This is a genomic window from Chryseobacterium elymi, from assembly GCF_003385495.1.
Classification (GTDB): Bacteria; Bacteroidota; Bacteroidia; order Flavobacteriales; family Weeksellaceae; genus Chryseobacterium; species Chryseobacterium elymi.
Genome location: NZ_QNUH01000002.1, coordinates 1 through 57671, shown reverse-complemented (window position 1 = coordinate 57671; position 57671 = coordinate 1). Strand labels below are relative to the sequence as shown.

The window sequence follows — 57671 nt, the reverse complement described above, 5'->3', positions numbered from 1 at the left end:
TGTGAGATTCCGTAGCTCAGTAAGTAAGACGTTAAGGTGATCTGGATATCCTTTTCAGATACCTGCATTTCCTTTGCCATCGATGGGAATGAGGGTAGATAAATATCAGTGACAAACCCTGAAAGCGGTATCGACACAAAAGCCATAATCGTTATTAATCTGATTCTTTTCTCAGACGCTTCTTTCAACAACATATTCATTCGTTATTTTACTAAGCAAAAATAAGCAGGGAATACAGAAGTTCAATTTTAAAAGACAAAGTAAAAATTATAAAAATCAAAGATTTAAAATGTGCTTTTAAATTTTAAAGGTGAAACTTCAGCATGTTTTTTAAAGAAATTATTGAAATGGGAAGGCTGGTCGAATCCCAGGGTATATCCTATTTCAGCAATATTCCAGTTGGTATATTTCAACAGGTTTTTGGATTCCTCAAATACCCTTTCTTTAATAATTTGAGTCGTGGTAAGCTGAGTGACAGATTTTACCGATGAATTCAAATGATTCACATGTACATTAAGCTGATCTGCAAAGTCAGAAGCAGTTTTCAGTGCCAGCGGGTATGCCGGAGAATCCAGTGGGAATTGCTTGTTAAGCAACTCATCAAATAAGCGGTATAAACGGATATTAGCCGGCAGTTCACTGGGATTGATGTCATCTACGCGGTTCTCCAAAGCAAGGTGCATGACAGAAGCGAGATGGCTTTTGATACTGCTGCACCGGAATGGGTAGGCCGAATGATTCAGTTTATACATCTGCTCAAAATAAAGAGTAGCCAGCTGGGTCTGTTCATCCGTTAAAAAAACAATAGGTTTGCTCCATTCTTTAAACAGTGAGGTCTTCTTAAACAGGTTGAGTTCAGTATTTCCACTAAAAAATTCCTGATTGAACAGACAGAAGTAGCCTTCCTGAAGATCACCATCACATTCCCATGAATACGGAATATTAGGTGAAGGAAAGAAAAGGGCAGGTTGGTCAATATAAAGTTTATGCGATCCGTACTGAAAGGTGCCTTTTCCCAGGATAAAACTTATCTTATAATAATCACGGCGGTTGTACGGGCTTTTAAAACTGCAGTATCTCCGCATGGAAACATTGAAATGCGACTTGCCTGTTTCAAAATCATCAGAATCAAACATTTTTACCTGGTTGTTCCGGATGCGTCTGTAATAATCTTCAATAGTTTCCAGCTGATCACTCATAATGTAGAAATTATAAAAATCAAAGATATGAAAATCAATTAATTTAATATTATTTTAAACAGGTTATGATCAGGTAAGATTTGTCTTTTTAAATGGCATAGGTCCAGGGAATTAGTTGATATCCAGTTTTAATAGATGCGACGGAAGTTGGAAAGGTCCGGCTGTAGCATCAGCAACAATGGTAAAACCTGATTCTTTTAGAAACTCTAAAAGCGGGTCATGAGCCATCATATTGAGCCAGATCATATCTGTGAAACTGGCTGCAGACCTGCATTTCTTCCAAAGAGATTGTCTGGTTTCCGGAGAATCAAATTCCGAAAGGATTACAAAGCAGATTTCTGTAGCTTTTTTCCCTTCAGGCAATTCAGGATGGCCGGAACCGCTTTTCAGAATACTGTAGCCAGCAGGCTGATCATCTGCATACATGATAATAAGCTGGTTGGAAAGGTCATTCAGGTCATTGATCATTTTTCTGGGATCAATATCGTTTGCAATATATTTTTTGATGTCTTCCTCAGCAACCAGTCCTTTGTGTAGAGCATAAACTGAAGAATCGATAATGGTTATAAGATCAGAAATTCCCTCCTCTGAACCCACTGTAAATTTTGAAATTATATTCATAGATCTTTTTTATTCAAAATTAGAATATTATTGGATTCGAAAGGGACACAGTTTTCATTAATTTAATCGGTACAGTGATTTATTTTTTATGAATTTGTGCGGTACACTTTGATAAAATGGTAATATGATCCTATAAATATGAAATTTTTACATCGGTTATTGAAGAGCAGATCAGAAATAGGATTTTGCTGAAAGGAGAACGCCCGCCTTCCATACGGGAGATCAAAAGCAGATACCAGCTGAGTACAAGCTCTGTTCAAAGTGGTTTTGAATATCTGATGATGAAAGGACTGATAGAAAGCAGCCCCCGTTCAGAATATTTTGTAGCCTCAGTTGAAGAAGACCATACTTCACAGGTCAGAGCAGATCTGATTCCTGTTGTGAGAGATCCTTGATTCACCAAAAATGTGATGCTGACCTCAGCCAGAAACAAACCTTCAGAATCCAGTTCTTTCCATATGGCAGCGCCTGGAGATCTTCTGATTCCGCAAAAACTCATCCTCAGAACGATACAGGAAGTCATCCGCGAAAAAAGAGCTTCATTATTACGTTATTATCCTTCAAATAGGTTGTATGAATTAAGAAAACAGATTTCCTTCAGATGGCAGGTCACGGATGTGTATTTAATCCTGATGAACTTATATTACAGACGGAGCATTGCAGGCATTGACCACTGCTTAAAGTGCAGTAACCGATCCCGGAGATATCGTAGCTGTCGAAAGTCCGTGTGTGTTTTCGGTTTTGGAGGCTGTAGCGAATCTGGGATTAAAAATAATAGAGATTCCTGTGCATTACGAAAATGGTTTTGATACAGAATATTTCAGAAAAGTCTGCACTTCGAATGATATAAAAGCCGTGGTGTTAACACCCAGTTTTCACAACCCGAAAGGTATTGTGATGGCTGATAATGCTAAAAAAGAACTCTTGGCCATCGCATCTATGCATCAGGTTCCAATTATTGAAAAATGATATTTACGGTGATCTTTATTTTGGAGATAAAAAGCCTCGTTGTATTAAAAGTTTTGACGATTCAGGATTGGTGATGACGTATTCTTCATTTTCAAAAACGTTGGCACCGGGCATTCGTTTGGGCTGGCTGCATACCGGATGTTTCTATGCCCGGTCGGAAAAGTCCCGGTTTATCCCGGGAAGATCAGTTGCTCCTATTTATCAGGAATTCATTACGGTAATAGAAGTCTGTCGTTTCCGATGATTTAAAAAAAGCAGGATTTTCTGAATGTAATCCACCTGGATTTTTAAACCATTCTGCTCAAGGTTTTCATCATAATACACTTTATAGCTGATCTTATTCTGTGAAAAGATGTACAACGGAATGAAAAGAAAGATAAAAAGTAGGAATCTGGTCATATTTCGGGATGATTAAAAGGGGGTCTAAAAAATAGAACAATCCAAATATGTTATTTCTTACATCAATTGCCATTTTTTGAAACTGGAAAAAGATCTATCAATTTCATTTCCGGAAAAATTTTTGAAATTGATCCCGGTAAAACCTGATGTTAATTAAATATTTTTTAATTTCGCAGCATTCAAGTTCAATCAGCAAATCTATCCATTGAGAGTCACAAGGCATTTTAAAAACTTTCTGACGGCAATTTTCATTGCTGTGTATGCCTTTGCTGTTTCTCCGGCGGAATATCTCCACCATCATTTTCTTCACAGTCAGAATGCAGGAAATACTTTTCAGCAGCCCAAAGGAGAGCATGTAAAGATTTTCAAAAAGGCCTTTTCATCATGCGATACAAAGTGTCCCATCTGCCACCATAAATTGTTGGGTGAAGGTGGAATCGGAAAGATTTACACCGCTGTTTTTGCTGTATCAAAAATCACGGGAAAGATTTTCTCTTCTCCCGAATTTCTATTTTCTTATACTCTTTTTTCCCTTTCGGACAGAGGCCCGCCGGCTGTATTATAATTTTTAAATATCCAAGTCTGCCTTTGCGGGCTTAACTTCTTTTAATTATTTAATTACATAATACATTTTCATGTCAATATTACAAGCCATTGAGCTTAGTAAGCAGTACAACCATGTTGCTGCTCTAAGCGGACTCAATATATCCGTACAAAAAGGAGAAATTTTCTGTCTGCTCGGACAAAACGGAGCGGGCAAAACCACAACGATAAATATATTCTTAGGTTTCTTAAAAGCAAGCTCCGGTAAGGCCCTCGTCAAAGGTGTTCCGGTGGAAATCAATGGGGAAACCACCAAAAAATATATAGCTTATATCCCGGAAGTGGTGCAGCTGTATCCTCATCTTACAGGGATCGAAAACTTAGATTTCTTCAGTCAGATGGCAGGTTTCAGATATTCCAAAGAAGAACTGGGAATGTTGCTGGAAAACACAAGCCTTCAGAAAGAGGCTCATCACAAAAAACTGGCTGCCTATTCCAAAGGGATGCGTCAGAAAGTGGCTATTGCCATTGCTGTTGCAAAAAGTGCAGACCTCATCTTAATGGACGAACCTACTTCAGGACTTGATCCGAAAGCCACCGCAGAATTCACCAGAATATGTAAAGAACTTGCCGCCAAAGGGAAAACCATTATGATGGCAACCCATGATATTTTCAATGCAGTGAATGTGGGAACGCGGATTGGCATCATGAAAGAAGGAAGATTGGTTCATACCCTTGATGCTAAATCTGTTACTGCTGCTGAACTGCAGAAAATTTACTTAGAAACTATTTAAGAACCGGATAATGAGATATTTATATATCGCAGTAGCACTGGCCGCAGCCAGTGTGAAAATCTGTGCGCAGGAGACATTGTCCGGGGAAGTCATCGGCGAAAATCATCACAGGCTTAAAGATGCCCGAATCATTATTAAAAATAACGAAAACAGATATGAGACAACATCCTCTGACGGGAATTTCAGCATTCCGGATATCAGGAGAGGAAAATATGAAATCAGTATCAATGCTGAATCTTACGATACGTATATCGAACAGATTGAAGCGGACAGTACATTTTTAAACAAAAAGCTGATCATTCGCCTGTACAAAGTTGGAGTTATTCAGGAAGTGGAGATTTTAGGCAGGGCCTCAAAAAAATACCAGAGTGATTATTCTTTCTCGGCCACTAAAATTGGAGTTCAGAACAAAGATATTCCTTTTTCAATCTCTACGGTGAGCAAGGAACTTATCAGCGACCGGCAGGCTTTTCAGCTGGGTGATGCGGTAAAAATGGCCAGCAGCGTAACTCCTGTGAGTTACTACAACCAGTTCAGCATCCGGGGAATTGCACAGAATGAAGAAGGAACGATCATCAACGGAATGCGGACCCGGCAGTATTATTTTATGCAGCCTATTACCACCAACCTTGAAAAGATAGAAGTTATAAAAGGTCCGGCCAGTGCTGTTCTTTCCAGTGTGGATCCGGGAGGAAGCATCGTTTTGGTGACTAAAAAGCCATTGAAAACACCAAGCCGGGAAGTTACAATGAGTGTAGGAAGCTTTAGTACTATAAGAAGCTCACTGGATTTTACAGGACCATTGAACAAGGAAAAAACGCTTCTGTACAGGTTTAATGCAGGGTATGCGCAAGCACAGAGTTTCAGGGATATCCAGTCCCAGAAGAGTGTTTTGGTATCTCCTTCAATTTCTTATATCCCTAACGACAGAACCGCGATCAACGTAGAAATGATTTACAGTGATCTGAACGGGAAGATAGACAGAGGACAGCCTATTTTCGGAGCGGTAGACGGGATGACAGATCTGCGGAGCACTCCGATAAGCTTTAATCTTGGAGCTATTAATGATTATTTTAAATCAAAGGAGCTGATCATTATGTCCAATTTTACGCACCGGATTACCGATAAGATCAGCATTAATGCATCATACATGAAGCAGACCTGGAAGGAAGATCTTCAGGAACACAGAACTACGAATGCTTTTGCTGTAGATGCAAATAACAAGCCTGTTCCAACGTTGGCCGGAATGCAGATGGTTCAGAGAAACCAGTTCTGGAATACAGACAATCTCAATGCTTATCTGGTGTTTAATCTTAAAACAGGACCGATTGAACACAAAATTCTGACAGGTTACGATTTTATCAGCACTCATAAGTACAAAGGCGGAGCACAGAATACAGCAAGAGGATATCTTCTTACCAACGGGAAAACAGCCGCTTCCTATAATCCCCAGAATGCAGAGAACTATCAGATGGTGACTATCGATGGGATTACAATGCCTAAACCCAACGTGGAACACTTTAATTTGGCAAATTCAGGTTACAGTATAAAAAATCCGCATGAATATGTATTTTCAAAGGTTGCACTGCCACCGGCCCTGATAAGGTCTAATGGAATCTACATTCAGGATCAGATGAAATGGGACCGTTTTAATTTATTCCTAAGCCTTAGGCAGGAATGGTTTCAGGATGTTACCCACTATAAAGAGAATAATGAAATCATCGTTAAAGACAGCAAACTGATCCCCAGGATAGGTCTTACCTACAATCTCAATGAACGTATCAACATTTATGCTTCCTATATCGAAGGATTTCAGCCGCAATCCAATACAGCGTCACTGGCTCCGGTGGCTATTCCTCAAGGCCGGGCTTTTGACCCTTTGCGGAGCCAATCCAAAGAGGTTGGGATGAAAGCCGACTTTTTTAATAAAAAAATCCATATTGATGTTGCCGTTTATGAGATTCGCCAGAGGAACATCCTTTTGAATGCTAATGATCCTGCAGAACCGGATCGTCTGATAACCAGAGGACAGGAACGCAGCCGGGGTTTTGAGATGGACATTATCGGAAACATATCGCGGGTATGGCAGGTGTTTGCCTCTTACGGATATAATGATGCAAGAATTATTGACGATATCAATCCTGCGCTGATAGGCGCCAGAAAACAGAACACTCCGTTTCACAGTGCCAATATCTGGCAGAAATACAGCTTTGAAGAGACCTCTTTTCTGAAGGATATTGCCATAGGACTAGGTGTTCAGTATAGCGGTAATAAAGTTCCCATGTATAACCGCTCTTTCCTAGTCCCGGAATACACAGTCTTTGATGCAGCTGTTTACTACACCCCGAAGCAGGGACCTGTGAGGATTTCGCTCAATGTCAATAACCTTTTTAATACGACTTACTGGCTGGGCGCGCAGAATTATCTCCGTCTGTTTCCTGGAGCTCCAAGAAGTGCAGTGCTTATGGCAGTTTATAAATTTTAAATCTTAAGAATATGAGAATACATATTATCCGTCTGATTTCAATACAGTTTTGGAAACAGTCATTACAAAATAAGGCCGTCATTTTTCTTCTGATGATTCTGAGTCTCCTGTTTGTATTTGCTGCCTATACAGGCTGGCAGGACTATAAAACACAGGAAGATACCAGGGTAAAACATCAGGTGGATGTACGAAAGCAATGGGAGGGAAAGCCGGATAAACATCCCCACCGAATGGCTCATTACGGTTACCTGATCTTCAGGGCAAGATATCCTTTAAGCTTTTTCGATTATGGCTTGGAACGGTATATGGGAAATTCAGTATTTCTGGAAGCTCATAAGCAGAATACCGTTAATTTCTCAGAGGCCGGTTTTTCATCAGGAATGTTGAGGTTCGGAGAGGTAAGTACGGCAATGATTCTGCAGACCCTGATTCCATTATTTATATTTTTCCTGGGATTCAGCTGTATTTCGGCTGAAAGGGAAAATAATACCTTGAAAGTACTGATCAGCCAGGGCGTACGATGGAAAGAGTTGCTTGCCGGGAAAATACTGGGACTGCTTTGCCTGGTGGGATTGGTTTTTGTTCCGGTGATGATCCTGTTGGTGGTCATGTGGTTTTCTCTGACAGATTTTAAAAGCACAGTTGATGAATTTCTTCGCCTATTCTGGATTGGCGGAGCCTATCTGATCTACTTTTTCATTGTTTGCAGCGTTTGTGTAATGGTATCTGCAGTAAGCAAAACTTCAAGATCTTCTTTAGTCAAACTGATAGGTTTGTGGCTGCTGTTTATCGTGATTATTCCCAGAACAGCACAGGCTTTCGGAGCGTATCTGCATCCGGCGCCATCAAAAATAGATTTTGACACCAACGTTGAAAATGAACTGGTAAAAACCGGAGACAGCCACAATCCGAATGACATCTATTACCAACGAATAAAAGATTCTCTTCTGCATGCTTATCAGGTGAAAACCGTGGAAGAACTGCCTTTTAATTACAGCGGCTATATCATGGCGGAAGGAGAAAAAATCAGCTCCGGAATTTACAACAGACATTGGCAAAAACAGCTTGATATTTATGAAGAACAGAACAGCATTAACCGTTCACTGGCCTTTGTGAATCCTTTCCAGGCGGTTAAAGATCTGTCGGCAGCACTTACCGGTTCAGATTTTAATTCCTACATCAATTATCAGGAACAGGTTGAAGGATACAGATACCAGCTGGCACAGCTAATGAACAAACTGCAGATGGAAAACATCAGCAACAAAAAGCAACAGGGTAATGATAAACCTTATACCATCAGCAGTGATCACTGGAAAGAACTCCCTGATTTTCAATACCGGTTTATTGATCAGACAACACTGTTTCAGAATGAGATGGTTTCTGTGATTTCCCTTCTGGTGTGGGCATTGGGCCTTCTTTTCGTCCTTCATTTTATGTCTAAAACAATAAAAATAAATTAATCATGTATCTTTTATTATTTAAGAACTTCATCCGTTCCCGTTCTGCCTATCTGGGAATGCTGTTCCTGCTGTTATCAGGTCTGGTCAGTATTTTTGTGGGAAGGCAGTTTATAGAGAAACAGAAAGCCAATATTGAGCATACGGCTGTATACCAGAAAGAACATATTGAAAGGTATACAGGCTATATAGAAAAGGATCTCGGACTTTTATTATATTACCTGAAATTTGGATTGGTTAATAAAACAGACAACCTGAATGCGCTTTCAATAGGGCAGCGGGATGTAAATCCTTCTATACAGATTTTAACGATCAGAAATCTGGAAGGACAGAAGCACGATACGGATCTTCAGAATCCTGTAAGTCTGCTTCTGGGCAGTCTGGATCTGGGCTTTGTGATTATTTTCCTCTTCCCGTTGGTGATTATTTCTTACTGTTATAATCTTTTGTCCGAAGAAAAAGAGGAAAGTACATGGATTCTGCTTTCCGTACAGTCCCAAACACCTTTCAGAATTCTGTTTAAAAAATTTATGGTCCGTTTTGCGCTTATTACCGGAATTTTACTGTTGCTGATTATTCTGACAGTTCCCATTCTGAACTTAAGGATTAATGGGGCACTGGCAGGTTTTGTTCTGGTATCAGTCTTTTATATTATCGTTTGGTTTGCTTTAAGTTTCTGGGTAGTTTCCTGGAATAAGAGTTCCCGAGCAGGTGCTGCCGGGCTTTTGTGTTTCTGGATTGTGCTTACAGTTATTTTTCCCGCCGTGCTCAATACTTTTATTCTAAGTAAATATCCTTTACCGGAAGCATTGGATACTGCAATTGAGCAAAGAGAGGCCTATCATGAAAAATGGGACACCGACCAGAAGCCGACTTTAGACAAATTTTACAAACATTATCCGCAGTTTAGATCGTACGGATATCCAAAAGAAAGCTTCAGCTGGCTTTGGTATTATGCGATGCAGCAGATGGGAGATGATGAGTCTAAAAACCAATCTGATCAATTGAAAGCAAAGCTTTGGAAAAGAGAAGAAATGAGCCGTACCCTTTCTTATTTTGTTCCTGGACTTCATGTACAGTTTCAGTTGAGTGATCTTACAGGATCTGGATTAGCCGATCAGTTAAGGTTTACACAGGCTGCAGAGCGTTTTCATGAAGGCAAAAGGCTTTTGTTTTATCCTAAAATCTTTGCGAACGAGCCGACGGGGAGTATCTACTGGCAGCAATTTCAACTGGAATATTACAGCGAACGGAGCAAAATTAACTGGTTGGTTATGCTGGGGCCATTATTGCTGTTTAGTCTCCTGTTTTTTTATCTGGGAACTGTCAATTTTAAGAAGCAAACGGTTTTGTAAGGTATCTGTTGAAACAAAGATAGAATCTTGAAGAAGAATAAATGGATGGACGAAAGTAAAATATAATAACCTAATAATCCTTTTACAGGATCAATAAGGCTAATAAAAGCACTGAATTTTTATTATAACCATAAAAAATGACAGCCGTGTGAAAGAAAAGAAGAAAAAAATAGCATTTTGACTCAAATTTTTTTAGTCGTAGTTAGGCTGGAATTACCATAAAACCTATATTTGCACCCTAAATTTTAAAAATAATGAAAGAACTAATTGAAAAAATCAGCGCTGAATTCGAAGCGTTTGCAACTGAGGCTAACCAACAAGCAGAAAAAGGAAACAAAGCTGCAGGTACAAGAGCTCGTAAATCAGCTTTAGAACTTAGCAAACTGTTCAAAGAATTCAGAAAAGTTTCTGTAGAAGAAGCTAAAAAATAATTCGTTCCCAAGCCGGCTCACTGAGCCGGTTTTTTTATGCCATGATTGTACTGGTCAACGGTCTGATTCTGACCAAAATTCCCAGACTGACATATTTGTAAAATAGCCCTTTTATTTCTGCATTTTCTTCTTTATTCACGCAAATTCTGTTATCTTTAAGCATTCAATATATGTTATGAAGATAAATAATTTTTTTGCTCTGTCTGCGCTTATGCTGGCCGCCCAGTTCTCATGGGCTCAGGTGAAGGTAGGTCCTAAAGAAAAACTTGATCCTATTGTGAAAAGCTTTGTAGATGAAATCAATAACAATTCCCAGCTGGAAAATATGGCCTATGAGCTTCTGGATGGTATCGGACCACGACTTGTAGGAACTCCTGAAATGTTGGCTGCCAATGAATGGTCTGCAGCTAAACTCCGTTCCTGGGGAATAGAATCAAGTTTGCAGCAGTTTGGCACATGGAAAGGGTGGCAGCGTGGAATTACCCATGTAGACATGGTGTACCCCCGTGTGAAATCATTGGCTGCAACACAGCTTGCGTGGAGCCCGGCAACGAAAAAAGCAGTAGAAGCTGAGGCTGTAGTGCTTCCAAAAGTTTCTTCCAAAGCGGAATTTGATGCATGGCTTCCTTCCGCAAAAGGGAAAATAGTGCTTATGGCCCAATACCAGAAAATCGGACGTTCAGATGAGCAGATCAAAGAATTTGCTACACCGGAACTGTATGAAAAACTGAAGGCAGAAAAAGAACAGGCCGGAAAAGACTTCCGTGATTATGTAAAAAACATTGGCTATGACAATAATACGCTTCCGGAAGCTTTGGAAAAAGCAGGAGCAGCAGGAATTGCTATTTCCAATTGGACAGGTATCATGGGAGCGAACAGGATTTTCGGAGCGAAGACTTCAAAGATTCCAATGATCGACATTGATTTGGAAGATTACGGGATGCTTTACAGAATGGCAGAAAAGGGTGCGAAACCTAAAATCAGGGTAGAAGCGCAGTCCAAAATCCTTCCTGATGCGAAAAACCTTAATACGATCGGTATTATAAAAGGAAAAGAAAAGCCTGAGGAGTATGTGATTCTTTCTGCCCACCTTGATTCCTGGGATGGTGCTCAGGGAGCAACAGACAACGGAACAGGTACGCTTACCATGCTTGAGGCCATGAGAATACTGAAAAAATATTACCCGAACAATAAAAGAACTATCGTTATTGGACTTTGGGGAAGTGAAGAGCAGGGATTGAATGGTTCCAGAGGCTTCGTAGCAGATAACCCACAGATTATAAAGGGGACACAGGCAGTATTCAATCAGGATAACGGAACGGGACGTGTAATCAATATCAGTGGGCAGGGATTCGTGGATTCTTACAGCTATATCGGGAAATGGCTGAATGGAGTTCCTAAAACCGTGAGAGATCACATTAAAACAGATTTCCCGGGAATGCCCGGCGGTGGCGGTTCTGATCATGCGTCATTCGTAGCGGCCGGAGTTCCAGGATTTTCTTTAAGCTCATTGAACTGGGGATATTTCGGATATACATGGCACACAACGAAAGATACGTATGACAAGATCGTTTTTGATGAGGTGAAAAACAATGTGGTTTTAACGGCTGCACTGGCTTATATGGCATCAGAAGACCCTGAATTTACCAGCAGAGAAAGGAGAGTGATGCCTAAGGATGATAAAGGGGAAACGGTAAAATGGCCGGAAGCTAAGGAACCGAGAAGAGATTCTAAGGAATATAAATAGACGTTTTGGAGAACCAAGAGCCAAGAACCAAGATTTCAGACATCAGATTGGAGATTTTGAGACTAAAGTGAATGGTGAATTTTGCTTCGCAAGTGAATGGTAAATTCTAAAAACCAAGATGCGAGATATGAGATTTTATTAACCGGGTTTTAAATTTCCTGGAAATATTAAAAGGCTGTACAGATTATTGTACAGCCTTTATTTTTGCGGATAGAGAAGGTTCCTTATTTCTTGGATTTTACTTTTCTTAATGATATAAGTTTTGCAGATCTTATTGTTCAGGTTCATGCTGAAATGCATCTCAGTATGTTCCTTTTCCCACGTATGATTGGCTAGCGGGATATAATCTGAAAAGATGGGCCAGAAATTTGCGAGACACAAAAAGTTTCTTTTTAAAGATAATAACAGCCCGGGATAGTTTCCAAAATCATCAATTACTTTTATTTTAAATACAGCTTTTCCTAAAGACGTTCCCAAGTACCATTCGCATAAAGTCCCAGAAATAATGACACACGGAATGGAATACAAAAAACTAATGAAACCTATTTTTTCAAATACAAAAAAGAAAATAAGGAAGAAGGGCAGCATATCGATAAGTTTAGCGAGAAGTCTTTCTGTTTCGTTGCCTTTATAAGTTGCATCGTAGGGAAAATCATATTCAAAAGAATTATAAATTCTGTACCCAAATTCATCGAACTCGTGGGTGGGTCTTCGGATGATTCTTCTTTCCTTAAGTTCGGATATTTTCATTGGTTTTTTTACAGTTCTGATTTTTTTTCTGCTCATTCAAACATAACAATAATAGTTTAATAAAACACGTCAACTTCTGTCGTATCGCGCGCCTACATTTGCATTAGTAAAATTAAAGAAGAAATATTTTACCAATTAATTTAAACCAAAAAACAAAATTTTATGATTTACGCAAATGCTTTTTTTACATCGGGTAATAGTTATCCTAACGAAGACCTTGTGCAGTTGGTAGATAATTACACGCACGAGGCTGTTGTTTACAAAAAAATTGGGACTGCCGTTGAGGATGGCGTCATCTACCGAAAAAAAGACAATGATTTTTATGAAAGACAATGGTCCGGATATGTCAACGTATTATGGTGGAATATCAGGGAAGCCGGAATCCTGGCACCAACAGTTACAGAGCGTATCAACAAAGCTTTGGCTCTGGGATATAATACATTCTTTGATGAAATGTCCATTGAAATTAAAGGAACGCTTTACCTTCAAGACAACCAGAAAATCCTTTCAAATAAGTGTACGATAAAACAGACCGAAGTCAAAGCAGAAATTTTTAACTGTGAGCAAAAGGAAAATATTTCCATTACAGGATTTATGTTAAAAGGAGAAGGTGTTGATTATGTTGTTAATGCCAGTTCCCGAAATGTAGGAATTCTTTGCACCCAAGCAAAAAATCTTATGATCGAGAAGAACATATTTGAAAACTTTACCTATTCTGCGGTATCAGGACTGAATGGTGTAGAGTATTTAACCTTTAGATTCAATAAAGTCAAGAATTTATTTACCAAAACATGGGCAGAAGAAATTACCGGTGGTAGAAAGGACAATATGGGGATTGTAGTAGGAGGAAAAAATATCACAATTTTTAAAAATTACTTTGAAAATTCATCACAAGGTATCTATATTGTCGAAAATTCTAATTTCGTCAGTATTTCAGATAATGACGTAGAAAATACAATCCTGGAGCATGGAATGTACCTTGATTCCGGTATTTCCAATCTTACGGTGATAGGAAACAGAGTGAGAAATACCATGAAAGTAGGGATTAAGCTTCAAAACTCGGATAATGCAGGTTATATCAGTAATAATATAGTGATCTCCAATAATATTGTTGAAAATACAAGTGTAGGCGGAGATGGTATTTTAATCAATAATACAACGCCTGGTGCTCCCCAACTTTATGCAAAAAATGTGGTAATCTCAGGAAATGTGGTGAGAAATGCGGGCCAGCATGGCATCAATGTCAGATTTGTTGACTTGGGTGTAGTTTCCAATAACGTGATCAATGGTATTAGCTATGCAGGAATTTATATTTCTGACACCAAAGGGGTGGAAATCTGTAATAATAATATCAAGACAACCCAGGAAAGTGGAATTATGATTGAAGGAAAGAATTATTTATTATCTGCCAACTTTAACACCATTGAAAATCCCGGAATGAAAAATTCAGGTTTGGAAGATCTCTTAACGGGAATTACCATACGCGGCACAAGAAATAAAGAAATCTCTGTAAGAAATAACAAGATGATAGGCAGCGGTGATGCTATGAAATATGGTATTTTTGTAGAGTTTATAGAAGATCCGGTAGTACAACAGACTTTTCAGGATACTTATGAAATTGTAGGGAACACAGTATTGAATGCTGTTACTCCATATAGATTTTTAAATACTGCTGTAGCTTTACGGCTTTTGAATAACAATTACAAAAATTTATTAACGGCTCCTGTACAGGAATCGTAAAAGAGAATATTAAAGCTTATCTTAAATAATAGAAACCTGATAAGGCTGTCTCAATGGACAGCCTTATTTATGCGATAAAGTGCGATGTGATTTTTAAAATTTAATGCAAAATTCCAAATCTGAAAACTTAGAAACAGAAGGTTTATAATCGTCTGTACTCAACTTTCCAAAGCCATATTCACAAAAAATAAAAGGCAGGCCATTGGTTTTTGCAGAATCATAATCGGTTTGCGTATCACCAATATAAACTGAATTTTCACTACTTAAATGACTCCTTTCTAAAATCAAACGGATATTCTCAGATTTAGGTTTTTTAGTCCGGCCGTAACATTCAATATCTGTAAATAAGTCGTTGAACTGGTAATAGTCTAAAAAAGCTTCAATATATCCGTCCTGGCAGTTGCTGACTATGAAAAGCTGATGATTTACCGCCAGATGGTGCAGGGTTTCTGCAACTCCGTCATACAAAATACCACCATGAAGGCGCAGAACTTTACTTTCCTGCTGTACAACCTCAGAAAGTACTTCCTTAATTTTCTGATCAGAAATTCCCGGAATGATATCTTTTAAAATGTCATCTGCCAGTAAACCCAGGTATTGGTTCATATCTTCAGGTTTCATTTCTTTTTTTATCAGCTCATGTCTCATCAGGACCTCATTCCATACTTTGATGATAGTGGCTCTGGGATCCCAAAGTGTTCCATCCAGATCGAAAATTAAATTCTTATAGCTCAATTGTATTGTTGTTTTTATTAATGTTGGTATTTTAACGGTCTTTTAAATGCATTATAAAATCATGCTCAGCTGCACTCTTTTTCTGGCTTCATCCACTTCTGTCACTCTTACACGTACATGCTGATGAAGTTTTACCACTTCATTTACATCAGAAACAAATCCGTCCTTCAGCTGGGAGATATGGACAAGGCCGCTTTCCTTGATCCCCATGTCTACAAAACAGCCGAAAGCCGTAATATTATTGACGATTCCGGGAAGAATCATTCCGGGTTTTAAATCTCTGATGCTTTTTACATTAGGATCAAATTCAAATACCTTAGCTGCTTTTCTAGGGTCTAATCCCGGTTTTTCGAGCTCTTTTAAAATATCCTTGATCCCTAAAATTCCTATTTCTTCTGTAACATAATTTTCCGGCTTTACCAAAGCTGTTTTCTCTTTGCTGGCAATCAGCTCGTTGGTTTTTATACCCAGGTCTTTGGCCATTTTTTCTACAATTCCGTAAGCTTCCGGATGCACGGCAGAATTGTCGAGTGGATTTTTCGCATTGGCAATTCTTACAAAAGCTGCAGCCTGCTGATAGGCTTTTTCTCCAAGCCTCGGAACTTTTTTAAGCTGTTTCCTGTCTTCAAAAGCACCATTCTCCGTTCGGTAATTAACAATGTTCTCCGCCATTTTCTCCCCGATCCCCGAAACATAGCTCAACAATGATTTGCTTGCTGTATTCAGATTGATTCCTACAGAATTTACACACTTCATAACTGTAGAATCAAGTTCGTTTTTCAATTGAGTTTGGTCTACATCATGCTGGTATTGCCCAACACCGATGGATTTTGCATCAATTTTAACCAGTTCTGCCAACGGATCAGCCAGTCTTCTCCCGATAGAAACCGCCCCACGCACCGTCACATCATAAGATGGAAACTCGTCTCGCGCAATTTTACTTGCAGAATATACCGATGCTCCTGCCTCCGAAACCACAAAAACCTGTAGTGGTTTATCAAATGCAATTTTCTTAATGAAAAACTCAGTTTCACGGCTTGCTGTTCCGTTTCCGATGGAAATCGCTTCAATATTGTAGGCATTCACCATAGAACGGATCTTTTTCATGGCCATTCCGCTTTCATTCTGTGGGGCGTGAGGGTAGAGGGTTTCATTATGGAGAAGATCACCTTTTTCATCAATGCAGACCACTTTACAGCCGCTTTTGTACCCCGGATCAATGGCTAAAATTCTTTTTTCGCCTAAAGGTGGCGCGAGAAGAAGCTGGCTCAGGTTTTCGGAAAATATTTCAATCGCTTTTTTGTCTGCCTTTTCTTTAGCCTCCTGCAAAGCTTCGTTAGAAATGGCAGACTCTAAAAGTCTTTTATAGCTGTCTTTAATGGCCAGGGCAATCTGATCCGAACTTTCATTATTGGATTTGATGATGGCTTTTTCGATAAAATCAATGGCCTCTTCTTTATCAATGCCTGTATTAAGTTTTACAAAACCTTCAGATTCAGCTCTGAGCATTGCCAATAGCCTGTGAGAAGGAGTCCTGTTCAGATTTTCTTCCCATTCAAAATACTGCGAAAATTTTTGAGCGTCTTCATCATCTTTTTTGACCTTGACCACTTTAGAAGTGATCACGGCCTTACGCTGGAACAGGCGGCGAAGGTTTTTACGGACGTACATGTTTTCATTAATCCATTCCGCCATGATATCTCTTGCACCCTGAAGTGCTTCTTCCTCAGATGAAACTTCATTGTTCAGGTATTGGGAAGCCAAAAACTGCAGATCATTGCTTTTCTGGCTCATAATGATCCTGGCTAAAGGTTCCAGTCCTTTTTCTTTGGCGGTATCCGCTTTCGTTTTTCTGCGTTTTTTGAAGGGCAGGTATAAATCTTCCAATTCCAGAATGTCGAAGCTTTCCTCAATTCTCTGTTTCAATTCGGATGTCAGCGCATTCTGTTCTTCAATTGATTTTAAAATGCTGTCTTTTCGCTTTATGATTTCTTCAAACTGTTTACTGATTTTAGAAATCTGTTCGATCTGAACTTCATCAAGGTTCCCGGTTTTGTCCTTTCTGTAACGGGAAATAAACGGAATCGTACAGTCTTCTGCTAATAACTGAAGGGTATTGTTGATGCTCTTTTCGGGTATATTGAGCTGTTGCTGTATAAAGGTTACGGTTGTCATTATTTTGTTTTCGGAAGGCTAAAATACTGCTTTAGAATGAAAAAAAGGCGAGTTGCCCCGCCTTGAATGTTTTCACAACGGAATAATCCTTATTGTGAATTGCTTTTCAAAATTATTAAGACAAATATAATAAAATAGATTGTAATGAAAAGTATGGAAAACCGTAATTAGCATTATTTATTTCTTCTTACATTTATGAAATTCTAATAACTGATACACATGACTAAGAGAATTTTGGGACTGGATCTTGGCGTTTCATCTATTGGTTGGGCCATTGTGGATGAAGATGTAAAAAATCCGGAAAATAATAAAATAATTAAGTTGGGAGTCCGTGTTAATCCTTTAACAGTGGATGAACAGACTAATTTTGAAAAAGGAAAACCTATTACGACTAATGCCGGGAGAACTTTAGCCAGAAGCGCAAGAAGAAATCTGCAGCGTTTTAAGTTGAGGAGAGAAAACTTATTAGATATACTCATCAAAAATAAGATTCTGAGTGAAGATGATATTTTAGCAGAGAATGGAAAAAATTCGACGTTTCAAACTCATGCATTGAGAGCTAAAGCAGCAAAGGAAAGAGTAGAACTGTATGAATTGGCGAGGGTCCTATTTCTGATTAATAAAAAAAGAGGGTATAAAAGCAGCCGGAAAGTTCAGAATGATGATGAAGGTATGGCTATTGACGGAATGGAGATTGCAAAAAAACTGTATGAAGAAGGTCTTACCCCAGGAGAATACGCTTATCAACTTCTTAAAAATGGAAAGAAAAAGATCCCGGATTTTTACAGGTCTGATCTTCAAAATGAATTTGATAGGGTCTGGAAATTTCAGAAACAGTTTTATCCTGAAGTTTTAACAGATGATTTAAAAAAAGAATTAGAAGGAAAGGGACAACGGGCTACTATTGCTGTCTTTCTGAACCGCCACAAAATCTATACTGCCGACAATAAAGGAACAAGAGAAGAAAAAAAACTCATGGCTTATGAATGGAGAAACAATGCGGTAGGTAAGCAGTTAGAAATTAAAGAAGTGGCGTATGTCATTACGGAAATCAATCATAATCTGAATAATTCCAGTGGGTACCTGGGCGCAATTAGTGACCGAAGCAAAGAACTGTATTTTAATCAGCAGACAATAGGAGAATATTTATATAATCAACTTTGCACCAATTCGCATACAAGGTTGAAAAATCAAGTGTTTTACAGACAGGATTATTTGGATGAATTCGAAAGAATATGGGAGACACAGAAAAACTTCCATCCTGTTTTAAGTGCAAGACTAAAAGATGATATCCTTGATGTTGTTATTTTTTATCAGAGAAAATTAAAATCACAAAAAGGATTAATCAGTTTCTGCGAATTCGAAAGTCGTGAGATTGAAATTAAGGATAACGGAAAAGTAAAGAGAAAAAAGGTTGGGTTAAAAGTTGCTCCCAAATCTTCACCCCTATTTCAGGAATTTAAGATCTGGCAGGTACTCAACAATATTGAAATTAAAAATGATGAAGGACGAAGACCACTTGATTGGGAAGAAAAAGAATTGCTCTTTGATGAGCTGAATATCAAAGGTAATCTTGGTTCTCAAAAAATTTTGGAGCTTATCGGGTTTAAAGCAAAAGATGTCAAGATCAATTTTAAATCGATTGAAGGGAATAGAACGAACGAAAAATTTTATGATGCTTATCTGAAAATTTTGGAGCTCGAAGGATATTCTATTTTCGAATTGTTGAAGATAAAAGAAGATAAAGAGGAAGTCAAGTTATCTGATCTGAAAGTTCCGGCTTCTGAAATAAGAGAAATGGTTAGATCTGTTTTTGAAGTTAATTATATAGATGTTTCGATCTTGGATTTTGATGCAGAAGTTTCTAATCCGGAATTTGAAAAACAGCCTTTCTATCAGCTCTGGCATTTACTGTATTCTTATGAAGCTGATGATTCAGCATCTGGAAATGAGAAACTTTATGAACTGTTGAATAAAAAATTTGGCTTCAAACGAGAACATGCTAAAATTTTATCGTCAATTACTTTTCCTCAGGAATATGGAAGCCTGAGTAGTAAGGCTATGAGAAAAATTTATCCTTACAATAAAGAAAATAAATACAGCTATGCTTGCAGTCTTGCAGGATATAATCATTCTAAGGATTCTTTAACTGCGGATGAGCTTGAAAAAAGAGTTTTAAAGGATACATTGGAAATTCTTCCAAAAAATTCTCTTAGAAATCCTGTAGTAGAGAAAATACTTAATCAGATGATCAACGTTGTCAATGCCGTGATTGCTGAATATGGAAAGCCTGATGAAGTTAGAATAGAGCTGGCAAGAGAATTAAAAAAGAATGCAGAAGAAAGAGCTGAAATGAATAAAAGCATCAATGATGCCACACTTCTTCATCAAAAATATGCTGAAATCTTAAAAAAAGAATTTAACGTTACCAGTCCATCGCGAAATGATATTATCAGGTACAAACTTTATCTTGAGCTTTCGAACAATGGATTTAAAGATCTATATACCAATACCAAAATTGAAAAAGAAAATTTATTTACAAACAAATATGATATAGACCATATTATTCCCCAATCAAGATTTTTTGATGATAGTTTTTCCAATAAAGTGCTTGTTCCAAGACAGGCCAATTTAGAGAAAGCAAACCTCACAGCGTATGACTTTATTTCCGGTAAAGGAAAAGATAGGGAGGAACATTTTCTTAATATGATTAAGGAATTATTTAATAATAAAGATATTTCCAAAGCTAAGTATGAAAAGCTACAGAAAAAAGGGGCAGAAATCGGAGAAGGGTTTATAGAAAGAGATTTACGCGATACCCAATATATAGCTAAAAAAGCAAGAGAAATTCTCTTTGGAATTACCAATTCTGTGGTTTCTACTTCAGGAAATATTACCGACAAACTTCGTGAAGACTGGAATCTTATAAATACGATGAAAGAACTTAATCTCGAAAAATTCAGAAAGCTAGGATTAACGGAGATGGTCATCAACTCGAAAGGTGAAGAAAAAGAGGTCATTAAGGACTGGACAAAACGAAATGATCATCGTCATCATGCAATGGATGCATTAACTGTTGCCTTTACCACTCGTAATCATATTCAGTACCTGAATTATCTAAACGCCAGAAAAGATGAAAAGCATAAAGAGCATCATCATATCTATGCCATCGAAAATCTTATTACAGAAATAGTTGAAAAGAAGAATGGTTCTCAATCAAGAAAATTTAAATCTCCAATTGCTGGTTTTCGTAAAGAAGCCAAAAAACATCTTGAAGAAGTACTGATTTCACATAAAGCCAAAAATAAAGTAGTCACCTCTAATGTTAATAAAATTAAGAAAAAAGGAGGAATAATAAAAAAGACAGAACTTACACCGAGAGGGCAGCTTCATAAGGAAACTATTTATGGAACGGCTAAGATTTTACAGACGAAAGAGGAAAAAGTATCAGCTAAATTTGATTATAAAACCATTCTGAAAGTACAAAATAAGGAGTATAGGAATGCACTTTTGCAAAGACTTGAAAAGAATGACAATGATCCTAAAAAAGCATTTGCAGGGAAAAATGGGATACTTAAAAATCCTGTTTATATAAGTGATGACAAAAAGGGGACCGTACCTGAACAAGTGATTCTTGCATGGTATGATACTGTGTATACCATCAGAAAATCTGTTAATCCTGAAAATTTTAAAGACTATAAGAATTTAGAAAAAATTATAGACCAGGGTACTAGAGAACTTTTGAAAAAGAGGCTGGATGAATTTAATGGAAATGCAAAAGAAGCCTTTTCCAATTTAGATAAAAATCCAATCTGGTTCAATCAGGAAAAGGGAATTTCAATTAAAACAGTGAGCATTACAGGTGTTAGTAATGCAGAGTCTTTACATTTTAAAAAAGATCATTTTGGAAATGAAATACTGGATGACAATGGAAATAGGATTTCTGTGGATTTTGTAAGTACAGGGAATAATCATCATTTAGCTGTTTATCTTGATGCAGAAGAAAACCTCGATGATAGGATGGTATCATTTTATGAAGCTGTCGAAAGGGTCAATCAAAATCAACCTGTGATAGATAAAAATTATAATAATGAGAAAGGATATAGTTTGTTATTTACATTAAAGCAGAATGAAATGTTTCTTTTTCCAAATAAAGATTTTGTTCCAAATGAAATAGATCTGTTTGACGAGAAAAATGCAGCGGTCATTTCTAAAAATTTGTTCAGAGTTCAGAAAATTTCAAAAGTTAGTTACGGAAACTCTTTTATTAGAGATTTTGTATTTAGACATCATTTGGAAACGACTGTTGAAGAAAGAAAAGAATTACGAAATATTACTTATGTACAATTGAAAAGTCTTGAAGGTTTAAGGAATATAGTAAAAGTAAGATTGAATCACCTTGGGAAAATTGTTCAGGTTGGAGAATATTGAAAAGTGAAAAAATGATAACCCGTTCCATTTATATGGGCAATCCACCTGCCTAATCAGTAATCCATGAAAAAATATGTTTATGAAATGTAAAAACGAAAACAAAAAAAGTTTAGGAAATATTATAGAAATCGGAGAATACTAAGAACTAAAATTATGTCCAAAGCCGCCCTTAAAAAAGAACTTTCTAGCCTTACCAAAGAGCAATTGGTAGAGCAGATTCTTGATTTGTATGATAATAACAAAGCTGTAAAAGAGTTTTATACTTTTTACTTGAATCCCAAAAACGAAAAAGAATTAGTAGATAAATATAAAAAACTGATCCGAAAAGAATTTAACGTAGAAAATCCGATGCGAAGTACAGAAAAGTTTTCGGTTGCAAAACGTGCTATCACTGATTTTAAAAACTTGCAACCCTCACCAGAATCTTTGGCAGATGTGATGCTCTACTTACCTGAAAGTGCCTGTGAACTTACCGCGTTATATGGAGATTATTCCGAACAATTTTACAATTCGTCTTATAACAACTATAAATCGGCGCTCGAATTTTTAAAGAAACACCATTTACTAAAGCAATTTCAAAATAGAGCCATGCAATGTGTTGAATGGGCTTCTTCTTGTGGTTATGGTTTTGCAGATGATATTGCGGATATTTATTATCAGTATTACGAAGAATAAATTTATAGAAAAACTAAAGCTATGATTACCCGCTCCATCTACATCGGCAATCCCGCTTATCTCAAGCTCAAAGACGAACAAATGTATATTATGGAACCTTCTTCCAACGAGATGAAAGGCAAAGTTCCAGTGGAGGATTTAGGCTTGCTGATGTTGGATCATTTTCAAATTACTATTTCCCATCAGCTGATTCAAAGAATGATGGGAAATAATGTGGTCGTGGTAAGCTGTGATGCCCATCATCTTCCTCATGGTATTATGTTGCCGCTGTATGGACATACAGAACATTCAGATCGCATAAAAGATCAGCTTGATGCCAGTGAACCACTTAAAAAGCAGCTATGGAAGCAAACGGTAGAATGTAAAATAGAAAATCAGAAAGAGGTTCTTTTAAAATTAGGTAATTATTATGAGCCTATGCTTGAATATCAGCGAAATGTAAAAAGTGGAGATATTACGAATATGGAAGGAATTGCGGCACAACATTACTGGAAATATCTCATTAGCCTGGATTTTTTAAGACAACGTTTTGGAGATTCTCCTAACCAGTTTTTTAATTTTGGATATGCAGTTTTAAGAAGTATAGTTGCCAGAGCATTGGTGGAAACGGGATTGCTGCCCGTGTTGGGGATTTTTCATAAAAATAAATATAACCCATATTGTCTTGCAGATGATATAATGGAGCCATATCGCCCATTTGTAGATTTCCTCGTGATGCAATGGCTTATACAAAATCCGGATTCCGAGGATCTCACAAAAGAGTTTAAAGCTCACCTATTGAAAATTGCAACAGTGGATGTCTTGATTGATGATAAGAAGAGACCATTATTGGTGGCAGTGAAAACGACTGCTTCCTCGCTTTATAAATGTTATACGGGAGAAAAACGTCTGATTTCTTATCCTGAATTCTTATGAATGCCGAAAGGTTTAATGCATACCGGATTATGTGGGTGTTAGTACTGTATGATTTACCAACCGAAACCAAAGCGAATATGCGTGATGCTAATTTGTTTAGAAAACGGTTGCTGGATGACGGATTTACGTTGTTTCAGTTTTCGATGTATGTAAGACATTGTCCAAGTCGGGAAAATGCCAAAGTCCATATCAAAAGAGTTAAAAATATGTTGCCTAAAGCAGGTAAGGTAGCCATCATGTCTATTACAGATAAGCAATTTGGAGATATTGAGATTTTCTTTGCCAGGAATAGAGAAGAACCTCCGCCGACCTTCCAACAACTCGAATTATTCTAGTTTTTTAAATCCTAAATAATAATAAAATCCATTGATAATCAATGGATTAAATTTTGAAGCTGTGACTAATCACGAAGATAATAATTTTTGAAAGCAATTCACAACCGTGACGGGAAAAGCTTCGAAAGTTAATAAGCTGTGACTAATCACGAAGATAATAATTTTTGAAAGCAATTCACAACACATAATCAATTCAGAAAGCTTACTAAGAAGCTGTGACTAATCACGAAGATAATAATTTTTGAAAGCAATTCACAACCCCAATACACAATAAAATGTAGTGAGGAATGCTGTGACTAATCACGAAGATAATAATTTTTGAAAGCAATTCACAACCCTAACAAGATTATAATCATCCATAAGATCGCTGTGACTAATCACGAAGATAATAATTTTTGAAAGCAATTCACAACGGCTTTGGTATCTGCTCAGAACAGAGAGAGGCTGTGACTAATCACGAAGATAATAATTTTTGAAAGCAATTCACAACTCCGTCCCACCATTTGAATGGTACTATCTCGCTGTGACTAATCACGAAGATAATAATTTTTGAAAGCAATTCACAACGAGATTGGAATAGTTATGCGATTGCTGGATGCTGTGACTAATCACGAAGATAATAATTTTTGAAAGCAATTCACAACCTGGAATGGCATTTCAACGTCTTCAACCTTGCTGTGACTAATCACGAAGATAATAATTTTTGAAAGCAATTCACAACTGACAACAAATAACGAACTATGGAGTATTGGCTGTGACTAATCACGAAGATAATAATTTTTGAAAGCAATTCACAACATACTATGGAAAGTCAATCATCATGGATATGCTGTGACTAATCACGAAGATAATAATTTTTGAAAGCAATTCACAACGCCAAGGTATCTGTTGCTGTCCAATTGGCTGCTGTGACTAATCACGAAGATAATAATTTTTGAAAGCAATTCACAACTACTAAAGACTTATTAGCTGCATAACTCTTGCTGTGACTAATCACGAAGATAATAATTTTTGAAAGCAATTCACAACTAAAGATCCAGGAGATTACGATGGAACACCGCTGTGACTAATCACGAAGATAATAATTTTTGAAAGCAATTCACAACAGTGCATTAGGCTTTGACCAGTCCACAGCTGCTGTGACTAATCACGAAGATAATAATTTTTGAAAGCAATTCACAACTACAATGACAATGGAAGCTTTTTGTAAGGTGCTGTGACTAATCACGAAGATAATAATTTTTGAAAGCAATTCACAACGGAACTGCTGTTTTCGCCAACTGTTCAGCAGCTGTGACTAATCACGAAGATAATAATTTTTGAAAGCAATTCACAACGTAGTAATTTGATTTACGCGAAGCACTTTGGCTGTGACTAATCACGAAGATAATAATTTTTGAAAGCAATTCACAACCGAAATCATTAACCCGGCAGCGCCAAAAATGCTGTGACTAATCACGAAGATAATAATTTTTGAAAGCAATTCACAACGGGTCTATTGAGGTTTTAGATTACGTTCCTGCTGTGACTAATCACGAAGATAATAATTTTTGAAAGCAATTCACAACTTTGAGTCTACAATTAAGAATCTGAGACAGGCTGTGACTAATCACGAAGATAATAATTTTTGAAAGCAATTCACAACGGAAAAAGCAATGATCCTGCACGGATCCAAGCTGTGACTAATCACGAAGATAATAATTTTTGAAAGCAATTCACAACTATGGAGTTAAGCGGCTTCAACGTGGTGGCGCTGTGACTAATCACGAAGATAATAATTTTTGAAAGCAATTCACAACTACAGGACACTATTACCAAATTTCTAAACAGCTGTGACTAATCACGAAGATAATAATTTTTGAAAGCAATTCACAACACGGTTATTATTTCCCCATCATTAATTTTAGCTGTGACTAATCACGAAGATAATAATTTTTGAAAGCAATTCACAACGCATCTACGAAGTCTAAAAACAGATCCAGTGCTGTGACTAATCACGAAGATAATAATTTTTGAAAGCAATTCACAACGCTGGCTTCCATATTGGCAAATATACATAAGCTGTGACTAATCACGAAGATAATAATTTTTGAAAGCAATTCACAACATGTTGCATTTCTGATATTAAATCAGCTATGCTGTGACTAATCACGAAGATAATAATTTTTGAAAGCAATTCACAACCGGAGGAGTATAAGGTTTATTTATATTCTGGCTGTGACTAATCACGAAGATAATAATTTTTGAAAGCAATTCACAACGATTGTATGTCCTGTATTGATGGGTTCCCGGCTGTGACTAATCACGAAGATAATAATTTTTGAAAGCAATTCACAACATCAAATACTAAAGGCTTAACAGGTACATGGCTGTGACTAATCACGAAGATAATAATTTTTGAAAGCAATTCACAACAGATTTGAAGAATGTAAATTCTGTGGCAAGGCTGTGACTAATCACGAAGATAATAATTTTTGAAAGCAATTCACAACTTCATGGACAGACTTAAAGCTGATAAAAGCGCTGTGACTAATCACGAAGATAATAATTTTTGAAAGCAATTCACAACATCACGGTTGTTTATCTTTGCGAAAGAATGGCTGTGACTAATCACGAAGATAATAATTTTTGAAAGCAATTCACAACACCAAGACAGTAAAGAAATCCCCTTCTGGAGCTGTGACTAATCACGAAGATAATAATTTTTGAAAGCAATTCACAACTCCCAGTTATCACCCATTACCTGGAATTTCGCTGTGACTAATCACGAAGATAATAATTTTTGAAAGCAATTCACAACTATGCCTACAATGCTCCCAGATGAATTAGCGCTGTGATTAATCACGAAGATAATAATTTTAGACTGACAAAGTAGGCAATTTTACTGTGGAGGGAAATATTTTGGATATCCTTTTTCAACTGTTTCATTTTTACAATAGCCAATAAAAAAGAAATTTTTATTTTCTTGATGTATGTTAAGATGATAATTGATATGGTTTTTCTATTTTTGGAACTTGAAATTAAGATTTTAATTAAATTTTTTTAATACAAATAAACAATATGAAAAAACTTAGTGTAATTGCATTGGTAGGAATAGGATTACTTGCAGCATCATGTACGAAAGAAAAGTCAGCAGATATTGCAACAGAGCAGACAGTGGCAGAAAGTAAAGGAGAAGTGTTAGCAGTTGATGTTGCTACTTCTGTAGTAAACTGGAAAGCTTTCCACAAAGGAGGTATGGCTCCTCGTTGGGGAACACTTAGTGTAAAATCAGGAGATTTAAGCGTTGAAGAAGGTCAGCTTACTGCTGGAAACTTTGTAATCGATATGAATTCTATTAAAGTAGATCCGGCTTCAGTAACAGAAAAAGATAAAAAACCAGCAGATCTTGAAGCTCACTTAAAAAATCCTGATTTCTTTGATACAGCAAAGAACCCAACTTCAGATTTTAAAATTACAAGCGTGGCAGATCTTAAAGAAGCACCTGCAGATGCAGTAGCCGGAGCAAACAAAACAGTAAGCGGAAACCTTACGTTATCAGGAAAAACAATGAACGTAACTTTCCCTGCTAAAGTAGATGTTACCGAAGGTTCAGCTTCTGTTCAGGCTAAATTTACAGTAAACAGAGCAGATTGGGGAATCAAATTCGGTACTTCAGAAGCAGATCCGGCAGAATGGATGATCAGCAAAGACATCGAAATTGCTGTTGATGTAAAAGCTAAAAAATAATTTGTTGATACAAATACTTAGGCTGCTTTCTTAGGAAGGCAGCTTTTTTTGTTGCGAGCGATGCACTCGAAGCCATTGCTCAATTCACTACTTTTGCACTATGATTATGATATACATTCTGCTGATAATAAATTTTATTACTTTCATTATTTTTAGCTGGGACAAAAGACTTTCAATTAAACATAGAAGGAGAATTCCTGAGACTACACTTTTAGGAGCAGCTTTTATAGGAGGAACTATAGGAGGAATTTTAGGTATGTTTATTTTCAGGCATAAAGTTTCAAAAAAATCATTTTTGCTGAAATTTGGCGCAATAATTTTAATTCAGATCTTATGTATTTATTTTTCAGAAAAATATTGGTAAGGTCAATCATTAAAACCCAATGGTAGATTCTTAATCTTCAATTTAAATATATTTATAAAATATTCAATTTTAAAGCTTTAACGGGGCAGAGCAGTGAACATGCTCATTATGAATTTGTTAATTAATCTATATTCTTGCTCATTATTCATTAAAAAACACTATTTTTGCACCCGTAAAAATCATTCATGCAAAACATTAGAAATATTGCGATTATCGCACACGTTGACCACGGGAAGACGACTTTGGTTGACAAGATTATTCATGCTACAAACATTTTCAGAGAAAATCAGGAAAGTGGAGAATTAATAATGGATAACAATGACCTTGAAAGAGAAAGAGGTATTACGATCTTATCCAAAAATATTTCTGTTACCTATAAAGACACTAAAATTAATGTAATTGATACACCTGGTCACGCCGATTTCGGTGGTGAGGTAGAAAGAGTTTTAAAAATGGCAGACGGGGTAATCCTATTGGTTGATGCCTTTGAAGGACCGATGCCTCAGACGAGATTTGTACTTCAAAAAGCATTGGAATTAGGACTTAGACCTTTAGTGGTTATCAATAAAGTAGATAAGCCAAACTGTCGTCCTGAAGAAGTTCATGACCAGGTATTTGACTTATTCTTCAATCTTGAGGCTACTGAAGAGCAATTGGATTTCCCAACGTTCTACGGTTCTTCCAAGCAAGGTTGGTTCAACACTTCATTGGAGCAGACTGAAGATATTCTTCCATTATTGGATGGTATCCTGCAATATGTTCCTGAACCTAAAGTAGAAGAAGGAACGTTGCAGATGCAGATCGTTTCTCTTGACTTTTCTTCTTTCTTAGGAAGAATCGCAATTGGAAAAGTGATCAGAGGAGAGATCAAAGAATCTCAGTGGATCGGACTTGCTCAGGCAGACGGTAAAGTTCTGAAAGGAAAAGTAAAAGAACTATACGTTTTTGAAGGTTTAGGAAAGAAAAAAGTCTCAGAAGTAAAAGCAGGAGATATCTGTGCTGTTGTAGGTTTTGATGCTTTCCAGATCGGTGATTCATTCGTAGATCTTGAAAATCCGGAACCATTGCCAAGAACAGCCATTGATGAGCCTACATTGAACATGACGTTCTCTATCAACAACTCACCTTTCTTCGGTAAAGACGGTAAATATGTAACTTCTAACCACCTGAAAGAAAGATTAACAAAAGAATTAGAGAAAAACTTAGCATTAAGAGTTCAGCAGACTGATGATGCCAATACATTCCTTGTTTTCGGTAGAGGTATTCTTCACTTGTCAGTTTTAATTGAAACCATGAGAAGAGAAGGTTACGAAATGACAATTGGCCAGCCACAGGTTATCCTTAGAGAAATCGATGGAGAAAAATGTGAGCCTTATGAGTCTTTGGTCGTTGATGTTCCGGAGGAATTTGCTTCAAGAGTAATCGACTTGGCTACTCAGAGAAAAGGTGACCTTCACATTATGGAAACTAAAGGAGAAATGCAACATATGGAATTCGAAATTCCTTCAAGAGGTTTAATCGGATTGCGTTCTCAGATGTTGACTGCTACTGCTGGTGAAGCTATTATGGCGCACCGTTTCACAGAATATAAGCCCTTCAAAGGTGCTATTCCTGGAAGAAACAATGGAGTACTGATCAGCAAAACTCAAGGTCCTGCCACAGAATATTCTATCGCTAAATTACAGGACAGAGGTAAATTCTTCGTGGATCCGGGCGAGGAAATCTATGCAGGTATGATCATCGGTGAACAAAATAAGCCTGGAGATTTGGTAGTAAACATTGTAGAAGCAAAACAGCTGAACAATATGAGAGCTTCCGGAAAAGATAAAGATACTGGTGTTGCACCGAAAATTTTATTCTCACTGGAAGAATGTATGGAATACATCCAGGGTGATGAAGCGATTGAGGTAACTCCTAACTTCATCAGAATGAGAAAGAAAATCCTTTCTGAAGAAGAAAGAAAAAGAATGGACAGATCAGCGAAAGCATAAGAAATTCTTATATATACTAGAAAAGCCTCGAATTTTTCGGGGCTTTCTTATGAGACTATGTCTTAAAATGTTTATTTTGGCATAATAATCTCTTAGAAAAGAATAAATTTAAAGTAGTTTGCAGACGATGAGAATGAATATTATAAAGCTTACCGTTTTGGCCGGAGTTTTTGCATCATATACCAGCTGCTCAGTACAGACCAGTACTGTAAAAACAGCACCAGCAAAAAATACGGCAAAGCCTAACAGCAATACCATAAAACCTAAAGATCCGGTTACCACAGCAAAACCTATAACAGCAGTACCTCCTGCTGATGAAAACTTCAGAACCGCTCTTCCGGAGGTTAAAAGAGAATTCCGCGGAGCCTGGATTGCTAGTGTAGCCAATATCAACTGGCCTTCAAGAAATAATTTAACGATTGATCAGCAGAAAGCAGAAGCCATAAGTATGCTTGATATGTTGAAAGACAATAATTTCAATGCAGCGATATTCCAGATCAGGCCTTCTGCGGATGCGTTGTATACAAGTAATATAGAACCATGGTCATACTTTCTGACCGGACAGACCGGAATAGCGCCATATCCGAATTATGATCCTCTTCAGTTCTGGATTGAAGAAGCACATAAAAGAGGCTTGGAACTTCATGTATGGTTGAACCCTTACCGTGCCCATCACTCAAACGGTGGTGCTGTAAACAGTCTGTCTATGGCGAGCAAACTTTCCGATATTGTTGTAAGATTAAAGAACGGAATGTATTGGTTCGATCCTGCCAATCCCAAAACGCAGGGGCATGTTTCCAATGTGGTAAAAGATATTGTGAAAAGATATGACATTGATGCCATACATTTTGATGATTATTTCTATCCTTACGCAACCTACAACAGGGGAGCAGACTTTCCCGATAATGCAACCTGGAACGAATATCAGAGGAACGGTGGAACATTATCCAGAGCAGATTGGAGAAGAGATAACGTCAATAGATTTGTGGAAAGAATTTACAAAGAAATCCATGCTGAGAAAGACTATGTAAGATTTGGAATCAGTCCGTTCGGAATCTGGAAACCCGGATACCCTGCAGGAATCGTAGGATCTTCTCAATATGATGAACTATATGCTGATGCAAAATTATGGCTGAATAAAGGCTGGGTAGATTATTTCTCTCCACAGCTGTACTGGCCGATTGATTCAAAAGGTCAGGGGTTTGAAGCACTTTTGAATTGGTGGAAATCCGAAAATACAATGAACCGCCATCTTTGGCCGGGCCTTAACACCGTTGAGATCAAAGTATCGGATCGCCCTACGGAAATTAAGAATCAGATTGAAATTTCCAGACAGGTTCTTAAGAACAATGCCGGAGAAATTCATTGGAGCATTGCAGGATTAACCAGAAATGCAGGCATGCTGCCTACTTTAAAAAACGGACCTTACAGCGAAAAAGCATTAGTTCCGAAAACGCCATGGATAAAGGCAGTTCCATTACAGACTCCGACTTTATTTACAACCGATAATGGAAGTTTTGTACAAACGAACTGGAGTACTAAAAATATCGGAAATGTCTTCCAATGGGTACTTTTTACCCAGTACAACGGAGTTTGGGAAACGGAAATCTTTACATTGGATACCCTTTCAAAAGACATTCCTAAATCTAAAGAGGGTAAAAGATTGAATGCAGTTGCAATAAAAGCAGTAGACAGACTTGGAAATGAAAGTGATTATATAGCTAAAAAGATAAAATAGATGTTTTGAAGAAAAAGAGTTTGAAGGAATAGAAAAAGGTAGAGGGACTGAAGTTGCAAAAAGATCTCTAGCTTTCATCAAAAATAATAAAACCAGTTCAGAAAAGGACTGGTTTTTATTTTAGAATAACTATAAATTATTCATTTAAATTAATGTAATTCAGTTATTTGTAAATAAGATTTAAATTGACAATGAAAAAAATAAAACCCTATCGGAATCATTTTTGCATATTATTTTCATAATCACAAAAATATAACATTATGAATACCAACAGACTTTCCCCAACCATTGAAAAAGCATTGAGCGATCAGATGAATAAAGAAATTCACGCATCACACGTTTTTCTATCGTATGGGATCTGGGCAGATGATAAAGGATACCAGGGTATTGCCAACTTCCTTTACAGACATGCGCAGGAAGAAAGAAATCATTCTATTAAATTTATGGAATACGTACTGAATAGAGGTGGAAAGCCAAAAGTAGACGCTATTCCGGCTCCTCCGGCCGATCCTGAATCTTTGACAGCCTGCTTTGACGGTGTCTTTAAACATGAAGTTGACAATACTACAGCAATTTACAGGATTGTAGATATGGCGCTAGAAGAAAAAGATTGGGCTACATGGAATTTTATGCAGTGGTTTGTACAGGAACAGATAGAAGAAGAAACACTCGCTTCCAACCTGATTGATAAATTGAAAATTGCAGGTGGTGACCGTGCTACAGACGAGTCTTTGTTTACCTTAGATAAAACATTACAGGAAGCACCGAATGATGTCCCACTGGCTCAGGACGCCACAGGAGATAATCCATAAAGACCAATTGATGGACAAACAAATTATTGAAAATCTGCCTAAACCCTGGCAGATTTTTTTATTATGAAACTCCCTTTAAATTCACTATCTTTGCAGGCTGAAAGTTCAGTGGTTCGGAGTATGAATTTAAACATCAGAATTCCAGCCTGAACTTTAAATAGCATCATTGAATATTAAACTTTGAATTTTACAATATGAAATGTGGAATTGTAGGCCTTCCGAATGTAGGTAAATCAACTCTCTTTAACTGCTTAAGCAACGCTAAAGCTCAATCTGCAAACTATCCTTTCTGTACGATAGAACCGAACCTGGGGACGGTATCTGTACCGGATCAGAGACTTTTTGAACTTGAAAAAATAGTTAATCCAGAAAGAGTATTGCCGGCTGTAGTTGAAATTGTTGACATTGCAGGTCTTGTAAAAGGAGCCAGCAAAGGAGAAGGATTGGGAAACCAGTTTCTTGCCAACATCCGTGAGTGTGAAGCAATTATCCATGTTTTAAGATGTTTTGATAATGGTAACATTATCCACGTTGAAGGTTCTGTAGACCCAATGAGAGATAAAGAAATTATCGACATCGAATTACAGCTTAAGGACCTTGAAACAGTTGGAAAAGCTGTTGAAAAAGCTAAAAAATTCATCAAATCCGGAAAGAAAGATGATATTCTTGTTTATGAAACTCTTCAAAATCTTGAGAAATTCATCGAGGACGGGAAAAATGCAAGAGAATTTCCGGTAAATGATTTAACACAGCCTATTATCGACGATATTCAGCTTTTAACCAAAAAGCCTGTACTATATGTTTGCAACGTAGACGAAAACTCTATTAAAAACGGAAACGAATGGATAGAAAAAATCGATGCGATGGCTAAAAACGAAGGAGCGGAGACTGTTGTTTTAGCAGCACAGATCGAAGCAGATATCAATGAACTGGAAACATTTGAAGAAAGAGAAATCTTCCTTGAAGAATTGGGGCTTGAAGAGCCCGGAGTAAACCGTCTGATCAGAAAAGCTTACGATTTATTAAAACTTCAGACCTATTTTACAGCGGGTGTAAAAGAGGTAAGAGCATGGACAATAGGTCAGGGATGGACAGCTCCACAAGCTGCCGGAGTGATCCACACAGACTTCGAAAAAGGATTCATCCGTGCAGAAGTAATCAAGTATAATGATTATATCACTTATGGTTCCGAAGTGAAAATTAAAGAAGCTGGGAAACTTTCTGTTGAAGGTAAAGAATATATCGTTCAGGATGGTGACATCATGCACTTTAGATTCAACGTATAAGAATATATTAAAGTTAGTTATAATAGAAAAACGCTTCAGGGATTATCTCTGAGCGTTTTTTCTTAGTAAAATAAAAACCACCCTTATGCAGAGTGGCTTTTTTTAATTCTTTATTAAGGCTCTATTCCAGGTCTGCATTGCAGCTGTGCACAGCTTATTGATATTTTTTTGCAGCCTCCGGTCATAGGATCAATACAGTCCAGTAATCCTCCGGTAATACTTCTTAATTGCTTTTTGTTCAGTTTTTTGCCTTTCGGTAAATCTTGATTTTTCATTGTTTTGATTTTTAGTGGGTTAGTTTGAAAACTAAGGTAAGGAAAATATGTATATGTATATCACTTTATGAAGAAAAAAGTAAAATATTTTTTCATTTTCAAATTCTGTTAACTTTGTACATTTGAATTTTACAAACAGTCAGTTATGGAAAAGATCGCTCATGCATCCCTTGAAGACTTCTATAAGGAGATGGCCGCCAAATTGGGAAAAGATCTTGAAAGTATTTTCCCGAAAGGACTTCATAAAGATATAGGACATTTTAATGTATTTGATATCAGACAGACTATCGAAAGAGTGAAAACCACTTCAGAAATGCCTTACAACAGGCGAAAATATTACAAAATAAGCCTGATCAGGGGACAGAACAGGGCAGAATATGCGGACAAAATCATAGCTATCAAAAAGAATGCTTTATTATTTGCTACCCCTAAAGTTCCATACCATTGGGTGCCGGAAGATCCTGACCAGTCGGGAAGTTTCTGTGTCTTTACAGAAGACTTTTTCATTAAGGCACAATCCCGGTTCTCATTGGAAGACCTGCCGATTTTTCAGCCGGGGAATATTCCACTGTTCGAGATTGAGGATGATCTGGCGGACGAAATAGAAATTCTTTTCACAAAAATAAAACAGGAAATAGCTTCCGATTATATTTTCAAATACGACTTAATCAGGAACTATGTCTTGGAGCTGATCCATTACGGACAAAAACTGCAGCCTGCTGCAAAGCTTTCTGCCTCAAATGATGCCTCATTACGGATAGTGTCATTATTTATAGAGCTTTTAGAAAGACAGTTTCCAATTGAATCTTCAGATCAGAGATTACAGCTGAAAACGGCAAAAGATTATGCTGACAGACTGGCCGTTCATGTGAATTATTTAAATAAAAAATTAAAAGAAAGCACCGGAAAAACAACCACCGAACTTATTGCTGACCGTATGATTCAGGAAGCTAAAATTCTTTTAAGACAAACCAAATGGAACGTTTCCGAAATTTCGTATGCGCTGGGTTTTGAGGAAATAGCCCATTTTTCCAACTTTTTCAAAAGAAAGACATCATTTACCCCAATGCAATTTCGTACATGATTTGAATCTTGCAAATTTCAGATTGATTCAGGTAAACATTTCTTCTGCAGAATTTTCCAACTTTGTATCATTAAAATAAATAATATAAAAACGATGAATACAAAAACAAAAATTGCATTAATCACGGGCGGAAGCCGTGGACTTGGAAAAAATGCAGCTCTTAAGATTGCCCAAAAAGGATTAGACGTTATTATTACTTATAAAAACAGCAGTGAAAAAGCCGATGCTGTAGTCAACGAAATAAAAGCATTAGGCCAAAATGCAGCAGCTTACCAATTGGATACCAGAGATGTAAAAAGCTTCGATTCATTTGTGAAAAATATCACCGACCATCTGAAAACCGAAACAGGCAACCCAAACATCGATTTCCTGATCAACAATGCAGGAACAGCCTTATATGCTCCCATTATGGAAACTACTGAGGAACAGCTTGATGACATTGTCAATGTTCATTTTAAAGGGGTCTTCTTTCTGACACAGAAAATGCTTCCTTTCATTAATGACGGCGGTGGAATTATTAATATTTCATCAGGACTGGCAAGATTTGCTCTCCCGGGATCTTCTGTTTACGGTTCTATGAAGGCAGGTGTAGAAATGCTGACAAAATATATGGCAAAAGAACTCGGATCCCGTAAAATCAAAGCGAATGTTATAGCGCCGGGAGCCATTGAAACAGATTTTGGAGGCGGAAGAACAAGAGATGACCAGAATGTAAATTCAATGATTTCTAACATTACAGCATTGGGGAGAGCTGGACTTCCGGATGACATCGGAGGGGTAGTGGCATTCCTGTGTACCGAAGATGCAGGCTGGATCAACGGACAGAGAATAGAAGCTTCCGGCGGCATGTTTTTATAGGTGGCTGTTAAGTGATAAAGACGTAAAAAGGCAAATTCGCGGATAAGCAAGTTTGTCTTTTTTGCCATTTAAAAACAGCATATCCATCTAAAGCCTGGAAAGGTTCTCTATAGCTCTTTCCAGTGTTTCCTGCTTTTTTGCAAAACATAAGCGGATCACGTGGTCATTCCTTTTATTTTTATAGAATGGCGAAAAAGGAACACTTGCCACCTTATGATTGATCGTCAGTTCCGAAGCGAAATCAAAATCATTTTTATCGGATATTTTATCATAGGTAAGAGCTTGGAAATAGGTTCCTTCGCAGTCAAGAAGCCCGAAGGATGTTCCAGCAAGACCTTTTCTTAAAAAGTCTCTTTTTTCCTGAAAGAACTGACCCAAATTATTGTAATGATCCTCATTTTTCATGTAAGCTGCCAGTGCCAACTGGATAGGAGTATTAACGGAGAAGACATTGAACTGGTGGATTTTTCTGAACTCATTTGTCAGCGCTTTTGGAGCAGCACAATAGCCGATTTTCCAGCCCGTAACATGAAACAGCTTTCCAAATGAGGCTACCAGAAGAGTTCTTTCCTTTAGTTCCGGATATCTGGCGATGCTCAGATGCTGCTTTCCGTCAAAAACAATATTTTCATAGACTTCATCACTTAAAATAAGAATGGAAGTATCTTTTACAATTTTGATCAGTTCCTGCAGATCATTTTCTTTTAAAATTTTCCCGGAAGGATTATTGGGATTATTGATGATGATCATTTTGGTTTTATCGCTGACCAGGTTTCGTACTTCCGTCCAGTCGATCGCATAATCCGGGGCTTTCATCTCAAATCGCTTTACAACTCCGCCGAACAGCTCTACAGTAGGCTCATAGCAATCGTAGGCCGGTTCAAAAATGATCACTTCATCATCTTTTTTAACGAAAGTGGCTACCGCAGTGAAAATTGCCTGAGTTCCACCCGCAGTTACTGTAACCTCTGAATCTGGATGATATATAGCCTGATGGCTGTTTTCAATTTTTCTGGTAATTTCTTCCTTTAAAGTAATCATTCCACCCATTGGAGCATATTGGTTAAACCCTTTTTTAATGAAATAATCTACATGATCCAGCAGCTCATGATCCGGCATAAAATCCGGGAACCCCTGTGAAAGGTTGATGGCCTCATTTTCGTTGGCGAGCTGTGTCATTTGGCTGAAAATGGTAGTTCCTACATTTGAAAGCTTGGATAATGGAAGTTGTATCATTAAAAGAATTTTTTTCTTACTTCGAATTTAATTCATTTTTTGTAATCAGAAACAGAAATTCCATAAAAAAGACTGTCTTTCCAAGAACAGTCTTTGAAGTTGCAGCATTCTGTGAAAGTCTATTTTGAAATCAGCAGTTTCTGGGAACTCGTGGTATGTTCAGATTTAACTTCAACAATGTAGGCACCTTGTACCAGCTTCTCAATATTCAGGGTAAGGGTCTGGGAGCCGCTGTTGGGGATTTCAGATTTTTCAAGCACTACTTTTCCTGAAAAATCCATCAGTCTTCATGCCATGGTATAGGTACTTCCCGGATTGTTTGGATTATAAGCGGAAAAAAGGTAAAGAGGTTTACCGTCAAGATAATAATCAGGATTAACGGTGAACTGCATTTTTTGTAATGCTCTGTTAGAATCTGAATTAATAACTCTGACGTTTTTCAGATAAGCAAAATCATTCAGAAAAAGGGCAATAAAAATTTCTCCGTTTGCTAAAGGAAGGCATGAAGGGCTTCAATATTTTTAAAACCTTGCTTGTTGTTGAAATGCTTAAATTCTTTACCGTCAAAACGGAATAATCCATTATCACTTCCTACCCATAAAAATCCGGCAGCATCCTGATTGAGAGAGTAGGTAATTATTCAGGCCATCCCCATCGTTATAATTGACCATTCCGGAGATCTGGGCAAAAAGCAATGAGGACAACAATATAAAAAAAGAATAGATGAAAAAGTATAATTTTTCACTATTTACTGAATAATATGGTGAATATATAATTGATTAATAATGCAACATAAGCTGGAGAATGTTGCATGGAAACCTATGTTTGGGTGATTTTATACCTTTATTTTTTAAAAAAGCAGCAGAAACTTTTAAAGTTTCTGCTGCCCGTGAATATTTGTGTTTTATATGTTTAGCTTTAAAAAAAGATGAATTATGTTTTCATCAGTTAATTTTTAATTAATTTATGAACCGCACTATATCCTTTAGTGTCCTGAATTGTAACGAAGTAAACGCCTGTATGCAGTTTACTTATATTTAGTGTTATGGAATTTTTTCCTGCCTCTGTCTTATGGGAATAATCCATTACTGTTTTTCCCTGCATATCAGTAACCGTGATCTTTACCGTAGTTTTGTATTCAGAATCCATTGTTAATGTGATATCATCTTTTGCCGGGTTTGGAACCATTGTTGACTGGACTGTATTAATACTTGCTTTTGGAATAGTAGGACTTGGCGGAGTATCTTCCATTCCGAAATTTTCAGAATCTCCATTGTTTTTTAGCATTTGTGCCGCATTCCAGAAATAGTTTTGCATAAACCCGTTATTTCCCCTGTAAAATAATTTGTTACCGGGACCTACGCCTATTGAGCCCGCTACATTATTGGCATTGGGAGCCTGCCAGCTGGTTTCAACCCAGTCATGAATCCAGGTATTATTGTTACTGCGATAATATAGATGCATTTTCCCGTCAGTACCACGGTAAAAAATCTGATTACCTTCTCCTGCACTTACATCCCCGTACACATTGGCATCATTGCTTGTGCCCAGCCATTCATGTTGCCAGGAATTAGAGCTCCAGTAATACCTGTGCATCTTATTGTCTGCACCACGATAATAAACCGTATTGTTATTGTTTTTATCAATACTGATAGCCCCCGGAGCGGAATGGATATTGTAACCGGAAGAGGCGTTACTTCCGGCAGGGTCCACATAGGCATGTACCCAGGCATTGTTCCCCCAGTAATACATCTGTAGTTTTCCGTCCCCGCCCCTGTAAAATACCTGGGTTCCCTGGCTACCCACCACAATATCACCATCAATTTTCGTATTGTTATTAATGCTTCCTGAGATAACCCCATGCTGCCATGCATTATTACTCCAGTAATAAATATGCATTTTATTGTCTGTACCACGGTAGTATACTTCATTATTGACGTCTCCCAACGCAAGACTGTGTGGAGAGCTGTGAACGGAGCCTCCCAGAACGCCATGCTGCCAGTTATTATTGGCCCAGTACATGGTATGTATGCTTCCATTGGTGCTTCTATAGAACACCTGGTTACCGAGACCTACAGCTATATCCCCATTAACCAGATCTGAAGCTGAGCTGGTAGGCTGGATGGTCCCATGCTGCCAGCCTGCAATATTCCAGTAATACATCTGTATCTGATTATTGGGTGCTCTGTAAAATATCTGATTACCGAGCCCCACATGAACTACATCATATTGGCCGTTATGGACTTTTCTGGTATTGGTATTCTGCGGAAATTTGAAATGTCTCCACCCGGCAGGAATAAGACCCTGTATGGATATCTGATTGGTGTTATTGGGATCCAGATGGTCTCGAAGCCTTTGGCTTGCTGCTCCATAATTCCAGGATGCTGATAAGCGGCTGAAGTAAGAAATATTGTCAGGAGGACAGTAGTATTTTTTAACCGGGGCAAAAGGAAAATTACTTTTATAATAGCTGTTGGTTGCTGTTAAATTTCCTATAATTTTTCCGTCCTGATTAAATAAAGGTGAGCCTGATGAACCTCCTTCTATCGACCCGTTATCAGGATGTGATTCCCACAATGTGTTGGATTGGAATGTTCTTGTAAGTGTAGGGGTAATTGTTATATCAATAGGATTTGGATTTGGAATCAATGGCTGATCATCAAATGTTATTTTTTTAGGATTCCCCTGGGGATGGTGGATCGCAATACCCCTGTCGGGATTATCACCAGATCTGTCCCATCCGGGAAAATAGGCCTTATAAGAAGATGGGATTCTGTCATTCAGCTGAAGAAGCAGCATGTCGGAATAGTCATTAGAGCTTATCCGGGTAGCTCCTGATATTTTAATAACATCATCGTTTTTTCTGTAATCTGACTTGGGTCCGTCACACTCTTCCTTCTCATGGTTAAAATAGAAAACGCTGTTCGCCGGATTACCCAATATACCATAACAATGCGCGGCAGATAAAAACAAAGGCTTCCCGTTAAGAGCGGTATTGTTTACGAGAGAGCCTGAGCAAAGTCCTGTACCTCCCACGGCAATAAGCGCAACTCCTCTTTTATGGGTTTGCCATTCGCTGGCAATAGCACAGTTGATATCATTGTGACAGTCTAAAATTTTCTTTGGTTTTTCCGTACTGCTTGCCAAATCAAATACATCCAGGAAATCATGAGATACATTACCTATGGTGAAATATGGTGCTCCTTCTTTATAGCTGCTGTCTTTAATAGCCAGTTCTACAATGATACTGCTTCCGGGAATCAGCTCGGTGGGAAATATGCCGCTCTCCGTATTGTAGGTTTTGGTAACAGGACCCACAACGTAGCTCATATCTTCGTTATAAAGGAAAAGACTAGTGTCATCCGGAAGACGCATATTTTTGAATATCAGCATCATGGAATAGGCGTCTTTTGAGGTGATCCTGTACCGCCATACGTGGAGGTCATTCACTTTTTCCCATTGGCCGGAATTTGTAGTTGTGATTTCAGTTTCAAATTTTTTGGCAAAAATCAAAGGAACTGATTGATCGCCAAAATCGTTTTCCTGTAGCGTTTCCTGAATACTGAAAGAAGGACATACAAAAGTTTTGATGTCGGTGCTCAAACCATCATAAACGGTTGTTGTAGGATTCAGAAGTGCTTCCTGTGCTGATAATACATTTCCCATTAATACAAATAGGATCAGGGGAATATTTTTTTTCAAAAGAATATATGGTATTTTCATAGTTATCATTTAAATTAATACTTATGGAGTTGAATAATCCGACTAAGAATAACCAGATTATTTTTTAAAACATACATTCCAGTCAGCAGACTGGAATGTATGTTTTAAATGATCATTATTTAGGCTCCACCCACGGAAGTCCATTCCACGGCATTGTGTAGATAGCGGGAATTCCACCAATGGGTTGTTGTGGATTTTGACAGATAGGGGGTTGAGGAGGCTGAATTGCCCCCGGACCACTTGGTGTAATAAAAGCTGTTCCACCTACAACGGAATTCATTTGCTTTTTCTTAAGTACTTTTCCTGTGATTTTTTTCATGATAATTTTTTTAGTTGATTAACATGACGAAAATAGAGAAGAGTGTTAACAAAAAACAGATATAACTAATAAGTGCGGGGGCTGGGTCAGTAAATGCGACAAGAGTATTTTAATCCGTATTTCCAATTTTATGAAGGAAATCATTTTTTCGACGGAATGAAACGTCAAGAACAGAGCCGTCACTCATAACAACCTGCCCGCCCCGGCCTTTGATATATTCCTGAAGATGATCCACATTAATAAGATGTTTATGATGTATCCTGAAAAAATTAAGCTCGGGAAGTGCCTGTTCAAATTCATGAAGAGTCCTGGAAACCATTATTTTGGTTTTATTGGTAAGATAAAAGGTAGTATAACTGGAATCTGCTTCACAGCGGATAATATCGGCAATACCTACGACTTTAAATCCCTGCAGTGTAGAAAGAATGATTTTATTGTCCTGCCACGGATTATTGTTTGCAGGCTGTATTTTTTTTATATTTTCCAGTGCTTTGTTGACTGCAATGGTAAAATCAATTTTTTTAATAGGTTTTAAAAGATAATCGGTAGCTCCGTTTTTAATAGCCTGAATGGCAAAATTCTCAAAAGCTGTAATGAAGATAATTTGAGAGGACAGTTCTTTAAATTTAGCAAGCAAATCAAAAGCGGTACCATCACTCAGCCGGATATCCAGAAACAAAATGTCCGGTGAGTTTTTGGTAAGGTAAATGTAAGCTTCTTCCACACTTGAAGCCTCGAAACTTATTTCAAGCTCGGGAAATTCTTTTTTCAGCAGTAAGGAAATATAATCTCTTCCATGCTTCTCATCATCAATGATGCAAATTTGTGTTTTCGTTTTCATATGGTGTTATATAAAGTTTTATTTGTGTTCCATGCTTTCCGTATTTTTCAGAAAGATTAATGATTTCTAAAATAATATTGGTTTCGAAGAGCTGTTTGAAGGTTTCAATTCTTTTTTGGGACAATTTTAATCCAAAAGAATTATTCCCGGCGAAAGATTCATTTTTGGTTCTGATCCCGTCACCATTATCTTCAATCGTAATGCAGAGGGTAGAATCTGTATGGTCAAAAGATATTTTAATAAAACCTTTTCGGTTCTTCAAACCGGAAATCCCATGTTTTATGGCGTTCTCTACAAAAGGTTGAATTAATAATGAGGGAATTATCCAGCTCCTGTTTACTTGTTCAGAGATATGTATTTCATAATCAAACAGTTCATTTTGACGAAGTTTTTCCATATCCATATATAAAAAGAGATATTCTGCTTCGTCTCTTATAGGCATGAAAGTTTGTTCCGAATAATAAAGTGTTTTTCTGATGAGCTGAGAAAATGTATCCAGATAATTTTCCGTTTCCTCATAATCCTCTTTGAACAGCAGATATTTAATAGAATTAAGGCAGTTATAAATAAAATGAGGGTTGATTTGCGCCTTGATGGCCTGAAGTTCCAGTTCCGCAATCTTTTTTTCATGATAAAACTTTTCCAGTTTTTTATTACGTTTTTTTTGCAGATAGGAATTGATGATGGCTGATAATACTATTACTATAATTCCAGCAATTAATAGCTTAAACCACCAGGCCTGCCAGAATTTCGGCTTGATCTCAAAAGCCAGATCAGAAGAGATGTAAGACTGCTTTCCGTTGTAGCCTAAGCCGTAAACCCTGAAAACGTATTTTCCCGGAGGAAGGGAATTGAATATGATAGTAGGAGAGCTGCTTACCCGCCAAGATTCATCGAGTCCTTCAATCTTGTATTTATAACTTATCTTTCCCTGCGATGAATAATCAAGAAAGCTGAGGTTAAAAGTGATTGGATTATCCGTATAGCCGGTCAGATTTTCATTCAGATTCGAATGTTCATTATTTCTAATGGTTACCGAATTTATAATGACCTTTTTATGAATAAATTTTTCCTGAGCCAGAAGCTTTTTTATAGAAAATATTCCCAACCCTTTAGAGGTGCCAATGAAAATAGTGTCGTTTCTTATTACACAATCCGCGACAGCATTGGATGGCAATCCGTCGGTTTGGGTGAAATTATTAATTAAAATATTATTTTTTGTTAGTTCAATTCTGGATATCCCCGAATTGGTGCTTGCCCAGAAAGTATTTGTATTCTCTACCGTTATTTTTTTAATCTGCTCATTGATTAAACCATTCCTTTTTTCAATTTTTTTCAAAATGCCCTTATCGTTGAAAATAATGATTCCGTTGAGGTTTGTTGCTCCCAGATAAACATTGGGCTTTAATTGTTTGATATCCGTAAAATAATATCCCTTTAAAAATAAAGTCTTTCTTTTAGTTCTGATATTAAACTTATATAGATCACTGAAATTGCCTATAAATAAATTTTCTTTAGTGTAGGGTAATGCTGTATATATCCTTTCTGCAAGAATACTGGTTGTTTTTTTGCTTTTTAGATCATATACCATCAGGTTGCCGGCTGTGCAGAAAAGAACAGAGTCCCGGGTATAGGGAACGATGTTTTTTAAAGTATAGTTCAGTTTTGTACTTCTGCTTTTAGAAAGATCATAAATAACAATTTTAGTTGAAAGCCCGAAAATGGATATGGTATGGTTGATGTAGATCGATTTGTTTTCATCCTTATTGTCTTTATCTAAAGTGATATCCTGCATTTTACCATTCTTATAAATAATAGCTCCATAAGAATTATTGTAGCCCAAAATAATGTTTTGATCATCTTTTGCGATTGCTTTGATATATTCGGAGTTACTTTTTACGGATAAATTGATATGGTTAGTAAAAAGAGCTTTGGTTATAAAAAAGACACCGCTGTTCCTCGAATTGAACCAGACATTATCATCTTCATCTACAAGAACATGATTGATGACATGGTTACTTAATATTTTTACAGGTGGAGCCAGATTTTTTTTATTTTCAAGTAGTGATTGGTTGAAATATAATACACCGCCATTTTGAAGATTGAGCCACAGCTTATTGTTTTTATCAATAACACCGTAGAAAACATTCTCCTTTGTATCGTAAGAATAAATTTTCTTTATATGAAATGCATCAGCCCGTTGATAGATATTAATTTTCCCGTTATTTTGAAAGACAAAAAAATCATCTTTCTCACAGATAACCTCTCCTTTATCTATCTTGATTTTCCTTTCCTTCCCGTGGATAAGGTTATGAATTAAAATTTCGCCTTTCTCAAAATCACCTAAATACAGATTCTTTGTCCGGAAATCAAACTGTAAGGTTCCCAGATCTCTATTTTTATAATCTATAGCAATGGGAGTCTTTTTTACTTTACCATTCTCGTAGACGAAAATATTCTGCGGATTGTGGTTGCTGTAGAGATAAAGCTTGTTTACATCACGTGTGATTTTCGGGATTGAGCTTGAAAACTGGTTTTTCAAATAATCATTAATATTCAGATTGATCACCCGTCCGTTTTTCAGATAAGCAAAATCATTCAGAAAAGGAAGTATAAAAACTTCCCCATTAGGCAAAGGTTCGCAGGAAATGATATCAATGTTTTTCAAGCCTTCTGACTTTCCATATTGTTTAAATTCCTTTCCGTCAAACCTGAACAACCCGTTATCGCTGCCTATCCAGATAAAACCGTTTTGATCCTGTCTCAAACGATAGGTATAAGAGCTGTTCAGACCATCTTCTTCAGTATAATTGACCATCCCGGGGATCTGTCCGGAAAATGAACTGGAAGATAATAAAATCAAAGAAAATGAGAGAAGAATAAGTAAGCTTTTCACACGATATTGAATAATATTGTAAATATATAATTTGATTAATAATACTGCAATATTTAAGGTTGAATATTGAAAAAAAAGGAATCGAAAAAATTCGGATAATTTTGTACAATTTCGTACTTTTGTATGTTTGCTGAAATCATATATGTCACAAGAAATAAATCCAATCTACTCCGAAGATAATATCAGAACCCTCGACTGGCAGGAACACATCCGTCTGCGCCCCGGAATGTACATAGGGAAACTCGGAGACGGCTCCTCTGCGGACGATGGTATTTACATTCTGCTTAAAGAAATTCTGGACAACTCTATTGATGAGTTCAGAATGAAAGCAGGGAAAAGAATTGAAATAAAAGTGGACGACGGTAAAGTCAGTATCCGTGACTTTGGCCGAGGAATTCCATTGGGAAAGGTTGTAGATGCCGTTTCCAAAATGAATACGGGAGGGAAGTACGACAGCAAAGCCTTCAAGAAATCTGTAGGGCTAAACGGGGTTGGTACTAAAGCTGTTAATGCTCTTTCAGAGTATTTCCGCGTAAGGTCTTTCCGTGAAGGAAAAATGAAGATGGCGGAATTTTCCAGAGGACTGATTACGGAAAACCATGAAGAAAAAGATACTTCAGACCGAAACGGAACGGAAATTTCCTTTGTTCCTGACGGAGAGATCTTCCTTCATTTCAAATACAGGAAAGAATATATAGAAAAAATGCTGCGCAACTATGCGTACCTGAATCCCGGGCTGAAAATAATTTTCAACGGAGAGACCTATTATTCTGAAAACGGGCTTAAAGATCTTTTGGAAGAGGAAATGGAGAACGAAATTCTGTACTCCATCATTCACCTGAAAGATACCGATATAGAGCTGGCCATTACGCATTCTGACAAATCACAGACAGAAACCTATTTTTCTTTCGTGAACGGACAGAATACCACACAGGGTGGAACACACCTTAATGCCTTCCGTGAAGCCTATGTTAAGACAATCCGTGAGTTTTTTAATAAAAACTTTGATGCTTCAGATATCAGAAAATCTATCATTGCAGCCATTTCTATCAATGTAGAAGAACCTGTATTCGAATCCCAGACCAAAACCAAGCTGGGATCCAATGATATGGGGCCAAGCGGACCTACCGTAAGGACTTTTATCATTGATTTTCTGAAAAGCAAACTCGATAATTTCCTGCATAAAAACCCTGAAATTGCCGAAGCGATCCAAAGAAAAATCCTTATCTCCGAAAGAGAAAGGAAAGAACTTTCAGGAATTCAGAAGCTTGCAAGAGAAAGAGCCAAAAAAGTATCCCTTCACAATAAGAAGCTACGTGATTGCAGGCAGCATTACAACGATCAGAAGAATGAAAGAAAAGGGGAGACCCAAATCTTCATTACCGAGGGGGATTCTGCTTCCGGATCCATCACCAAATCAAGGGATGTAGAAACCCAGGCGGTATTCTCGCTGAAAGGTAAACCTTTGAACTGCTATGGACTGACTAAAAAAGTAGTATACGAGAATGAAGAGTTCAACCTTCTTCAGGCTGCTTTGAATATTGAAGAAAGTCTTGAAGATTTGAGATACAACCAGGTAATTATATCTACCGATGCCGATGTGGATGGTATGCATATCCGTCTTCTGATGATTACATTTTTCCTTCAGTTTTTCCCTGATCTGATTAAAAATGGACACCTTTATATTCTTCAGACCCCATTGTTCAGGGTGAGAAATAAAAAAGAGACAAGATACTGCTACACCGAAATGGAAAGAATAAAAGCTTTGAACGAACTTGGGAAAAACCCTGAAATCACCCGATTTAAAGGGCTTGGAGAGATTTCACCCGATGAGTTCAAACATTTTATCGGGAAAGATATCCGTCTGGAGCCTGTAGTAATAGGTAAAGACCAGACAATAGATCAGCTGCTTGAATTTTATATGGGTAAAAATACACCGGACAGGCAGGTGTTTATCCTTGAAAATCTTGTAGTGGAAGATCCGGATATTGATAAAAAAGAAACTTTGGATGAAGTAGCAAACTAAAAATTAAACCAATAAACACAAATATTACAAATGAGACTCAGCAACCGCAACAAAGCTTCGGTTTACAATTTTGTACATACATTACTGATAATGATGGTCATATTTGGAATTGCAGCATTTTTGTTAAATGAATACAGGTTTCATGCTGTAGGAAAAGAAAGTTATATTCTTCTTATTGTTCCGGTCATACTAATGGTGATTTTTCACCTGAATGGCAGACAAATATTTGAATATGACAGTGATGGAGAAGCCCTGAATTTTAAGAACAGAAATATTATTCCTTTTTTGGACAGACCTCTTCATGATGAATTTCCAAAATATAAACTGATCAAGTATGAGATCGTTAGTATTTTTTTTGTCAAAAGGCTATACATTACTATCTCAAGCAAAACCAGTGGTTCTACTATCCTCAAATATGAAATATCTTATTTGAGACAAAAAGAAGTAAATGATTTAAAACTCTCTCTTAATAAAGTAGTAAAAACTAATGAAGAGAAAAACGATTAAAAACAGATGACGACAGAAGAAAACTCGCACGAAGGTGAGAGCTTGAAAAAAGTCTCAGGACTTTATAAAGACTGGTTTCTGGACTATGCTTCCTATGTAATTCTGGATAGAGCGATTCCTTCCGTCTATGATGGGCTAAAGCCCGTTCAGAGAAGGATTATGCACTCTATGCGGGAGCTGGAGGACGGCCGTTACAATAAAGTAGCCAATATCGTAGGAAATACCATGAAATACCATCCTCACGGGGATGCTTCCATTACGGATGCCATGGTACAGATTGGCCAGAAAGAACTTTTGATAGATACCCAGGGAAACTGGGGGAATATCTATACCGGAGACTCAGCAGCGGCGGCAAGATATATCGAGGCCAGGCTGACCCCTTTCGCGCTGGAAGTGGTCTTTAACCCCAAAACGACAGAATGGGCAAAATCCTATGACGGCAGAAATAATGAGCCTATTGATCTTCCCGTAAAATTCCCGTTACTGCTTGCACAGGGAGTAGAAGGAATTGGTGTGGGACTTTCTACAAAAATTCTTCCCCATAATTTCAATGAGCTTATCAATGCATCTGTTGCTTATTTAAAAGGAAAGAAATTTGAACTGTTTCCCGACTTTATGACTGCGGGTTACCTTGATGTGTCCGAATACAATGACGGACACAGGGGTGGTAAGGTAAGGGCCAGAGCCAGAATTACCCAGACTGATAAGCATACGCTGGTAATTTCAGAGCTTCCTTTTTCAAAAAATACAGGCGATCTGATAGACTCTATCCTGAAGGCTAATGAAAAAGGGAAAATCAAGATCAAAAAGATTGAAGACAATACTTCTGATACCGTAGAGATTCTTGTCCATCTTCATAACGATGTGTCACCGGACAAAACCATAGATGCGCTCTATGCATTTACAGACTGCCAGGTAACCATCTCTCCGAATGCATGCGTGATCGTAGGTGATAAACCAATGTTCATGAAGGTTTCCGATATCCTGAAAATGAATACGGAACACACCGTTTCATTGCTTAAGAAAGAGCTTGAAATTGAGCTTCACGAACTTCAGGAAAGCTGGCATTTCTCTTCTTTGGAAAGGATCTTTATCGAGAACAGGATCTATCATGATATTGAGGAGGTAAAGACCTGGGAGGATGTTATTAAAACCATTGACGAAGGATTGAAGCCTCATACCAAACACCTTTTAAGAGCAGTAACAGAAGAGGATATTTTAAAACTTACTGAGATCAGAATCAAAAGGATTTCAAGATTTGATTTAGATAAATTTAAAGAAAATATAGCTGCCCTTGAAGGCAAAATAGAGCAGGTAAAACATCACCTTGCCAACCTGATCGCTTATGCCATTGAGTATTATTTAAATATTCAGAAGAAATACGGAAAAGATAAGCAGAGAAAAACAGAGCTTAGGATTTTTGATACTATTGATGCCACAAAAGTAGCAGTAGCCAATGAAAAGTTCTATGCCAATTTTGAAGAAGGATTTATAGGGACTTCACTGAAAAAAGACCAGTACCTTTTTGACTGTTCGGATATTGATGATATCATCATATTCAGAAAAGACGGAACGATGAAGGTTGTAAAGGTGGATGCCAAAACATTCGTAGGAAAAGATATCCTGCATGTTGCCATATGGAAGAAAAACGATAAAAGAACAGTCTACAATATGATCTACCGTGAAGGCAGGGATGGACCCTATTATATGAAACGTTTTTCTGTAACGGCGGTGACAAGGAATACGGATTATCCGCTGGCTTCTGATAAAAAAGGTTCCGAAACCCTGTATTTCTCGGCCAATCCTAACGGGGAAGCGGAAACAGTAACCGTCCTTTTAAAACCAAATCCAAGAATCAGAAAAAATAAAATGGAAATTGATTTCTCTGAACTTGCTATCAAAGGAAGAGATTCTAAAGGAAATCTGGTGACCAAATATTCCGTGAAAAAGGTGGATTTGAAGGAAGAAGGCGTTTCTACGCTGGCTCCCAGAAAAATCTGGTTTGATGATACGGTAAGAAGACTGAATGCCGATGCGAGAGGGACTCTTTTAGGTAGTTTTAAAGGAGATGATAAAATTCTGACAATCAATACCAATGGCGAGGTGAAGCTGGTGTCTTTCGACCTTGGAAACCGTTTCGATGATGAATATCTGGTGCTGGAAAAATGGAAGCCGCAACAGCCGGTAACCTGCATTTACTACGACGGAGAAAAGGAAATGTATTTTATCAAGAGATTCCTTCTGGAAAATACAGCTAATATACAGACCTTTATGCCCTCTGAACACCCGAAATCATTTATTGAAAATGTAATCGTAGCAGACGGTGCCTCAGCAGAAATCATTTTTGCTAAAGATAAAGGCAAAGACCGTGACCCGGAAAACATACAGATTGACGAGTTCATTGCCGTAAAAGGAATAAAGGCAATTGGAAACCAGTTCACAAAATTTAAAGTAAAAACAATCAATATCAGTATTCCTGAGCCTGTAGAAGAAGAACCGGAAGTTTACGAGGAACCGGAAACAGGTGACGGTATTGTAGATGATGACCGGACTGTCATCGGGGATCTGTTTGAAAACGGAGAACCAGAAAATTAAGAATTAAAATTATGAGTACAATTGTTCTAGTTATTATGGCGGTTACATGTATTATTAGCTACTTTGGGTTAAATAATACGGCTTTATTTGAGAAATATAAATTTAATGTAGGCGCAATTACCAACCGTAAAGAATATGTAAGGCTTATCAGTTCAGCATTTTTACATGCAGATTTTATGCATTTATTTTTCAATATGCTTTCTTTATATTTCTTTCAGGGTGTTGTGACTTCATTTTTTGGAAATATAGGCTTTGTGATTATTTATTTTGGATCAATGATTCTTGGAAATTTATTCAGTCTGATGATTTATAAAAAGCAGCCATGGTACTCCGCTATCGGAGCATCTGGAGCTGTTTCAGGAATTATTTTTGCTTCTATTGCAATGGCTCCCAATGAGATTAGTGTCAATTTCTTACCCGGATGGTTATTTGGAACACTGTATTTTGGATATTCTGTCTATATGATGTTGAATCCTAAACAATGGGATAATCTAGGACATGCTGCTCATTTAGGGGGTGCATTCTTTGGACTTGTCTATTCTATTGCACTTCATCCCCAACAAGCTATGAGCAATGTTCTCTATTTAGGAGCTATGTCACTTCCGCTGATCTATCTGGGCTACGAAATTTTCGTCAGGAAGAGAATAGGATAAAAGATTTATATTTAATCAAAATATCAAGACCAATGAACACATCAGAATTAAACCACTTCATCGTTGTATTAATCTATGGTTCATTGGTTTTGCTTTCTTTACTGAAACTCTCCAATCCGCTGCGGGTAAACAGGAAGGCCAACTTCTGGTTTGGGATATTTCTTTTTCTATGGTCAAGTTTCTGGCTGGATGAGATCCTTACTTTAGTGAACGGTGTTCCGGTAGAGGTGCATTCCATCATTTCCGTCCAGATGATCCAGTTTCTGACGCCCATTATGTTCTATTTCAGTGTGTTATTTTACACCAATCCTGCATTTAAATTTAAAATTTCAGACCTGAAATACCTTATTCTGCCTGTTATTTTTTGGATCAATATTCTGTTACAGCGTTTGGGTGGATTTGATGATCATACTGTTTTTTATTTTGTTTTTATCGGCTTAATTCTTTTTCAGACCTTATTTTATACCAGTCTTTCCTATTTCACTATCCGGAAGCACAAAAAAAGGATCCAGCAGTTTTCAGCGAATACGGAAGGTATTAATCTGAACTGGCTGGAATATATTGCCGTTATTATTTTCATCATCAACATTGTCTACGTAGTTTATCATTTATTCTATGATTCCACTGCCCTGAATTTTTTCATTAACGGAGCTTTTCTGCTGGTTATTTATTTTGTTGGATACTATTCTTTAAAACAAAAAGAAATTTATCCCCTGGAAGAAAAGCAGCGTGATGAATTGATTTCTATTGATGAAGATCCCCTGACAGAAGAAGTAAAGAAAAAGCTGCTCCCCGATGAAGAACTGCTGAAAATCAAAAGTCAGCTGGAAGAAATCATGGATAAGCAAAAGCCCTATCTGGACAGCGAGCTGAACCTGATCCGGCTTTCCGAACTGTTGTCTATTTCTACACACCATCTGTCGTATGTGATTAATACCGGATTTAAAAAGAACTTTTTCCAATATGTAAATGAATACAGAATTGAGTATGCCAAGAAACTTCTTAAAGACCCTCAGAGCAAACTGTCAATTTTAGGAACCGCCTACGAATCCGGATTCAATTCCAAAACTTCTTTTAATACCACTTTTAAAAAGCTGACAGATCAGACTCCTTCCGAGTATAAAAATGGTTCAGGTTTATAAATTTTAACGTTCTAATTTAATTAATTATTTGCTTTTCAGTATATTGTGTAAATTTGTTTTTAATTTTAAAATAGGTTCACTCAGATAATCCTGAACATTCAAAGATACTTTTCAGGGTAGCTTTGTATCATAAAATTGTTTTATGGATATCAAAGAATCATATGCTGTAATAACGGGTGCAAGTCAGGGTTTGGGAAAAGCATTTGCAGAAAATCTGGCCAGCAAGAATATCAATGTTGTTCTGGTAAGCCTTCCGGGTCAGCAGCTTGAAGAACTGTCCCAACAGCTTGAAGAGACTTATAAGATCCGGGCGCCCTATTATGAAACAGATCTTTCGGTGAATGAAAATGTATTGAAACTTACCGAATGGCTGAACCGGTCTTTTGAAATTCATATCCTGATCAATAATGCCGGGCTTGGAGGCACGAAGAAATTTGTAGATGCATCGCCATCTTATATTAATACCATTTTACAGGTCAATGTAGCCGCCACTTCACTCATCACCCATCAGCTGCTGCCCAATCTGCTAAGACAGCCCAAAGCCTATATTCTGAATGTATCAAGTATGGCTGCTTTTTCACCCATAGGTTTCAAAACGGTATATCCGGCTTCCAAAACCTTTATCCATTCATTTTCAAGAGGACTTCATGAAGAACTGAAGGACACTAATGTTTTTGTAAGCGTTGTGAACCCCGGAGCGATGAAAACCAATATCGATGTCTGCAAACGAATTGAAAAGCAGGGTGTTTTAGGAAAGCTTACCCTCCTGGATCCGAACAAAGTGGCAGCTTACTGCATCAGACAACTTTTCAAAAAAGATTCCGTTATTATGGTGAATCCCATAAGCTGGCTGATCATGATGATCCTGCCGATATGGATTAAACTGCCTCTGATGACCAGTGCCATTAAAAAAGAAATAGAAGCATGAAAAAAGTTTTCGTGACCGGAGCCACAGGGCTTCTGGGGACTAATACCATTATTAAATTATTACAGTATGATTATTATGTTACTGCTCTGGTGCGCAAGAAAAGCAGTTGGATGGGCGAAGAAAATGAAAATCTCAGATTGATAGAAGGGGATCTCTTTTCGGATATTTCAGAGCATCTGCATGGGGTAGATGCCGTGATTCATATTGCTGCGGAAACCAGCCAGGCTCTGCTGCATTATAAAGATTATAAAAAGACGAATTATGATGCTGTAGTTCATCTGTTTGCTCAAACTGTATCAGCCAGAGCAGGAAAATTTTTGTTCGTGAGTACGGCCAATACTTTAGGCTATGGAAATCCTGTTGCCTTGGGAAATGAAAAAGCTCCGCAACTGTATCCTTTTACCTGTTCATACTATGCCCAAAGCAAACTGGAAACAGAGAATTACCTTTTGCGACAGAACAGGGAAACAAAAGTGATGATTGTAAACCCTACTTTTATGATCGGGGCTTACGACCATAAGCCGAGTTCGGGCAAAATTATCTTTTGGGCATGGAAAAAGAAGTTTGTATTTTATCCAAAAGGCGGGAAAAACTTTGTGCATGCCGAAGACGTGGCGGAAGGAATTATAAAAGCAATTGAAAATGGTAAAAATGGCGAAAAATACCTGCTGGCTAATGAAAATCTGACTTACAAAGAGTTTTTCAGAAAAGTGAATACTATCACAAAACAGGCTCCTGTTATGATCCCAATTCCAAACTCAGGACTTGTGGTGCTCGGAATAATAGGAGATGTACTGAGAAAACTGAAGATAAAGACCAGCCTGAGTTCTCCTAATATGAAAGCTTTAAGAATCAATAATTATTACTCCAATAGGAAATCTTCAGAAGATTTGGAAGTCAGGTATCAGACTGTTGATAAGGCAGTTAAAGATGCAATCCATTTTTTTGAAAGGAAAAATATGAATCTGAAACAGGTAGAAAGAAAAATTAACTAGAATATATACTGTTCTGTTCATCCATCTGCTTCATCAGATCAAATTGTTAATCACATCTTTGCTTTCTTTAATAAACACTAACGGTAAACCTTTGCGTTAAAAATATTCCCACAGATCCGTGTTGTTTTTAGGTTTATAAAAGAGCAGATGGATATTTTTTAAAATAATTGTCAGTTTCCCAGCCTTTCCAAAGCATTTTCAAGTGTTTCAGTGAAATTAATATGTTTTGTTTTATTGCTTTCGAAAATGAAATCTCTGATGCTTTTGCTTTGATACTTTTCAAAATCCCCTACAATGGCAAGGCTCATGCGGTAATTAGAGAATTTTTGTAGAATATCACCTGCTATTTTTGTTTTCAGATCAAAGAATTCAGGAGTGAGATTCTTCTCATAAATAATCAGCTTATCGAAACCCTGATAATAAATATTTCCAAGAAGATCCAGTCCGTCCTGAGCAGACTGGATAATGATGTCAGCGGAAATAATTTCGGCTATTTTAGTTTCATTGACAGAATGTGCGATAATTTCCATAATTTAATTTTATTTCTTTCCAACAATAAAGCGGTCATTTTCAGATAAATCTTTGATCAGTTGAACTTCAGAAAAATATCCGGTATACAATTCAAGGGTTTCGGGTCCAAGTTTCTGATTGATTTCCAAAAATAAAAAACCATTGTCTTTCAGGTATTGTTTGGCATCTTCTGCGATTTTCCTGTAGAAGATCAAAGCATCTTTAACAGGAGAGAAGAGGGCCATTTTGGGTTCAAATTCCTTGACAGAATCAGCGATCTCGGTTTCTTCTTCAATTCCTATATAAGGAGGATTGGAAATAATAATATCATAACTTTCCGTTAATTCAAAGCTCAGATAATCTGCATGAATAAAGTTGATTTCCAGCTGATGATGTTCTGCATTTCGCTTAGCCGTTTTCAATGCTTTTTCCGATAAATCAATGGACGTAATTTTCGCTCCGGGAAAATGTTTTTTTAAAACCAATGGAATTATACCGCTTCCGGTTCCGATATCCAGAATCTTTAAACCCTGAACATTTAATTCTGAACTTTGAATGGTATGAATTGCCATCTCAAGCAGTTCCTCAGTTTCAGGACGCGGGATAAGGACATGCTCATCCACAAAAAAAGGCATGCCATAAAACTCGGTTTCTCCAAGGATTTGTTGATAAGGTCTTCCGGTTTTTAAGTCGGAAACAGCCTGGATAAGCTGCTTTTCATCATCAATGAGAAGTTCCTGATCCGAAAGTCTTCTCTGCTGAAACGAGTCAAAGCCTGTAATTTTCTGTATAAAAACACTGCATAAAAAGGTACTTTCCGAATCGTTATAAAGCTCGGAAAGCTCAGTTTTAAAATATTTTTTGAATGCTGATATCGTCATTTATCTTGTGAAAACCAGTTTAGTGTCCGTAGATTTTTCTTCATCAATCAGGTAACCCTCATAATTGAATGCCTTTACGTCATTCAGGGTTTTGGCGTTAGTTTCCGCACAGAACTTTACCATAAGACCTCTTGCATGCTTGGTATAAACAACAATAGTTTTCAGTTTTCCGTCTTTTAATTCATAGAAATCAAAATCGATGACTTTATGGTTTAGTTTTTTCCTGTCAATCACTTTCCCGTACTCGTTGCTGGCCAGGTGAAGAAGAATTTCACCTTTTTTCATTTCGGAGTTCAGCTGTTCTGTGATCTTTTCTCTCCAGAATTCATATAGGTTTTTGTATTGATCGAATTCAAAATGACGCCCCATTTCCAACCTGTAAAGCATTACTTTATCAGACGGCTTCAGCAGACCATATAATCCGGAAAGCATCCTGTAATTTTTCTGTAAATAGTCAACAGCATTTTTATCCAGGGTTTTTGCATCCAGCCCTCTGTAAACCTCTCCTGTAAAAGCAAATAGAGCAGGAGCAGACTCTTTTGCCGTTGGTTTCGCCTTCCATTTCTGGTTTCTTTCCCAGTTCTCATCGGCCAGCTTAGGTGATATTTCCATTAATTCCGAAAGATATTTCGGAGATTTGTGCTTCAGATAAGACTGGATGAATGCAGCCTCTTCGATGAATTTTGGAGTGGTTGATCTCAATAAGTCGGTTGAATTCTCAACGTTCATCAGTTTCGCTGGAGAAGTTATAATTTTCATAATGTTTAGAGTACAGATAAATGTTTAGTATCAATTAAATTCATGATCATCACAGCCACAAAGTCGTACATGAAATGACAGATGATTAAAATTTTAATGTTTGAATATTGTTTATAAAACATAGCAAAAACGGTTCCGATAAAAAAAGGTACGACTACCTGTCCGATTGTTCCATAAGTGCTGTGTAGAATTCCAAATAATAGGGCGGAAATGAAAATACCACAATATTGATTATTGTATATTCTTTCAATTCTTGGCTGAATGTATCCTCTCATAAGAAGTTCTTCTACCACTCCGGCAGTAAGGCATATAAAGATCATCAGCAGATAATTATTTTTAAAAGCAGAAGAGATCTGAACCATTTTGCTGCTCATGCCTTCCTGAATCAAAAGCTGGATAATTATACCAATGACGGAAGTTCCTATAAGACAGGTAAAATATAAACGGATTACTGACCTGGTATAGAATGATACAGTATATTTCTTTTCTTTCCATAGCAGGAAAGGATTTTTTTCTACAAAAAAATTATAAAGAAAAACAAAAAAAAGAACTATCCAAAGAACAATCCTTGTATAAAAAAAATTAACGGATGTAATTCCTTTTGTACCTGTAATTAAGTAAATAAGCGGCAATGCATAAAGCATTGCTGCGGCAAGAAGCACAAAGGTAAAAAGAATTCCCAGTGCGTATTTACCATACAAACTCATAATCCAAATGATCGGCTGACTGCTTCTGATTAAATAATTCCTTTTCCCTGGCGGATGATTTCCGGTTCTCCTGAGGTAAGATCCACAATAGTGGAAGCTACATTGTCACCATATCCGGAATCAATGACAATATCTACCAGATGATCATACTTTTCAGCGATCAGTTCAGGATCTGTGGAATATTCAATGATCTCGTCGTCATCCTTTATAGAGGTTGAAGCAATTGGATGACCCAGTTTTTCCACAATAAGCTGCGGAATCGGATGATCGGGAACACGGATACCAATGGTTTTATGATTTTTATACGCCAAAGGAAGGCTTTTGTTGGCATCCAGGATAAAGGTAAAAGGTCCGGGAAGGTGACTTTTCAGAAACCTGAAGACAGAGGTGTCAATAGGTCTTGTAAAATCTGAAAGATGACTCAGATCATTACAGATAATCGAGAACTGAGACTTTTCCAGCTTGATTTTTTTGAGTTGGGCCAGCTTTTCCATGGCTTTTATATCAAAAATATTACATCCCAGAGCATAGATCGTATCAGAAGGATAGATAATCAGTCCGCCGTTTTGTAAGGTTTTAATAACCTCATTCACAAGATTTTCCTGAGGGTTATCAGGGTAAATTTTCAGTATTTTTGCCATAAAACAAAGATACAAATAATAAAATAGTTTTCATAAAAGTCCTTTATTTAAAAGAAAAATTAGGATTTTCAAAAAATAGCCGTATCTTTGCACTCACAATATCGCGGGATGGAGCAGTAGGTAGCTCGTCGGGCTCATAACCCGAAGGTCATCGGTTCGAGTCCGGTTCCCGCTACTAAGCTAAGTGCTTTCGGTAAGCACTCTAAAGATACACCGCGGGATGGAGCAGTAGGTAGCTCGTCGGGCTCATAACCCGAAGGTCATCGGTTCGAGTCCGGTTCCCGCTACTAAGATAAGTGCTTTCGGTAAGCACTCTAAAGATACACCGCGGGATGGAGCAGTAGGTAGCTCGTCGGGCTCATAACCCGAAGGTCATCGGTTCGAGTCCGGTTCCCGCTACTAAATTAAATAGAAACCTG

Annotated in this window: 48 protein-coding genes, 3 tRNA genes and 1 CRISPR repeat array (1 of these 52 running past the window's edge); of the genes, 33 read left to right on the top strand and 18 right to left on the bottom strand. The window is 37.4% G+C overall.

Features of this window, described 5'->3' with window-relative positions; all coding sequences use genetic code 11:
* From DRF60_RS02670 to DRF60_RS02660, 3 genes are all read right to left on the bottom strand, one after another.
* Positions 1–191: the 5' end (the start) of an MFS transporter gene (locus tag DRF60_RS02670; RefSeq protein WP_116010805.1), read on the bottom strand. The gene continues 1015 nt to the left of window position 1, outside the view; only the first 191 of its 1206 coding nucleotides appear in the window; the start codon lies at positions 189–191; its stop codon lies off the left edge, out of view.
* A 93-nt stretch (positions 192–284) separates the two neighbouring features.
* Complete coding sequence (locus DRF60_RS02665) at positions 285–1199, bottom strand: helix-turn-helix domain-containing protein (protein ID WP_116010590.1); 915 nt, start codon at positions 1197–1199, stop codon at positions 285–287.
* A gap of 111 nt (positions 1200–1310) precedes the next feature.
* The gene (locus tag DRF60_RS02660; protein WP_116010589.1) at positions 1311–1820 is read right to left on the bottom strand and encodes a hypothetical protein; all 510 of its coding nucleotides are present in this window, start codon (positions 1818–1820) and stop codon (positions 1311–1313) included.
* A 185-nt stretch (positions 1821–2005) separates the two neighbouring features.
* Between DRF60_RS02660 and DRF60_RS02655 the strand changes: the two genes are divergently transcribed.
* From DRF60_RS02655 to DRF60_RS02610, 10 genes are all read left to right on the top strand, one after another.
* Positions 2006–2215 (top strand): LexA family protein, encoded by a 210-nt coding sequence (locus tag DRF60_RS02655; RefSeq protein ID WP_157967921.1) that lies wholly within the window; start codon positions 2006–2008, stop codon positions 2213–2215.
* Between the two features lie 334 nt (positions 2216–2549).
* Positions 2550–2789, top strand: coding sequence for a hypothetical protein (locus DRF60_RS02650; RefSeq protein WP_123902619.1), 240 nt, complete (start codon positions 2550–2552; stop codon positions 2787–2789).
* Positions 2779–3033, top strand: coding sequence for a hypothetical protein (locus tag DRF60_RS20980; protein ID WP_123902618.1), 255 nt, complete (start codon positions 2779–2781; stop codon positions 3031–3033). The genes DRF60_RS02650 and DRF60_RS20980 overlap by 11 nt, the downstream gene beginning before the upstream one ends.
* A 360-nt stretch (positions 3034–3393) precedes the next feature.
* Positions 3394–3753, top strand: a complete 360-nt coding sequence (locus DRF60_RS02640; RefSeq protein WP_116010585.1) for a hypothetical protein — start codon at positions 3394–3396, stop codon at positions 3751–3753.
* A 70-nt stretch (positions 3754–3823) separates the two neighbouring features.
* Positions 3824–4525 carry an ABC transporter ATP-binding protein gene (locus tag DRF60_RS02635; protein ID WP_116010584.1) on the top strand — a complete coding sequence of 234 codons (702 nt, stop codon included), beginning with the start codon at positions 3824–3826 and terminating at the stop codon, positions 4523–4525.
* A gap of 10 nt (positions 4526–4535) precedes the next feature.
* Complete coding sequence (locus DRF60_RS02630; protein ID WP_116010583.1) at positions 4536–7010, top strand: TonB-dependent receptor; 2475 nt, start codon at positions 4536–4538, stop codon at positions 7008–7010.
* 11 nt (positions 7011–7021) lie between these two features.
* Positions 7022–8470, top strand: coding sequence for an ABC transporter permease (locus tag DRF60_RS02625; protein WP_116010582.1), 1449 nt, complete (start codon positions 7022–7024; stop codon positions 8468–8470).
* Between the two features lie 2 nt (positions 8471–8472).
* Positions 8473–9822 carry a DUF3526 domain-containing protein gene (locus DRF60_RS02620; protein ID WP_116010581.1) on the top strand — a complete coding sequence of 450 codons (1350 nt, stop codon included), beginning with the start codon at positions 8473–8475 and terminating at the stop codon, positions 9820–9822.
* Positions 9823–10076: 254 nt separating this feature from the next.
* Complete coding sequence (locus tag DRF60_RS02615; RefSeq protein WP_116010580.1) at positions 10077–10253, top strand: histone H1; 177 nt, start codon at positions 10077–10079, stop codon at positions 10251–10253.
* 175 nt (positions 10254–10428) lie between these two features.
* Positions 10429–12000 (top strand): M20/M25/M40 family metallo-hydrolase, encoded by a 1572-nt coding sequence (locus DRF60_RS02610; RefSeq protein WP_116010579.1) that lies wholly within the window; start codon positions 10429–10431, stop codon positions 11998–12000.
* A 198-nt stretch (positions 12001–12198) separates the two neighbouring features.
* Here DRF60_RS02610 and DRF60_RS02605 read toward each other — a convergent pair whose 3' ends face one another.
* Positions 12199–12750 carry an RDD family protein gene (locus DRF60_RS02605; protein ID WP_157967920.1) on the bottom strand — a complete coding sequence of 184 codons (552 nt, stop codon included), beginning with the start codon at positions 12748–12750 and terminating at the stop codon, positions 12199–12201.
* Between the two features lie 162 nt (positions 12751–12912).
* On the opposite strand from DRF60_RS02605, the gene DRF60_RS02600 reads away from it, so the two are divergent.
* On the top strand, positions 12913–14490 hold the full coding sequence (locus tag DRF60_RS02600) for a right-handed parallel beta-helix repeat-containing protein (protein WP_116010577.1): 1578 nt from the start codon (positions 12913–12915) through the stop codon (positions 14488–14490).
* A gap of 93 nt (positions 14491–14583) precedes the next feature.
* Here DRF60_RS02600 and DRF60_RS02595 read toward each other — a convergent pair whose 3' ends face one another.
* A complete protein-coding gene (locus DRF60_RS02595; protein WP_157967919.1) occupies positions 14584–15225 on the bottom strand; it encodes an HAD family hydrolase in 642 nt (213 codons plus the stop codon).
* A gap of 51 nt (positions 15226–15276) precedes the next feature.
* Complete coding sequence (locus tag DRF60_RS02590; protein ID WP_116010575.1) at positions 15277–17400, bottom strand: Tex family protein; 2124 nt, start codon at positions 17398–17400, stop codon at positions 15277–15279.
* Between the two features lie 219 nt (positions 17401–17619).
* Between DRF60_RS02590 and cas9 the strand changes: the two genes are divergently transcribed.
* The 10 genes from cas9 (at position 17620) to ychF (ending at position 33676) form a co-directional block, all read left to right on the top strand.
* Positions 17620–21831, top strand: coding sequence for a type II CRISPR RNA-guided endonuclease Cas9 (cas9, locus tag DRF60_RS02585; RefSeq protein ID WP_116010574.1), 4212 nt, complete (start codon positions 17620–17622; stop codon positions 21829–21831).
* A gap of 153 nt (positions 21832–21984) precedes the next feature.
* Complete coding sequence (locus tag DRF60_RS02580; protein WP_116010573.1) at positions 21985–22506, top strand: DUF6155 family protein; 522 nt, start codon at positions 21985–21987, stop codon at positions 22504–22506.
* Between the two features lie 21 nt (positions 22507–22527).
* Complete coding sequence (gene cas1 / locus DRF60_RS02575) at positions 22528–23421, top strand: type II CRISPR-associated endonuclease Cas1 (protein ID WP_116010572.1); 894 nt, start codon at positions 22528–22530, stop codon at positions 23419–23421.
* Positions 23418–23756, top strand: coding sequence for a CRISPR-associated endonuclease Cas2 (cas2, locus tag DRF60_RS02570; protein WP_116010571.1), 339 nt, complete (start codon positions 23418–23420; stop codon positions 23754–23756). The genes cas1 and cas2 overlap by 4 nt, the downstream gene beginning before the upstream one ends.
* Before the next feature lie 58 nt (positions 23757–23814).
* A CRISPR array of direct repeats spans positions 23815–26556; the repeat unit is 47 nt; unit sequence GCTGTGACTAATCACGAAGATAATAATTTTTGAAAGCAATTCACAAC.
* A gap of 260 nt (positions 26557–26816) precedes the next feature.
* Positions 26817–27485, top strand: a complete 669-nt coding sequence (locus DRF60_RS02565) for a YceI family protein (protein WP_116010570.1) — start codon at positions 26817–26819, stop codon at positions 27483–27485.
* 100 nt (positions 27486–27585) lie between these two features.
* Complete coding sequence (locus tag DRF60_RS02560; RefSeq protein WP_317125811.1) at positions 27586–27849, top strand: DUF1294 domain-containing protein; 264 nt, start codon at positions 27586–27588, stop codon at positions 27847–27849.
* Between the two features lie 185 nt (positions 27850–28034).
* Entirely contained in the window at positions 28035–29840 is a 1806-nt protein-coding gene (typA, locus tag DRF60_RS02555; protein ID WP_116010569.1) for a translational GTPase TypA, read from the top strand.
* A gap of 133 nt (positions 29841–29973) precedes the next feature.
* Positions 29974–31578 carry a glycoside hydrolase family 10 protein gene (locus DRF60_RS02550; protein WP_238639976.1) on the top strand — a complete coding sequence of 535 codons (1605 nt, stop codon included), beginning with the start codon at positions 29974–29976 and terminating at the stop codon, positions 31576–31578.
* Between the two features lie 260 nt (positions 31579–31838).
* Positions 31839–32390, top strand: coding sequence for a ferritin (locus DRF60_RS02545; RefSeq protein ID WP_116010567.1), 552 nt, complete (start codon positions 31839–31841; stop codon positions 32388–32390).
* Between the two features lie 194 nt (positions 32391–32584).
* Entirely contained in the window at positions 32585–33676 is a 1092-nt protein-coding gene (gene ychF / locus DRF60_RS02540; protein WP_111958334.1) for a redox-regulated ATPase YchF, read from the top strand.
* A 113-nt stretch (positions 33677–33789) separates the two neighbouring features.
* Here the strand turns inward: ychF and DRF60_RS02535 are convergent, their stop codons facing one another.
* Entirely contained in the window at positions 33790–33951 is a 162-nt protein-coding gene (locus DRF60_RS02535; protein WP_116010566.1) for a bacteriocin, read from the bottom strand.
* Positions 33952–34096: 145 nt separating this feature from the next.
* Between DRF60_RS02535 and DRF60_RS02530 the strand changes: the two genes are divergently transcribed.
* Together DRF60_RS02530 and DRF60_RS02525 are read left to right on the top strand one after the other, a co-directional pair.
* Positions 34097–35035 carry a helix-turn-helix domain-containing protein gene (locus DRF60_RS02530; RefSeq protein ID WP_116010565.1) on the top strand — a complete coding sequence of 313 codons (939 nt, stop codon included), beginning with the start codon at positions 34097–34099 and terminating at the stop codon, positions 35033–35035.
* A gap of 93 nt (positions 35036–35128) precedes the next feature.
* On the top strand, positions 35129–35893 hold the full coding sequence (locus DRF60_RS02525; RefSeq protein WP_116010564.1) for an SDR family NAD(P)-dependent oxidoreductase: 765 nt from the start codon (positions 35129–35131) through the stop codon (positions 35891–35893).
* An 87-nt stretch (positions 35894–35980) separates the two neighbouring features.
* On the opposite strand, the gene DRF60_RS02520 is transcribed toward DRF60_RS02525, so the two are convergent.
* The 6 genes from DRF60_RS02520 to DRF60_RS02495 all read right to left on the bottom strand — a co-directional run bounded on the left by DRF60_RS02520 (position 35981) and on the right by DRF60_RS02495 (position 44908).
* The gene (locus DRF60_RS02520) at positions 35981–37129 is read right to left on the bottom strand and encodes a methionine aminotransferase (protein ID WP_116010563.1); all 1149 of its coding nucleotides are present in this window, start codon (positions 37127–37129) and stop codon (positions 35981–35983) included.
* Between the two features lie 119 nt (positions 37130–37248).
* A complete protein-coding gene (locus tag DRF60_RS02515; protein ID WP_116010562.1) occupies positions 37249–37410 on the bottom strand; it encodes a T9SS type A sorting domain-containing protein in 162 nt (53 codons plus the stop codon).
* A gap of 667 nt (positions 37411–38077) precedes the next feature.
* A complete protein-coding gene (locus tag DRF60_RS02510) occupies positions 38078–40852 on the bottom strand; it encodes a T9SS type A sorting domain-containing protein (protein ID WP_157967918.1) in 2775 nt (924 codons plus the stop codon).
* Between the two features lie 115 nt (positions 40853–40967).
* On the bottom strand, positions 40968–41171 hold the full coding sequence (locus DRF60_RS02505; protein WP_116010560.1) for a hypothetical protein: 204 nt from the start codon (positions 41169–41171) through the stop codon (positions 40968–40970).
* 109 nt (positions 41172–41280) lie between these two features.
* A complete protein-coding gene (locus DRF60_RS02500; RefSeq protein WP_116010559.1) occupies positions 41281–42012 on the bottom strand; it encodes a LytR/AlgR family response regulator transcription factor in 732 nt (243 codons plus the stop codon).
* On the bottom strand, positions 41981–44908 hold the full coding sequence (locus DRF60_RS02495) for a sensor histidine kinase (RefSeq protein WP_116010558.1): 2928 nt from the start codon (positions 44906–44908) through the stop codon (positions 41981–41983). The genes DRF60_RS02500 and DRF60_RS02495 overlap by 32 nt, the downstream gene beginning before the upstream one ends.
* A 142-nt stretch (positions 44909–45050) precedes the next feature.
* Between DRF60_RS02495 and DRF60_RS02490 the strand changes: the two genes are divergently transcribed.
* The 7 genes from DRF60_RS02490 (at position 45051) to DRF60_RS02460 (ending at position 53754) form a co-directional block, all read left to right on the top strand.
* Positions 45051–46934, top strand: coding sequence for a DNA topoisomerase IV subunit B (locus DRF60_RS02490; protein WP_116010557.1), 1884 nt, complete (start codon positions 45051–45053; stop codon positions 46932–46934).
* A 90-nt stretch (positions 46935–47024) separates the two neighbouring features.
* Entirely contained in the window at positions 47025–47441 is a 417-nt protein-coding gene (locus DRF60_RS02485; protein WP_238639974.1) for a hypothetical protein, read from the top strand.
* A gap of 6 nt (positions 47442–47447) precedes the next feature.
* Positions 47448–50036, top strand: coding sequence for a DNA gyrase/topoisomerase IV subunit A (locus DRF60_RS02480; protein ID WP_116010555.1), 2589 nt, complete (start codon positions 47448–47450; stop codon positions 50034–50036).
* 11 nt (positions 50037–50047) lie between these two features.
* Positions 50048–50689, top strand: coding sequence for a rhomboid family intramembrane serine protease (locus DRF60_RS02475; RefSeq protein WP_116010554.1), 642 nt, complete (start codon positions 50048–50050; stop codon positions 50687–50689).
* A 32-nt stretch (positions 50690–50721) separates the two neighbouring features.
* Positions 50722–51831, top strand: a complete 1110-nt coding sequence (locus DRF60_RS02470; RefSeq protein ID WP_116010553.1) for a helix-turn-helix domain-containing protein — start codon at positions 50722–50724, stop codon at positions 51829–51831.
* Positions 51832–51973: 142 nt separating this feature from the next.
* A complete protein-coding gene (locus DRF60_RS02465) occupies positions 51974–52759 on the top strand; it encodes an SDR family NAD(P)-dependent oxidoreductase (RefSeq protein WP_116010552.1) in 786 nt (261 codons plus the stop codon).
* On the top strand, positions 52756–53754 hold the full coding sequence (locus DRF60_RS02460) for an NAD-dependent epimerase/dehydratase family protein (protein WP_116010551.1): 999 nt from the start codon (positions 52756–52758) through the stop codon (positions 53752–53754). Before DRF60_RS02465 ends, DRF60_RS02460 begins: the two co-directional genes overlap by 4 nt.
* A gap of 170 nt (positions 53755–53924) precedes the next feature.
* Here the strand turns inward: DRF60_RS02460 and DRF60_RS02455 are convergent, their stop codons facing one another.
* The 5 genes from DRF60_RS02455 to DRF60_RS02435 are packed head-to-tail and all read right to left on the bottom strand — an operon-like array spanning position 53925 to position 57252.
* Positions 53925–54284 carry a DUF4180 domain-containing protein gene (locus DRF60_RS02455; protein WP_116010550.1) on the bottom strand — a complete coding sequence of 120 codons (360 nt, stop codon included), beginning with the start codon at positions 54282–54284 and terminating at the stop codon, positions 53925–53927.
* Between the two features lie 9 nt (positions 54285–54293).
* The gene (gene prmC / locus DRF60_RS02450; RefSeq protein ID WP_116010549.1) at positions 54294–55145 is read right to left on the bottom strand and encodes a peptide chain release factor N(5)-glutamine methyltransferase; all 852 of its coding nucleotides are present in this window, start codon (positions 55143–55145) and stop codon (positions 54294–54296) included.
* Complete coding sequence (gene yaaA / locus DRF60_RS02445) at positions 55146–55904, bottom strand: peroxide stress protein YaaA (protein ID WP_116010548.1); 759 nt, start codon at positions 55902–55904, stop codon at positions 55146–55148. It lies immediately after the preceding gene.
* Positions 55905–55909: 5 nt separating this feature from the next.
* Positions 55910–56611, bottom strand: a complete 702-nt coding sequence (locus DRF60_RS02440; protein ID WP_116010547.1) for a CPBP family intramembrane glutamic endopeptidase — start codon at positions 56609–56611, stop codon at positions 55910–55912.
* 29 nt (positions 56612–56640) lie between these two features.
* Positions 56641–57252: an L-threonylcarbamoyladenylate synthase gene (locus DRF60_RS02435; RefSeq protein WP_116010546.1), complete on the bottom strand. Its 612-nt coding sequence runs from the start codon at positions 57250–57252 to the stop codon at positions 56641–56643.
* Between the two features lie 102 nt (positions 57253–57354).
* Between DRF60_RS02435 and DRF60_RS02430 the strand changes: the two genes are divergently transcribed.
* The 3 genes from DRF60_RS02430 to DRF60_RS02420 all read left to right on the top strand — a co-directional run bounded on the left by DRF60_RS02430 (position 57355) and on the right by DRF60_RS02420 (position 57651).
* A tRNA-Met gene (locus DRF60_RS02430) sits at positions 57355–57427 on the top strand.
* A gap of 39 nt (positions 57428–57466) precedes the next feature.
* Positions 57467–57539 (top strand) — tRNA-Met (locus DRF60_RS02425).
* Positions 57540–57578: 39 nt separating this feature from the next.
* Positions 57579–57651 (top strand) — tRNA-Met (locus DRF60_RS02420).
* Positions 57652–57671: the final 20 nt, after the last annotated feature.

What these genes read in the sequence shown, in the direction of transcription:
- DRF60_RS02605 (WP_157967920.1), bottom strand. Translation starts at nt 12,750, where the DNA reads ATGAAAATATCCGAACTTAAGGAAAGAAGAATCATCCGAAGACCCACC.
- DRF60_RS02440 (WP_116010547.1), bottom strand. Translation starts at nt 56,611, where the DNA reads ATGAGTTTGTATGGTAAATACGCACTGGGAATTCTTTTTACCTTTGTG.
- DRF60_RS02530 (WP_116010565.1), top strand. Translation starts at nt 34,097, where the DNA reads ATGGAAAAGATCGCTCATGCATCCCTTGAAGACTTCTATAAGGAGATG.
- cas9 (WP_116010574.1), top strand. Translation starts at nt 17,620, where the DNA reads ATGACTAAGAGAATTTTGGGACTGGATCTTGGCGTTTCATCTATTGGT.
- DRF60_RS02465 (WP_116010552.1), top strand. Translation starts at nt 51,974, where the DNA reads ATGGATATCAAAGAATCATATGCTGTAATAACGGGTGCAAGTCAGGGT.
- DRF60_RS02665 (WP_116010590.1), bottom strand. Translation starts at nt 1,199, where the DNA reads ATGAGTGATCAGCTGGAAACTATTGAAGATTATTACAGACGCATCCGG.
- DRF60_RS02510 (WP_157967918.1), bottom strand. Translation starts at nt 40,852, where the DNA reads ATGAAAATACCATATATTCTTTTGAAAAAAAATATTCCCCTGATCCTA.
- DRF60_RS02590 (WP_116010575.1), bottom strand. Translation starts at nt 17,400, where the DNA reads ATGACAACCGTAACCTTTATACAGCAACAGCTCAATATACCCGAAAAG.
- prmC (WP_116010549.1), bottom strand. Translation starts at nt 55,145, where the DNA reads ATGACGATATCAGCATTCAAAAAATATTTTAAAACTGAGCTTTCCGAG.
- DRF60_RS02475 (WP_116010554.1), top strand. Translation starts at nt 50,048, where the DNA reads ATGAGTACAATTGTTCTAGTTATTATGGCGGTTACATGTATTATTAGC.
- DRF60_RS02520 (WP_116010563.1), bottom strand. Translation starts at nt 37,129, where the DNA reads ATGATACAACTTCCATTATCCAAGCTTTCAAATGTAGGAACTACCATT.
- yaaA (WP_116010548.1), bottom strand. Translation starts at nt 55,904, where the DNA reads ATGAAAATTATAACTTCTCCAGCGAAACTGATGAACGTTGAGAATTCA.
- DRF60_RS02460 (WP_116010551.1), top strand. Translation starts at nt 52,756, where the DNA reads ATGAAAAAAGTTTTCGTGACCGGAGCCACAGGGCTTCTGGGGACTAAT.
- DRF60_RS02515 (WP_116010562.1), bottom strand. Translation starts at nt 37,410, where the DNA reads ATGGATTTTTCAGGAAAAGTAGTGCTTGAAAAATCTGAAATCCCCAAC.
- cas1 (WP_116010572.1), top strand. Translation starts at nt 22,528, where the DNA reads ATGATTACCCGCTCCATCTACATCGGCAATCCCGCTTATCTCAAGCTC.
- DRF60_RS02550 (WP_238639976.1), top strand. Translation starts at nt 29,974, where the DNA reads ATGAATATTATAAAGCTTACCGTTTTGGCCGGAGTTTTTGCATCATAT.
- DRF60_RS02635 (WP_116010584.1), top strand. Translation starts at nt 3,824, where the DNA reads ATGTCAATATTACAAGCCATTGAGCTTAGTAAGCAGTACAACCATGTT.
- DRF60_RS02435 (WP_116010546.1), bottom strand. Translation starts at nt 57,252, where the DNA reads ATGGCAAAAATACTGAAAATTTACCCTGATAACCCTCAGGAAAATCTT.
- DRF60_RS02545 (WP_116010567.1), top strand. Translation starts at nt 31,839, where the DNA reads ATGAATACCAACAGACTTTCCCCAACCATTGAAAAAGCATTGAGCGAT.
- DRF60_RS02470 (WP_116010553.1), top strand. Translation starts at nt 50,722, where the DNA reads ATGAACACATCAGAATTAAACCACTTCATCGTTGTATTAATCTATGGT.
- DRF60_RS02625 (WP_116010582.1), top strand. Translation starts at nt 7,022, where the DNA reads ATGAGAATACATATTATCCGTCTGATTTCAATACAGTTTTGGAAACAG.
- DRF60_RS02600 (WP_116010577.1), top strand. Translation starts at nt 12,913, where the DNA reads ATGATTTACGCAAATGCTTTTTTTACATCGGGTAATAGTTATCCTAAC.
- DRF60_RS02560 (WP_317125811.1), top strand. Translation starts at nt 27,586, where the DNA reads ATGATTATGATATACATTCTGCTGATAATAAATTTTATTACTTTCATT.
- DRF60_RS02500 (WP_116010559.1), bottom strand. Translation starts at nt 42,012, where the DNA reads ATGAAAACGAAAACACAAATTTGCATCATTGATGATGAGAAGCATGGA.
- DRF60_RS02480 (WP_116010555.1), top strand. Translation starts at nt 47,448, where the DNA reads ATGACGACAGAAGAAAACTCGCACGAAGGTGAGAGCTTGAAAAAAGTC.
- DRF60_RS02505 (WP_116010560.1), bottom strand. Translation starts at nt 41,171, where the DNA reads ATGAAAAAAATCACAGGAAAAGTACTTAAGAAAAAGCAAATGAATTCC.
- DRF60_RS02565 (WP_116010570.1), top strand. Translation starts at nt 26,817, where the DNA reads ATGAAAAAACTTAGTGTAATTGCATTGGTAGGAATAGGATTACTTGCA.
- DRF60_RS02485 (WP_238639974.1), top strand. Translation starts at nt 47,025, where the DNA reads ATGATGGTCATATTTGGAATTGCAGCATTTTTGTTAAATGAATACAGG.
- cas2 (WP_116010571.1), top strand. Translation starts at nt 23,418, where the DNA reads ATGAATGCCGAAAGGTTTAATGCATACCGGATTATGTGGGTGTTAGTA.
- DRF60_RS02535 (WP_116010566.1), bottom strand. Translation starts at nt 33,951, where the DNA reads ATGAAAAATCAAGATTTACCGAAAGGCAAAAAACTGAACAAAAAGCAA.
- DRF60_RS02490 (WP_116010557.1), top strand. Translation starts at nt 45,051, where the DNA reads ATGTCACAAGAAATAAATCCAATCTACTCCGAAGATAATATCAGAACC.
- DRF60_RS02580 (WP_116010573.1), top strand. Translation starts at nt 21,985, where the DNA reads ATGTCCAAAGCCGCCCTTAAAAAAGAACTTTCTAGCCTTACCAAAGAG.
- DRF60_RS02630 (WP_116010583.1), top strand. Translation starts at nt 4,536, where the DNA reads ATGAGATATTTATATATCGCAGTAGCACTGGCCGCAGCCAGTGTGAAA.
- DRF60_RS02620 (WP_116010581.1), top strand. Translation starts at nt 8,473, where the DNA reads ATGTATCTTTTATTATTTAAGAACTTCATCCGTTCCCGTTCTGCCTAT.
- ychF (WP_111958334.1), top strand. Translation starts at nt 32,585, where the DNA reads ATGAAATGTGGAATTGTAGGCCTTCCGAATGTAGGTAAATCAACTCTC.
- DRF60_RS02660 (WP_116010589.1), bottom strand. Translation starts at nt 1,820, where the DNA reads ATGAATATAATTTCAAAATTTACAGTGGGTTCAGAGGAGGGAATTTCT.
- DRF60_RS02525 (WP_116010564.1), top strand. Translation starts at nt 35,129, where the DNA reads ATGAATACAAAAACAAAAATTGCATTAATCACGGGCGGAAGCCGTGGA.
- DRF60_RS02610 (WP_116010579.1), top strand. Translation starts at nt 10,429, where the DNA reads ATGAAGATAAATAATTTTTTTGCTCTGTCTGCGCTTATGCTGGCCGCC.
- DRF60_RS02615 (WP_116010580.1), top strand. Translation starts at nt 10,077, where the DNA reads ATGAAAGAACTAATTGAAAAAATCAGCGCTGAATTCGAAGCGTTTGCA.
- DRF60_RS02455 (WP_116010550.1), bottom strand. Translation starts at nt 54,284, where the DNA reads ATGGAAATTATCGCACATTCTGTCAATGAAACTAAAATAGCCGAAATT.
- typA (WP_116010569.1), top strand. Translation starts at nt 28,035, where the DNA reads ATGCAAAACATTAGAAATATTGCGATTATCGCACACGTTGACCACGGG.